This window comes from Enterococcus caccae ATCC BAA-1240, assembly GCF_000407145.1.
GTDB classification, from domain to species: domain Bacteria; phylum Bacillota; class Bacilli; order Lactobacillales; family Enterococcaceae; genus Enterococcus_L; species Enterococcus_L caccae.
In genome coordinates this window covers 173,015-230,685 of the sequence record NZ_KE136476.1, presented here as the reverse complement: position 1 = coordinate 230,685, position 57,671 = coordinate 173,015, and the positions used below count along the sequence as shown (strand labels likewise).

61 protein-coding genes (2 of these 61 running past the window's edge) are annotated in these 57,671 nt (G+C 36.9%); 13 read left to right on the top strand and 48 right to left on the bottom strand.

The window, feature by feature from the left end; all coding sequences use genetic code 11:
- A protein-coding gene (locus tag I580_RS15550) for a sigma 54-interacting transcriptional regulator (RefSeq protein WP_010770852.1) crosses the window boundary here: on the bottom strand, nt 1-1,072 show its start. The gene continues 1,751 nt to the left of window position 1, outside the view; the window shows 1,072 of its 2,823 coding nt (coding positions 1-1,072); it begins with the start codon at nt 1,070-1,072; the stop codon falls past the left edge of the window.
- Between the two features lie 162 nt (nt 1,073-1,234).
- Here I580_RS15550 and I580_RS15545 point away from each other — a divergent pair, with 162 nt between their 5' ends.
- Entirely contained in the window at nt 1,235-1,714 is a 480-nt protein-coding gene (locus I580_RS15545; RefSeq protein ID WP_010770851.1) for a GNAT family N-acetyltransferase, read from the top strand.
- Nucleotides 1,715-1,832: 118 nt separating this feature from the next.
- Here I580_RS15545 and I580_RS15540 read toward each other — a convergent pair whose 3' ends face one another.
- The 14 genes from I580_RS15540 to I580_RS15475 all read right to left on the bottom strand — a co-directional run bounded on the left by I580_RS15540 (nt 1,833) and on the right by I580_RS15475 (nt 13,328).
- On the bottom strand, nt 1,833-2,450 hold the full coding sequence (locus I580_RS15540) for a P-loop nucleotide/nucleoside kinase family protein (protein ID WP_010770850.1): 618 nt from the start codon (nt 2,448-2,450) through the stop codon (nt 1,833-1,835).
- A gap of 4 nt (nt 2,451-2,454) precedes the next feature.
- Nucleotides 2,455-3,318 (bottom strand): class II fructose-bisphosphate aldolase, encoded by an 864-nt coding sequence (locus tag I580_RS15535; protein WP_010770849.1) that lies wholly within the window; start codon nt 3,316-3,318, stop codon nt 2,455-2,457.
- A 24-nt stretch (nt 3,319-3,342) separates the two neighbouring features.
- Entirely contained in the window at nt 3,343-3,744 is a 402-nt protein-coding gene (locus tag I580_RS15530) for a hypothetical protein (RefSeq protein ID WP_010770848.1), read from the bottom strand.
- A gap of 14 nt (nt 3,745-3,758) precedes the next feature.
- Nucleotides 3,759-5,048, bottom strand: coding sequence for a PTS sugar transporter subunit IIC (locus tag I580_RS15525; protein ID WP_010770847.1), 1,290 nt, complete (start codon nt 5,046-5,048; stop codon nt 3,759-3,761).
- 29 nt (nt 5,049-5,077) lie between these two features.
- Nucleotides 5,078-5,383, bottom strand: coding sequence for a PTS sugar transporter subunit IIB (locus tag I580_RS15520; RefSeq protein ID WP_010770846.1), 306 nt, complete (start codon nt 5,381-5,383; stop codon nt 5,078-5,080).
- A gap of 38 nt (nt 5,384-5,421) precedes the next feature.
- On the bottom strand, nt 5,422-7,506 hold the full coding sequence (locus I580_RS15515; protein WP_010770845.1) for a BglG family transcription antiterminator: 2,085 nt from the start codon (nt 7,504-7,506) through the stop codon (nt 5,422-5,424).
- Nucleotides 7,507-7,722: 216 nt separating this feature from the next.
- Nucleotides 7,723-7,923 carry a heavy-metal-associated domain-containing protein gene (locus tag I580_RS15510; protein WP_010770844.1) on the bottom strand — a complete coding sequence of 67 codons (201 nt, stop codon included), beginning with the start codon at nt 7,921-7,923 and terminating at the stop codon, nt 7,723-7,725.
- Between the two features lie 36 nt (nt 7,924-7,959).
- Entirely contained in the window at nt 7,960-8,406 is a 447-nt protein-coding gene (locus I580_RS15505; protein WP_010770843.1) for a CopY/TcrY family copper transport repressor, read from the bottom strand.
- Between the two features lie 246 nt (nt 8,407-8,652).
- A complete protein-coding gene (locus tag I580_RS15500; RefSeq protein ID WP_010770842.1) occupies nt 8,653-9,171 on the bottom strand; it encodes a GrdB-related putative oxidoreductase in 519 nt (172 codons plus the stop codon).
- Between the two features lie 15 nt (nt 9,172-9,186).
- Nucleotides 9,187-10,545 carry a PTS cellobiose transporter subunit IIC gene (gene celB, locus I580_RS15495; protein WP_010770841.1) on the bottom strand — a complete coding sequence of 453 codons (1,359 nt, stop codon included), beginning with the start codon at nt 10,543-10,545 and terminating at the stop codon, nt 9,187-9,189.
- 21 nt (nt 10,546-10,566) lie between these two features.
- The gene (locus tag I580_RS15490; RefSeq protein WP_010770840.1) at nt 10,567-10,896 is read right to left on the bottom strand and encodes a PTS sugar transporter subunit IIB; all 330 of its coding nucleotides are present in this window, start codon (nt 10,894-10,896) and stop codon (nt 10,567-10,569) included.
- 24 nt (nt 10,897-10,920) lie between these two features.
- Nucleotides 10,921-11,874: a glycosylasparaginase gene (locus I580_RS15485; RefSeq protein WP_010770839.1), complete on the bottom strand. Its 954-nt coding sequence runs from the start codon at nt 11,872-11,874 to the stop codon at nt 10,921-10,923.
- Nucleotides 11,875-12,039: 165 nt separating this feature from the next.
- The gene (locus I580_RS15480) at nt 12,040-12,363 is read right to left on the bottom strand and encodes a heavy metal-binding domain-containing protein (RefSeq protein ID WP_010770838.1); all 324 of its coding nucleotides are present in this window, start codon (nt 12,361-12,363) and stop codon (nt 12,040-12,042) included.
- 89 nt (nt 12,364-12,452) lie between these two features.
- The gene (locus I580_RS15475) at nt 12,453-13,328 is read right to left on the bottom strand and encodes a helix-turn-helix domain-containing protein (protein WP_010770837.1); all 876 of its coding nucleotides are present in this window, start codon (nt 13,326-13,328) and stop codon (nt 12,453-12,455) included.
- A gap of 331 nt (nt 13,329-13,659) precedes the next feature.
- Here I580_RS15475 and I580_RS15470 point away from each other — a divergent pair, with 331 nt between their 5' ends.
- Complete coding sequence (locus tag I580_RS15470) at nt 13,660-14,274, top strand: CPBP family intramembrane glutamic endopeptidase (protein WP_010770836.1); 615 nt, start codon at nt 13,660-13,662, stop codon at nt 14,272-14,274.
- 69 nt (nt 14,275-14,343) lie between these two features.
- Here I580_RS15470 and I580_RS15465 read toward each other — a convergent pair whose 3' ends face one another.
- The 17 genes from I580_RS15465 to I580_RS15385 all read right to left on the bottom strand — a co-directional run bounded on the left by I580_RS15465 (nt 14,344) and on the right by I580_RS15385 (nt 29,249).
- Nucleotides 14,344-15,663 (bottom strand): Sapep family Mn(2+)-dependent dipeptidase, encoded by a 1,320-nt coding sequence (locus tag I580_RS15465; protein WP_010770835.1) that lies wholly within the window; start codon nt 15,661-15,663, stop codon nt 14,344-14,346.
- A gap of 30 nt (nt 15,664-15,693) precedes the next feature.
- Nucleotides 15,694-16,416, bottom strand: coding sequence for a GntR family transcriptional regulator, LSA1692 subfamily (locus tag I580_RS15460; RefSeq protein WP_010770834.1), 723 nt, complete (start codon nt 16,414-16,416; stop codon nt 15,694-15,696).
- Between the two features lie 76 nt (nt 16,417-16,492).
- Nucleotides 16,493-17,329, bottom strand: a complete 837-nt coding sequence (locus I580_RS15455) for a YitT family protein (protein ID WP_143141712.1) — start codon at nt 17,327-17,329, stop codon at nt 16,493-16,495.
- Nucleotides 17,330-17,458: 129 nt separating this feature from the next.
- Nucleotides 17,459-17,992 (bottom strand): dihydrofolate reductase family protein, encoded by a 534-nt coding sequence (locus I580_RS15450; RefSeq protein WP_010770832.1) that lies wholly within the window; start codon nt 17,990-17,992, stop codon nt 17,459-17,461.
- A 161-nt stretch (nt 17,993-18,153) separates the two neighbouring features.
- Nucleotides 18,154-18,837 carry a uroporphyrinogen-III synthase gene (locus I580_RS15445; protein WP_010770831.1) on the bottom strand — a complete coding sequence of 228 codons (684 nt, stop codon included), beginning with the start codon at nt 18,835-18,837 and terminating at the stop codon, nt 18,154-18,156.
- Nucleotides 18,834-19,742, bottom strand: coding sequence for a hydroxymethylbilane synthase (gene hemC, locus I580_RS15440; protein WP_010770830.1), 909 nt, complete (start codon nt 19,740-19,742; stop codon nt 18,834-18,836). The genes I580_RS15445 and hemC overlap by 4 nt, the downstream gene beginning before the upstream one ends.
- A 46-nt stretch (nt 19,743-19,788) precedes the next feature.
- A complete protein-coding gene (locus I580_RS15435) occupies nt 19,789-20,574 on the bottom strand; it encodes a formate/nitrite transporter family protein (protein WP_010770829.1) in 786 nt (261 codons plus the stop codon).
- A gap of 375 nt (nt 20,575-20,949) precedes the next feature.
- On the bottom strand, nt 20,950-21,930 hold the full coding sequence (cobA, locus tag I580_RS15430) for a uroporphyrinogen-III C-methyltransferase (RefSeq protein ID WP_034860010.1): 981 nt from the start codon (nt 21,928-21,930) through the stop codon (nt 20,950-20,952).
- A gap of 2 nt (nt 21,931-21,932) precedes the next feature.
- Nucleotides 21,933-22,238: a nitrite reductase small subunit NirD gene (gene nirD / locus I580_RS15425; RefSeq protein ID WP_010770827.1), complete on the bottom strand. Its 306-nt coding sequence runs from the start codon at nt 22,236-22,238 to the stop codon at nt 21,933-21,935.
- A 2-nt stretch (nt 22,239-22,240) separates the two neighbouring features.
- Nucleotides 22,241-24,643, bottom strand: a complete 2,403-nt coding sequence (nirB, locus tag I580_RS15420; RefSeq protein WP_034860091.1) for a nitrite reductase large subunit NirB — start codon at nt 24,641-24,643, stop codon at nt 22,241-22,243.
- Nucleotides 24,644-24,861: 218 nt separating this feature from the next.
- A complete protein-coding gene (locus I580_RS15415; protein WP_010770825.1) occupies nt 24,862-25,419 on the bottom strand; it encodes an NAD(P)H-dependent oxidoreductase in 558 nt (185 codons plus the stop codon).
- Complete coding sequence (locus I580_RS15410) at nt 25,416-25,856, bottom strand: MerR family transcriptional regulator (RefSeq protein WP_010770824.1); 441 nt, start codon at nt 25,854-25,856, stop codon at nt 25,416-25,418. Before I580_RS15410 ends, I580_RS15415 begins: the two co-directional genes overlap by 4 nt.
- 109 nt (nt 25,857-25,965) lie before the next feature.
- The gene (locus I580_RS15405) at nt 25,966-26,412 is read right to left on the bottom strand and encodes a precorrin-2 dehydrogenase/sirohydrochlorin ferrochelatase family protein (protein WP_010770823.1); all 447 of its coding nucleotides are present in this window, start codon (nt 26,410-26,412) and stop codon (nt 25,966-25,968) included.
- The gene (locus I580_RS15400) at nt 26,400-27,137 is read right to left on the bottom strand and encodes a sirohydrochlorin chelatase (RefSeq protein ID WP_010770822.1); all 738 of its coding nucleotides are present in this window, start codon (nt 27,135-27,137) and stop codon (nt 26,400-26,402) included. Before I580_RS15400 ends, I580_RS15405 begins: the two co-directional genes overlap by 13 nt.
- 10 nt (nt 27,138-27,147) lie before the next feature.
- The gene (locus I580_RS15395) at nt 27,148-27,795 is read right to left on the bottom strand and encodes a response regulator transcription factor (RefSeq protein ID WP_010770821.1); all 648 of its coding nucleotides are present in this window, start codon (nt 27,793-27,795) and stop codon (nt 27,148-27,150) included.
- Nucleotides 27,792-28,811, bottom strand: a complete 1,020-nt coding sequence (locus I580_RS15390; RefSeq protein ID WP_010770820.1) for a sensor histidine kinase — start codon at nt 28,809-28,811, stop codon at nt 27,792-27,794. Before I580_RS15390 ends, I580_RS15395 begins: the two co-directional genes overlap by 4 nt.
- Before the next feature lie 9 nt (nt 28,812-28,820).
- Nucleotides 28,821-29,249, bottom strand: a complete 429-nt coding sequence (locus I580_RS15385) for a GAF domain-containing protein (protein ID WP_010770819.1) — start codon at nt 29,247-29,249, stop codon at nt 28,821-28,823.
- Between the two features lie 102 nt (nt 29,250-29,351).
- Between I580_RS15385 and I580_RS15380 the strand changes: the two genes are divergently transcribed.
- The 5 genes from I580_RS15380 (at nt 29,352) to I580_RS15360 (ending at nt 35,456) form a co-directional block, all read left to right on the top strand.
- Nucleotides 29,352-30,866 carry an amino acid permease gene (locus tag I580_RS15380; RefSeq protein ID WP_010770818.1) on the top strand — a complete coding sequence of 505 codons (1,515 nt, stop codon included), beginning with the start codon at nt 29,352-29,354 and terminating at the stop codon, nt 30,864-30,866.
- A 147-nt stretch (nt 30,867-31,013) separates the two neighbouring features.
- Nucleotides 31,014-31,784, top strand: coding sequence for a MurR/RpiR family transcriptional regulator (locus I580_RS15375; protein WP_010770817.1), 771 nt, complete (start codon nt 31,014-31,016; stop codon nt 31,782-31,784).
- 124 nt (nt 31,785-31,908) lie between these two features.
- Nucleotides 31,909-32,328: a hypothetical protein gene (locus tag I580_RS15370; protein ID WP_010770816.1), complete on the top strand. Its 420-nt coding sequence runs from the start codon at nt 31,909-31,911 to the stop codon at nt 32,326-32,328.
- Nucleotides 32,329-32,569: 241 nt separating this feature from the next.
- Nucleotides 32,570-33,901: a PTS sugar transporter subunit IIC gene (locus tag I580_RS15365; RefSeq protein WP_010770815.1), complete on the top strand. Its 1,332-nt coding sequence runs from the start codon at nt 32,570-32,572 to the stop codon at nt 33,899-33,901.
- A gap of 124 nt (nt 33,902-34,025) precedes the next feature.
- The gene (locus I580_RS15360; RefSeq protein WP_010770814.1) at nt 34,026-35,456 is read left to right on the top strand and encodes a 6-phospho-beta-glucosidase; all 1,431 of its coding nucleotides are present in this window, start codon (nt 34,026-34,028) and stop codon (nt 35,454-35,456) included.
- A 220-nt stretch (nt 35,457-35,676) separates the two neighbouring features.
- Here the strand turns inward: I580_RS15360 and I580_RS15355 are convergent, their stop codons facing one another.
- Nucleotides 35,677-36,210, bottom strand: coding sequence for a DNA-3-methyladenine glycosylase I (locus I580_RS15355; protein ID WP_010770813.1), 534 nt, complete (start codon nt 36,208-36,210; stop codon nt 35,677-35,679).
- A gap of 158 nt (nt 36,211-36,368) precedes the next feature.
- On the opposite strand from I580_RS15355, the gene I580_RS15350 reads away from it, so the two are divergent.
- Both I580_RS15350 and I580_RS15345 read left to right on the top strand, forming a co-directional pair.
- Nucleotides 36,369-36,770 carry a hypothetical protein gene (locus I580_RS15350; protein WP_010770812.1) on the top strand — a complete coding sequence of 134 codons (402 nt, stop codon included), beginning with the start codon at nt 36,369-36,371 and terminating at the stop codon, nt 36,768-36,770.
- A gap of 3 nt (nt 36,771-36,773) precedes the next feature.
- The gene (locus tag I580_RS15345; RefSeq protein WP_034860008.1) at nt 36,774-36,974 is read left to right on the top strand and encodes a helix-turn-helix transcriptional regulator; all 201 of its coding nucleotides are present in this window, start codon (nt 36,774-36,776) and stop codon (nt 36,972-36,974) included.
- Between the two features lie 103 nt (nt 36,975-37,077).
- On the opposite strand, the gene I580_RS15340 is transcribed toward I580_RS15345, so the two are convergent.
- The 7 genes from I580_RS15340 to I580_RS15310 all read right to left on the bottom strand — a co-directional run bounded on the left by I580_RS15340 (nt 37,078) and on the right by I580_RS15310 (nt 44,095).
- A complete protein-coding gene (locus I580_RS15340) occupies nt 37,078-38,001 on the bottom strand; it encodes a transketolase family protein (protein ID WP_010770811.1) in 924 nt (307 codons plus the stop codon).
- Nucleotides 38,001-38,831 (bottom strand): transketolase, encoded by an 831-nt coding sequence (locus tag I580_RS15335; RefSeq protein ID WP_010770810.1) that lies wholly within the window; start codon nt 38,829-38,831, stop codon nt 38,001-38,003. The genes I580_RS15340 and I580_RS15335 overlap by 1 nt, the downstream gene beginning before the upstream one ends.
- Complete coding sequence (gene ulaA, locus I580_RS15330) at nt 38,831-40,198, bottom strand: PTS ascorbate transporter subunit IIC (protein ID WP_010770809.1); 1,368 nt, start codon at nt 40,196-40,198, stop codon at nt 38,831-38,833. The genes I580_RS15335 and ulaA overlap by 1 nt, the downstream gene beginning before the upstream one ends.
- A 23-nt stretch (nt 40,199-40,221) precedes the next feature.
- On the bottom strand, nt 40,222-40,503 hold the full coding sequence (locus I580_RS15325) for a PTS sugar transporter subunit IIB (protein WP_010770808.1): 282 nt from the start codon (nt 40,501-40,503) through the stop codon (nt 40,222-40,224).
- Nucleotides 40,500-42,551 (bottom strand): BglG family transcription antiterminator, encoded by a 2,052-nt coding sequence (locus I580_RS15320; RefSeq protein WP_010770807.1) that lies wholly within the window; start codon nt 42,549-42,551, stop codon nt 40,500-40,502. Before I580_RS15320 ends, I580_RS15325 begins: the two co-directional genes overlap by 4 nt.
- 191 nt (nt 42,552-42,742) lie before the next feature.
- The gene (locus I580_RS15315) at nt 42,743-43,177 is read right to left on the bottom strand and encodes a DUF2188 domain-containing protein (RefSeq protein WP_010770806.1); all 435 of its coding nucleotides are present in this window, start codon (nt 43,175-43,177) and stop codon (nt 42,743-42,745) included.
- A gap of 30 nt (nt 43,178-43,207) precedes the next feature.
- Nucleotides 43,208-44,095 carry an SDR family oxidoreductase gene (locus I580_RS15310; RefSeq protein ID WP_010770805.1) on the bottom strand — a complete coding sequence of 296 codons (888 nt, stop codon included), beginning with the start codon at nt 44,093-44,095 and terminating at the stop codon, nt 43,208-43,210.
- A gap of 392 nt (nt 44,096-44,487) precedes the next feature.
- On the opposite strand from I580_RS15310, the gene I580_RS15305 reads away from it, so the two are divergent.
- The 4 genes from I580_RS15305 to I580_RS15290 all read left to right on the top strand — a co-directional run bounded on the left by I580_RS15305 (nt 44,488) and on the right by I580_RS15290 (nt 48,157).
- A complete protein-coding gene (locus I580_RS15305) occupies nt 44,488-45,087 on the top strand; it encodes a LemA family protein (RefSeq protein ID WP_010770804.1) in 600 nt (199 codons plus the stop codon).
- A gap of 6 nt (nt 45,088-45,093) precedes the next feature.
- Nucleotides 45,094-45,906 (top strand): TPM domain-containing protein, encoded by an 813-nt coding sequence (locus I580_RS15300; RefSeq protein ID WP_010770803.1) that lies wholly within the window; start codon nt 45,094-45,096, stop codon nt 45,904-45,906.
- A 186-nt stretch (nt 45,907-46,092) separates the two neighbouring features.
- The gene (gene celB, locus I580_RS15295; protein WP_010770802.1) at nt 46,093-47,361 is read left to right on the top strand and encodes a PTS cellobiose transporter subunit IIC; all 1,269 of its coding nucleotides are present in this window, start codon (nt 46,093-46,095) and stop codon (nt 47,359-47,361) included.
- Between the two features lie 73 nt (nt 47,362-47,434).
- On the top strand, nt 47,435-48,157 hold the full coding sequence (locus I580_RS15290; RefSeq protein ID WP_010770801.1) for a GntR family transcriptional regulator: 723 nt from the start codon (nt 47,435-47,437) through the stop codon (nt 48,155-48,157).
- A 55-nt stretch (nt 48,158-48,212) separates the two neighbouring features.
- On the opposite strand, the gene I580_RS15285 is transcribed toward I580_RS15290, so the two are convergent.
- The 8 genes from I580_RS15285 to I580_RS15250 all read right to left on the bottom strand — a co-directional run.
- The gene (locus I580_RS15285; protein WP_010770800.1) at nt 48,213-49,613 is read right to left on the bottom strand and encodes a glycoside hydrolase family 1 protein; all 1,401 of its coding nucleotides are present in this window, start codon (nt 49,611-49,613) and stop codon (nt 48,213-48,215) included.
- A 144-nt stretch (nt 49,614-49,757) separates the two neighbouring features.
- The gene (locus I580_RS15280) at nt 49,758-50,516 is read right to left on the bottom strand and encodes an ABC transporter permease (protein ID WP_010770799.1); all 759 of its coding nucleotides are present in this window, start codon (nt 50,514-50,516) and stop codon (nt 49,758-49,760) included.
- Nucleotides 50,513-51,154, bottom strand: coding sequence for an ABC transporter ATP-binding protein (locus I580_RS15275; RefSeq protein ID WP_010770798.1), 642 nt, complete (start codon nt 51,152-51,154; stop codon nt 50,513-50,515). The genes I580_RS15280 and I580_RS15275 overlap by 4 nt, the downstream gene beginning before the upstream one ends.
- A gap of 322 nt (nt 51,155-51,476) precedes the next feature.
- The gene (locus I580_RS15270; protein WP_010770797.1) at nt 51,477-52,469 is read right to left on the bottom strand and encodes an alpha/beta hydrolase; all 993 of its coding nucleotides are present in this window, start codon (nt 52,467-52,469) and stop codon (nt 51,477-51,479) included.
- A gap of 45 nt (nt 52,470-52,514) precedes the next feature.
- Entirely contained in the window at nt 52,515-53,954 is a 1,440-nt protein-coding gene (locus tag I580_RS15265) for a helix-turn-helix domain-containing protein (RefSeq protein WP_010770796.1), read from the bottom strand.
- Between the two features lie 220 nt (nt 53,955-54,174).
- A complete protein-coding gene (locus tag I580_RS15260; RefSeq protein WP_010770795.1) occupies nt 54,175-54,924 on the bottom strand; it encodes a hypothetical protein in 750 nt (249 codons plus the stop codon).
- On the bottom strand, nt 54,921-55,895 hold the full coding sequence (locus tag I580_RS15255) for a DUF5067 domain-containing protein (RefSeq protein ID WP_010770794.1): 975 nt from the start codon (nt 55,893-55,895) through the stop codon (nt 54,921-54,923). Before I580_RS15255 ends, I580_RS15260 begins: the two co-directional genes overlap by 4 nt.
- Nucleotides 55,892-57,671, bottom strand: the 3' portion of a protein-coding gene (locus tag I580_RS15250) for a YfhO family protein (RefSeq protein ID WP_010770793.1). 824 nt of this gene lie beyond the right edge of the window; 1,780 of the gene's 2,604 nt are visible here — the last part of the coding sequence; its start codon lies beyond the right edge, outside the window; the stop codon is at nt 55,892-55,894. The genes I580_RS15255 and I580_RS15250 overlap by 4 nt, the downstream gene beginning before the upstream one ends.

Sequence of the window (57,671 nt, the reverse complement as noted above, 5' to 3'; positions counted from 1 at the left end):
CAATCTGTTTTAGATAACCTTGTGCACAAATGAATTGAATTTCGGATTTCATTTCCCCTACGTTACCTGTATATTTTTTAAACACTAATTGTTCGATCACTTGATACTGAACCGTGATATCTTTTTTGATTTTACGACTTTCATTTTGAAAAAATTTGATCACTAATTCGATTTTTTCTTGGATAGGTCTTTCTTTAACAGAAGGGAGCATCAGAGACACAGGAATTCGACGGAGAAAGGTTTTTAAAAAGGTTTGCGAAAAATCTTCTGTTGTCGCAAAAATAAAGCGAATATTGACCGCTCTTTTAACATCCGCTTCACCCATTCTAGAAAAATAACCTTTATCCAGTAATGTGAAAAGCTTTTCCTGTCCCTCACTCGGTAACCGATGGACTTCATCTAAAAATAAAAACCCTTGGTCAGCATATTCAACAAGCCCTGCTTTATCTTCAACCGCTCCTGTAAAACTACCTTTTTTATAGCCAAAAAGATGGGTCGTCAGTAGCTCTGGGTTGTTAAAATATTCTGAGCAATTAAAATAAATAAATGGCATTTCTTCACTTACAAAGGTTTCGTAATAGCGATGGAGTGCTTCAGCCAATAACGTTTTCCCAACCCCAGATTCACCACCTAATAAAATGTTTAAACCATTTGGTGGATAGAGAACAGCTGCTTTTAATTTTTCAATACTATCTTTTAAACTGCCTTTATATCCGATGATTTCTGAAAACTCTTCTAACTTATGATTTTCTTCGTGCAACAATTCATCTGGTTTTTGTGCGTTTAAAAACACAGTCAATGCCTCTAAGTTTTTAAAAGATAGTTGTTCCTTAAAGGAACAGCCATAGATTTTTTCTAATTCCTGTTTACTAAAAAATAAAACAGGACGACTTTTCACTCTGACCGCTTCTTCCTTGGTCAGTAATTTATTTAAATCTTCGCTGACAGTATTTCTTGCCAAAGATAATTGTTCACTGATTTCTTGAGCCGTAACCCCTTTCAATTTTTCAATTGTTTCTTGGTTTTTGGTTTGTTCAGCGAGAATATTGCTTACTTTTTCTAGTCGTTGCATATCAACTCACCTCATTTGTTTATTAAGCATTATTATACTTGATTGCTCGATAAGTTAATAGGGTAATTATTTTGCTAAAAAATACTCTATTCTGTCAATTATACTTTGACATATTTCTATTATGTGATTAAACTAAGCTTAATGAATAGGAGTGAGTGAATAATGACTGTATTCAGTTTGAGAAAATATCAGCAATCAGACCTGAAAGACATACTGACTATATTTAATGGAACCGTTCAAGCAATCAATAAAAAAGACTATACGCAACAACAAATCGATCAATGGGTCCAACTAACACCTGATTATGATCAATGGCATGCTAGACTTGCACCGACCTATGCTATGGTTGCTCTAAATCGAATGGAAGTTATCGGTTTTGGTAACATCACGGATACAGGTGAACTTGATTACTTGTATGTAGATAAAAAATGGATCGGCTATGGTATCGGGAAGATGCTAGCTAAAGATTTAATGGATCATGCACTGAAAGCTGGAGCAAAAGAGCTGACGGTCTATTCATCGATCACAGCTAAACCGTTTTTTGAATCACTTGGCTTTGAGCTAGTGGAACAAAAAGTAAAATACCGTAACGGTGTCATGCTTATGAATTATTTAATGGTTTATCGCAGAGATAAAAACTAAGCGATTCGTTTTATTCAGATTACCGAAAATCTGAATAAAGAGTATGAAATTCCCTAAAAACCGCCCAATGCATAAAACGCATTGGGCGGTTTTTAGTCAACTAATTGATGACTATTTTTTAATTTTCACTTTCGACTTTTCGTTTCAAATAGTGAATCAAATGGCTATAATCTACTTTCCCATAATCAGTAACATCAAACTCATGAACTTCTCCTAACTGAAATTCGTTATATTTTCTTGTTTGGATTATTTGTTTGAATGCCTCTTTTGTAATGTGATTGTCCGCTTTGCTTCGATCCTCTAATTGATCAAGATAATGATAGTGCGTCATTAAATGACTGAGATGCCGCTCTGGTTCCAGATCTCGTACATTTCTTCTTTCCCATAACACATCGAAATCAGCAACTAGGCGAATCGTAATCACTTCGTACGCATAAGTATTGGCTAGTTTTGAAAGCGTGCTTTTTTGTTTATCGCTAAATGGATATTCTGACACAATCACTTGTTTCCCAGCATCCATATATAGCGCTAGAACACCATAATAAAAGCGCCAAACTCTCTTTTCTAACTCAGACTTCTCAGCAAGCGAATCAAAACCAACTGAGTCAGCAAACAATTCTTTGCCTTCATCTGGTGTAATCAGGAAGATATTCGGAATCTGTTCTCTGATTTTTTGGATCAGATAGGTTTTCCCTGTTGCCGGACTGCCAGCAAGTAAAATCAATAATTTTTTCATTTGACTACCCTATATGGATTGGGTTTTCCACATTCAGAAACAAGCCTATTTTATGCTTGACGATATCGTGACATGCTTCATTAGCTGGAATTACATTGTAGCGTAATGATTTATTGACTGCAGTTTGTTCAAATGATTCTTTCGCTGTTTTAGTCCAATTAACTAAGAGTTCAGTCCCCACATTGAATTTGCGAATACCATTATTAATTAGTTCAGGATAGTCTTCTTCTTTGACACCCGTTCCGCCGTGAATAACTAATGGAATATCAACAATCGCGTTAATTTCTTTTAATAAGGGCAAATTGACTTCCGTTTTGGATTTAAATTGACCGTGATTCGTCCCGATTGCAATGGCTAAGGCATCGATTCCTGTGGCATCTACAAAAGTACGGGCATCTTCTGGTTTTGTGTAGACTTTGTCGTTTTCCTCTACATGGATCCCTTCTTCAGTACCGCCGATCGTTCCGAGTTCTCCTTCAACAGAAACACCTTTTTTATGTGCATATTCCACTACAGCTTTTGTTTTTAAAATATTTTCTTTAAAAGGTAAATGAGAGCCATCATACATGACCGACGTGTAGCCAAGATCGATTGCTTCTTTGATATCGTCAAAATTTCTAGCATGATCCAAATGAAGCACTGCATCCACCATTTCTTTTTCAGCCATTGTTTTGACAACTGAAACTAATACATCGTACCCAATGTATTTGGCTGTATCCACACTGGTTTGGATAATGATCGGGGCACCCATTTCTTTGGCTGCTCGAATCATTTCTGGCAACATTTCTAAATTGTGGGCATTAAAAGCCCCCACTGTAAAATTCAATTCTTCTGCTGTTTTCGTGACTTCTTTCAATGTTGTATACATGTATTTCTCCCTCATCTTTCAATTTTACTGACCGCTGATCGTTACTTTTTTGGCGATTTGTCGCATATCGTCCATTTTATTCATCCACTGCTCAATTCCAGTGTCATCGCCATTTCTTGCAGCTTCTGCTCTTTTTTGATTGTACAAGCTCATTAATTTTTTGTAGCCTGATCCGATACTATTTTGATAGGACTGACTTTTTTCTAGCGCTATGACTGCTTGATCGATTTCATGTAGTTTTGCTAGTAATAAACCTGTTTCTTCGTATTTTTTAGCCAGTATTGTGTCAGTCAGCTGGACGCTATTTATTTCTAGCGCAAGTTCATCAACTTTTTTACGAAGTTCACTTTTTTCTTCCTCTGTCAAAACTTCTTCTACTTCTGGTTTCACAACGCTCTTTTGTTTCTTTTTCAGGAAATCAAACATATTTTCACCCCTTTTTAAAAAGCTTTCATGATCGGGCTTATGATCCAAGCATATAAGAGAGCCGCTGTGACAGTATCCACATCAGTCGCTGTAGCATTGACGAAGCCCATACTATTGAAAATCGTCACTAATAGTGCTGGTAATAACGTAATAAAGAAACCATGTGCGATCCCCCCGATGATTGCGCCACGTCTGCCGCCAACTGCATTTCCAAAAATCCCTGCTGTACCACCTGCAAAAAAGTTCGTCAGCATCCCTGGTAAAATCATCGCCAAACCAAATGTTGGCAAAATGAACATCGCTAAAACAGCACCGATCGTGGTTGTGATAAAGCCTAGAATCACTGCATTTGGGCTATATGGGAAAAACACTGGACAATCTAACGCTGGAATCGCATTTGGTACTAATTTCATTGCAATTCCTCTAAAGGCTGGTACGATTTCTCCAAGTAATAAACGAACACCAGCCAGCAATACATACACACCCACTACAAATTGAATGGCTTGTAAAAAGGCAAACATAATATAGTTTTGATTGCCGGATAACGTTGACGCAAATGTTTCACCCGCAAACAATACCGTTACGATATATAAAGGAACCATCACGACCATCACAGACAAATACGTATCTTGAAGAAACTCAAAGGATTTCGGTAATTTAATATCTTCCACCGACTTTTTGTTTTCACCACGTTCACCAAAAATCCAAGCAACACCTGCCTCAAATAAATAACCGATCGTACAAAAATGTCCCAAGGCAATATCATTTGACCCAGTTATTTTCCTAATAAAAGGCTGTGCGATCGCTGGCATAGCAACAGCGAAAACACCCCCGATAAATCCTCCCACAATGATCAATACGATCCCACGAAGTCCGGCAAAATACCCAAAAACCGTCGTCATCGTCGCCATCCATAAAATCGCTTGACCTGTTAAGAAAATATACTTCCACTTTGTAAAACGAGCAATCAAAATATTAAATACAAAAATAGCTAAAAATGTTAACGCAATATCCCGTCCTAAGCCCAGCTCATTCATTGCTTGACCATTGATCGCTTCGATAGAAGGAATAATTCCTTGCATATGAAATCCTTCTGTAAAAATCTCACCAAAATAAGTCAGACTCCCCACAATAATACTAGAGCCAGCACTTAAAACTTGAAACCCTAACAATGTTTTTAATGAACCTGATAACACTTGACCAATCGATTTTTTCTGTAAAATCAATCCTAGCATAGCTATTAAGCTGATCGTGATCGATGCCTGTGTCAAAATATTCTCGATGATAAAATTAACTACCCCCATGATAAAGCCCCTCCATTATGATTTTTTGGTTAAATAGCCCCTTTTGCTTGTAAAACTGGTGTGATCTTTTCATCTATTTCGGCTTTTGAAACAATATTTTTCAGATAAATGATCGCTGTTTTTTCCTCATCGATACTAAATTTTTCAAATTGTGTTTGAAAGTTTTGCGCGGTAATTATGATATCTGGATTCATAGAAACTGCTGATGAAATATCTGTATGCTCAAGTTTTGCTTCCACCCCTTTCTGATTTAAGACATCTTCAGCCGCCATTTGAGCCGCAAAACTACTCCCTAACCCTGCTCCGCAAACAAATAGAATCGTTAGTTTTTTCATGATGATTCGCTCCAGTCATTTTATTATTTTTGTTTCCTTTAACACTCTTCATATAAAATTGCTTCAAAATCAGAGACACTACTACACCGCACTAATCGATTTATTTTTGTCTCGTCGTTAATCAATTCAATCAAGCTTTTCATAATATTTAAGTGGGAAAATGAATCCACCGCTGCCAGACAAAAAATAATTTTTACAGGATCGTTGGCTTCATTGCCAAAGACAACAGGTTCAGCTAATGTTGCAACACTTATACCTAATCTATTAACGCCATCTTCTGGCCTCGCATGGGCTAAAGCGAGATGTTTTCCCATCACGATGTATGGCCCAAATTCATTGACAGAAGCAATCATTGCCTTTACATATGATTCATTAATACAGTTTTCTTTTAAGAGTGGACGTGCTACTCGTCGAATCGTACTCTCCCAATCTGGACATTTTTCCAGTAACAAGATATCACTTTTTTTCAAGACATCTTTCAGCATCGGCTGCAACTCCCTTTTATTTATCTTTAAATGATTCTGATCAAAAGTGGTCTCTAACTGTTGATAGATATCGCTAGAAATCGTACCGCCACTTTCTTTAACTAAATCAAGAACCTTATAAAATAACTCCGTAGAATCATTGTCAGTATTTACTAAACGTTTAAACTGCCTATTTCGTTCTAAGAACTCTTGAATATTTTTTCGACTCTCTACTTTGATTATCGGATCTACAACTAAAATCGGCTTGTCAGGATAGGTTAAACTCAGTGTTGAAAAAATCAAATCAACATCTAGTTTTTTGATCAGTTCCATCTCACCTGTACTTAGAACAGCTACTATCTCAATACTAAATAGTTCTTTCAAATGTTCTGCCAATAATCGACCGGTAGCTGTTCCATGATTACAGACTACAACTGCCTTATAGGTATATTGCAGCTCTTGATTGATCGCACTTACCGAAGTCGAAAAGTGAATTGTCAAAAAGGCAATTTCGTCCTCGCTGAGTTCATTTTTAGTGATTGCTTCAATCGTTGGCGCAAATGTTTCAATCGCAAAATAAATATTGCCGTAATACCGTTTTACCGTTTCTTTTAACGGGTTTAAAATTTGTATTTCACTTTTCACCCGACTGATCAAACCAGCCATATGACGATATAAGCCTTCATGTAGGGATTCTTCTTTTTTAGAAAAGGGAATTTGCGTCGTTTGTTCGACAAATTGAATCAGCTGAATCGACAACAATTGGGCTTGTACCCACTCAACAGAATTGCTTATGCTCCCAGTATTAAAAGTTTCCAACATAAACAAGATATAATTCAATTCTGATACCGGAGGTCTAACTGCTAAAGTGCGACACAATTGATGAACAAAAGAAAGTCTACGCTTATTTTGCTCTGTATCCCAAACTTCCCAATCAGAACTTGGAATCAATTCTTGTCTTAAATAGCGACTTAACCAAACAGCTGTAAACATGACTAACTGATTGCGATAAATATCTTCTCTTGAAGAAATCGTTTGATGATATACATGATCGATTTTTTTTAATACCTTTTTAGGAATATAGCGAAATAAATGTTTTTCTGAAACACTTAAACCAGCTTCTTTTTCATCAAGAAAGCGTAAACTATCAATTGATTGGTTGATCACATCATAAATCATCGTTCGTATCGTTCGCTCTGATCCTTTTAAAACGATCCCTTGTTTAGGAATACTCAACACTTCGATACCATACGCGAGAAGAGTATTTCTGACCCTTCGCATATCTTCATCCATTGTACTTTTTGATATTTGATACTCTGATTCCTTTTGATATAAAAAAACAGGATGCTCCGACAAAGAAAAAGCCAAAATCAAGTCAAAAATCCGCTCTTCTCGGCTCAAATAGTCAAATTCATTTTTTTCATCAATGACGATCTCTAGTTGTTTTCTTTCTGATTGCTCTAGTGTTAAAACCATTCCTCTGTTTCGGATCGTTTTAATCTCTGACAATTTATGACTGATGAGAAATGCATTGATCTCTTTAATCTCATTTCTGATTGTTCGATTGCTGACTTGGAAATCCTCGCTTAATTCATCCAGAGTCAAAGAATAATCTGACCAAATAAATCGTTTAAATATTTGTATCGTTCGATCTTTCATTTGCTTCTCTCCTTGTCTGATTTCATTATATAGTTGGACGGGGTGATTGATTAGTGGAGATTGTTGCAACATTTAATTGCAAAATTGTAAGCGCAGACATTCTTTTGCACTAGCGAATCGCTGCACCATTAGTATACAAAAAAAGTGTGGTGCAAAACTGTTTTAGTTTTGCCCACACTTCTATTTGAATAAACATTCTTTTCGTTCAGCTTATTTTTATGCTACAGTAAATTTTGTTTCTGATAATGAATTTTGCAATTCAGTATTTGAAATTTCTCTATCACTTGTTACTGATGCTGATTTGTTCTCTAAATCAACATTTGCAGATTGAACTCCTGCAATTTTTTCAAAATTTTCTTTGACGATGTTTACGCACCCATCACATTTCATTCCGTTGATCGTTACTGTTTTTTCCATTGATAAACACTCCTTATAATTGTTTTTTTAGCACTACTAACTAACTAAATGACACTGACATTGCCCTTTGATACAGTTACAGGGCACTTCTTTTACTGCTGACTTTCGTTTTTCTTTCAGTAGTCTTTCCAATTGATCGATATCGTCAAAACTTAGTAGACTGTCATCGATAATTGATTCAAGAACATTTCCGACTTTCTTACTACAAACTTTGGTCAACAACTCTTTCGAGAGTGCCTCGATACTTTTGCGTTCTTCCACTAATGGAAAATAGGTAAACTTATTGCCATTACGTGTGGTACCTAACATTCCTTTATCGACTAAACGACTCAGTAAAGTCTTGACTGTTGTACTTTTCCACTCAGTTTTTTCATTAAGAATATCGGTCACTTCTTTACTTGTGGTTTCTTGTGTCGCCCAAGCAACACGCATGACTTCCCATTCTGCATCAGTGATAGTTAATGTTTTTTTATTATCTGACATAAAAAGTCTCCTTTTTACCGTTTTCTTGATCCACTAGACAAAACTACATATGTAGTCAATCAATATAATAATAATAGCTCTTTTTTTACGGTTTGTCAAAGGGGAGATCCCTTCTAATTTTGCTCTGACTCTCAATCTATAGAAACAGACGTAAAACAAATGCATTTGTTTTACGTCTGTTCCGCTTACTTATAGGAGTACTCTTAGAGTGTTATCTGCTTTGAACGGTTTGATAAGCTGAACTTATCAAAAGCAAACCTCTTTTTCCACTGTTGTCGTGTCTTGTCCATGTGCTTTTTTAGCAGTCAATCGTGCCATATTTTTAAATGAATCATTCAAGCCAATGCCGCCTTTTTTCGGCATTTTAACGATTGGAATTTGTCTTTTATATTTCTCTGTCGCTGGGTTTTCAACAGACATTGCCGCAACTGCTGGAAGCCCATATTGATTAAAGGAAATCGCTAATTTAGCGGCCATTTCTCCAAAGTTTGGGTACTGCATGGCTGGACCACATAGAATAGCATCGGCTTCGAACTTTTTAGCAAAGCCTACAAATTTTTTCGTCACTTCTTCTTGATTTTCTAAATAATATTGATCGCCACAATAAAGAGTGGCTACAATTTGTGCATCCTGTTCTTCAAAGAATGGACTTAATGTCTGACCTGGACCCATCGCTGCTTTCTTACCGCCAGGAGCTAAATGGGCATTTTCATCACTCCCCATTCCTGCCTGTACATGATTCAATACGAGTATAATTCTTTTCATCAAAGAACCTTCTTTCTAAATATCATCAAAGTCGAAATCATCGAAATCAATGTCTTCTTCTTCCTCTGTTTCTACTGCTTGTGCTTCTTCACGTAAGTATTGATCATCCATTACTTTAATAAATGGATAGTAGATAAACATTCCTAAAACAAATAGTAATCCTTGTAAAACAGCTCCTTGCCAGCCGCTTACCAAAAATCCTGAAAATATAATTGGTGTAGTCCACGGCAACTGAATTCCATTAGTTAAAGGAACTAGCCCCCAATCCATTGCAAAATACGCAATAATGATATTGATCGTTGGTACTAAAGCAAATGGAATTAAAATCAATGGATTCAATACAATCGGTAACCCAAAAATAATTGGTTCATTGATGCCGAAAATTCCTGGTACTAAAGATAATTGTGATAATTTTTTAATTCTTTGGCTCTTACAAAAAATGACCATGACCACAATCAACGAAAGTGTCGAACCCGCACCGCCAAATGTAGCGAACATATCTTGAAATTGGCCAGTGATAATATTTGGAATTTCTTGTCCATGTTTATAGGCATCTAAATTTTCAACAGATAAAGCTCTTAAAACTGGATTAAAAACCGCTCCAACAACACTGCTGCCGTTGATACCGAAGAACCAGAAAAAATGTAAGAATACATAAGCAATGATCATTGCCCCAAGTGTATTACCTAATGCTAATAATGGCGTTTGTAAAAAGTCAAAAATAATTGCTTGCAAGTTTCCATATGAAGTTAAGCTAACCAACCAATCTGCCACAAAGAAAATCATGACCACAATAAAACTTGGAATCAGAGCTTCGAAGGATTTCACTACAGTGGGAGGTACACCATCTGGCATTTTGATCGTCCAGCCTTTACTTAGTACCCAGACAAAAATCCGTGTGGAAATCAACGCAACGATCATCCCTAAAAACAAACCGTTAGACCCCATCCATTTTAGCGGCAAGCTCGCAACTTCAACTAATTGTTCTGTCCCTTCTGGCGTATACTCTGTGTAATAAGGCGTTACAATGAAAAATGACACCAATGCAATAATTCCAGCCTGCATTGCATCCACTTTAAATTGGCGACCTAAACTGTAGGCAATACCAACCACCGCTAAAATAGTCATAACATCAAAACTCGCATTGGCAGGAACCGCCATATGCTCAGCCCAATCCGCTCCTAAGATTGCTGACATCCACTGATCCCATTGAGGCAAAGGAAAGTTTGCTATCAAAAGAAAAATAGAACCTACGATCAATAAAGGAGTAGAGAGTAAAAAGCCATCACGAATCGCGACAAGATATTTGTTTTCCCCAATGACTTTGGCCATCGGTGTCAAAATGCGTTCCAACCAATCCAAAAACTTTTTCATATAGAGACGCTCCCATCTTCGTTATTTTTTAGTTGATTTAATTAGTTTCAATGCTTCTTTTAAAGCTTTTTCACCGTCCATCATACCGTAGATTTCGGGTGTGATCGCGGCTACAGGAATTCCTTGCGGCGCAAATTGCTCTTTGGTTTTTTCAAGTAAAAAACGAACTTGAGGACCTAATAAAATTGCGACTGGTTTCTCCTGATCCACTACTTCTTGCGCTCTAGCAACTGGAAATGCTGTAATTTCTAGCGGCATTTGATGTTTAGTGACCACTTCCATCATTTTGTTGACCATAATACTTGTCGACATTCCTGCATCACAAAATAAATAAATCTTCTTTTTACTCATGCTCTTCTCTCCTTCATTGGTTTATTAATCAATAGGTGCTTTGATTCGTTTTTCATAAGCATCCAGCCATTCTTGGGTGATCGGTTCAATGATCGTTTGATGATTTTCACCCATATTGGCTAGATAGATTGCTGGTTTTTCCTGGTCATTCGCTACACTAAAGGTAAACTCAACATTGGTAGCAACGCCCCATTGACCGGTATTATTCATTGCGACCAAAGAGAAGGCGCCTGCTTTACCATAGCGTTTCGTCAACGTATCATGAAAGGTGTAAACTGCTTGATCGCAAGCTTCTTGTGGCGTTTTTCCTTCTCCCATCTGCCGAACGATTTCATAAGCCAAACACCCTTTCATCAAATCTTCTCCTAACCCTGTAGCCGTTGCTCCCCCTATTTCACTATCCACGTAAAAACCTGATCCAGATAACGGCGAGTCTCCCACACGTCCTGGTTTTTTCATAAACAAACCTGAACTAGAAGTCCCAGCGGCCATACTGCCATTTGTGTCAAGAGAAATCGCGCCAATCGTATCATGTCCATCATAGGGACTTAAATTACTTTTCGCGATTTCTTCTACGCGCTTTTCCCAAATTCTATGAGCTCTTTGAGTCAACATGTTTTTCCGTTCAAATCCATTAAGCATGGCATATTTTGTTGCACCATCCCCAACTCTAAAACTGTTGAACTTTTCATCACTTAATTTTCTAGCAACAGAAATCGGATTTTTCGTATCTGTGATCCCAGCAACTGCGCCAATCTTAAATGTGTCTCCATCCATAAAAGCAGCATCCATTTCTAAAATCCCTTCAGCGTTAGGTAAACCGCCAAAGCCAACTGACTTATAGTATGGATAATCTTCAACTGTTCGAATCGTTGTCTCGATAGCATCTCCTGCTTGACCGTTGTTACTCAACGCTTCACTTGCTTGAGTGACACCATCGTGTGCCATTCTCCAAGTAGCGATCATTCCCCATGACATTTACATCCACATCCTTTAAAATAGCGTTTTCATTTTTATAATTGCATTATACACGATATATACAATTTAGTATATACTAAATTTGTTTTTACTAAAAAAAGTAGGGTAAGACAAACATGGAACTGTTTGTGTCTCGCCCTACTGTTAATGGTGATTCCTATTATTTTACTGTTCTGTCGATTTAAATTTTACCGCTGTGCCATAAGCTGCCACCGATTGCATATCCGTTCCAATCGATCCTGAATCAAAACGCATCATCACAACGGCATCTGCCCCTAATTTTTCAGCATTGCTTTTTAAGCGTTCAATCGCAGTTTCTCTTGATTCTTCCAACATTTCTGTGTATGCTCGAATCTCACCACCGACGATATTTTTCAAATTGGCCCCAATGTTCTTAAACACATTTTTTGATTGTGTCGTCAGACCAAATACTTCCCCTAATACTTCATATTCTTTCCCTGGAATTTTTTCTGTTGTTGTAATTAGCATGGTGATTCCTCCATTTCTATTTGCACTTATTTTATATTCATTTTCTGAAACTATCAGAAAAAGTCTCCTATTTAGCACTTATGTTTCGCTCAATTGACAGATAATTTTTGATAGATAGACCTTGATAGCTCTGCTTGATGCTGATATCCCAAAACAGTAAATATTTCGATTGCTTGTTCAACTTTTTTTCGTCCAGATTTTGGTTCTCCCTTTAAGTCCAAAAGCAATCCTTCATAAAATAAACAATAGTTTCTAAAAAACATTTCATCCACACCCGTGGTAAACTCGTTCAGTTTATTCATCAAACGCTCCACATTCACTAAGTCATTCGCTAACACCAACTCATGAATTTCATTAATCAAAAGCGTACAAATAACTTTTCTTCCTCGTTCAAAATTTTTATAGCGATCAATTGATCGTAACAAGGTCTCAAAATACTCTGATTTTCTTTCATAATCGATATAATCCAATGTATTGGCAAACAATCTTAATTCTCCTAATGTCCACGTCTGAACCTTAGATAAGTATTCTTGAATGATCATTAACGAGTGCTTATCAATCACTTTTTTTGAATAGATGCCTGTTTTTTCATAGGCAGTCAGCTGTTCGATCCTGGCAGTTAATTCAGCGATTCTCAGTTCAGCTTGCACAGAAGTAGGATTCTTTTGAAGTTTCGTCCTCATTGAAATTAGCCCATCTATATCATTTTGATTTCCTTTTTCACCATATTCATAGTAAAATTGCTCAATTTCAGAAGAATGATACCCATTGAAAATAAATAAAAATTCGTCCACTTCCATCGATAATTGGTCTAAGATCAACTTTAATAAATAAAAAGAAATTTCATGTTTTCCTTGCTCAAACCGAATTGCATAAGACTTGGACATGATTTTCTCATACAATTGTTTTTGCGAAATGCCTTTTTTTATTCGTAGCTCACGAATCAATTCCCCGTATGTTTTCATTCGTTCCCTCTACTTTTTGGATTTCCTTTATAGTATCAGGAATATTGCTTGCTCACTAATAGAACGCTTTAGACATTATTTTTTGGTAGCAAATAGGCTACCTATTAAACGAATGCGTATTAATCATTGTAAAATTCATCTTATCCGAAGGACTACTTGGATCAACAAGCACATCTTTTTCTTAATTTTCTTATAGAAAGTATAATTGGTCAAAGACATTTCAGTTATTCTCTCTCATTTGAGTTAAGAAATAAATGGGATTAAAACAATGTTTACTTCTCGTGAGTCACTGTGGATAGGTCTCATGAAATGTTAGTAGGAGGAATTTTAGATGAAAACAAATGACACTTTACACAGCTCAACTATGAGACTAGTTGGCGGTGCTTTATTAATGCTTATTGGCTTTTGGGGATTGATGGCTTTTTCTTGGGCTTGGTGGGGACTTTTTGTTGGCGGTGCCCTTGCTTGGATGTTGGCGTTTGGAAAAGATAGTAAATCAGCGTTTCATAAACCACGTAAATTATGGGTGATTCCTGTAGCTGTTCTGAGTTATTTTGTTATTGGACTAGTTATTGGATTACTTTCAAAAAGTTTAGGCTTTAACTGGGCAGCAAATCCTGCCTCTGGTCATTTAGGTGCAATTATTCTCATGTTGCCTTTTATGTTGATGGGTGAAGAATTATTAGGAATTGGGATACTAGAAGCGGCACAAAGTAAGGGGCTTCCTCTTATTGCCAGTACATTACTAAGCGCACTTGTTTTTGGTCTGATGCACATTCCTTCTTATTGGGATGGCTCTTGGTTCTCTACAGTGGCACATGTCTTACTTTTACAAGGTGTTGCTCGTTTGATTTTGAATATCGCTTACTTAAAAATGGGTAAGAGTATTTGGGGATCTTGGATCGCTCATGTACTGATTGATTTGATTGCTTTATCTGTAATGTAACCAATTTATAAAACAAAAGTATCCAGCTTCCTATCGTTTTAAAGGAGGTTGGATACTTTTTTATAGCGTTTATTTTTTTGCCGCTAGTTTATAAAGTGCTAAGGTATAAATCTCTAGATTTAGTAGTAAATCGTTTAAATCCATATATTCATTTTTATTATGAGCAATCCCTTTTTGACCTGGAAATGAGGGGCCGAAAGCGACGATATTCGGCATTGTTCTGGCATAAGTTGCGCCCGTTGTCGTAACCGGCGTACCATCTAATCCAGTGACTTTTTCATAAACTTCAGCTAATGCAAGAACATTCGGATCATCTTTTGGAAAATTCGTTCCCTTCATACTTCTTACAATCACAACTTCCGTATGCGCCATCACAATCGCATGAACGCGCTCAATAATTTCTTCTTCTTGGAACGTGACAGGATAACGAATGGCAATCGACAATACCAGTTCCTTATCTGTCTTACGCAATTCATAAGGTGTTAGTATCAACTTGCCCGAATCTTCATCTGCTAATGCTAAATTAAACCCTTCACCATAATGCTTTTCGTGTAAAGAATCAAACACCCATTTAAAATATTTTTTAAGCGATTCCGCTAGACTTGCTTCATTCATCAATTTTTCAGCTAATAAGGTAATCGCGTTTACTCCTAGTTCTGGTGCATTTGTCGGTGCTCGTTTTCCGATTACTTCAACGTGTTGTCCATTCTTTAAGTCGACAATTAATTCGTCTGGCACATGATCTTTCGCTTGGTCGCCCTCAATCGCCCCCAGCGCTGACAAATCAGCTTCAGAAAATGGCGTTATCAGTTCAATATTGACGATCCCTCGTTCCCCATAAACGACTGGATATTTACAGTCTGGTGTAAACCCAAAAATCGGTGGTTGTTCTTCTGCTAGATACAAAGGCAAATCAGCAGAGCCGCTTTCCTCGTCTGTTCCAAAAATCACCCGAACCGTTTTTTCCAACGGAATGTCCAGCTCTTTCAGCAATTTCAATCCATATAAACAAGCAAAAGCTGGTCCTTTATTATCCAAGATCCCTCTACCAAATAAACGACCGTCTTGTTCGCTTAAAGAAAACGGCAGAAAGTCCCAACCATTACCAGCTGGAACCACATCTAAATGCCCCACAACACCAATATATTCTGGATCGTTCCCATATTGAGCAAAACCTACTGCATCGTTGACAATCTCTGTTTGAAAACCATAGCTTTCTGCTAACGCTAACACGGTTTCTAATGCTCGTCTAGGTTCTTTCCCGAAAGGTGCTCCTACTTCCGCTTGTCCCTTCACGCTTGGGACTTCCATTATTTTGGTCAACTCTTCTAAAAAGTGTTGTTGATTTGTTTGAATAGCTGCTTTGATACGCGTTCTGATTGTTTCCATTTCTTTCACCTGACTTTTTTAGTTTTGATGCTAAGTTGTCGTGCGGTGTAGTGTATTTTTAAACGTATAACGATCCGCACGATAGTATGATATATCATATAAAATCGGTGTGGCAGTAACAGAATAAGTGATTGAATGAACCATTAATAGTGGTTCGCCTGCTTCAACTTTTAGCAAAGGACTCAGTTCTTTTGTCACTAAAATAGCTTCAACTTCTTGATGAGAATACGCAATCTCGATTTGTTTTTCGATCAATTCAAACAGTGAACCTTTTAACTGTTTTTCTGTGACTTCGGGCAAATAAATCGACCGAATATATAAATCTTCTACTGTCATCGGTTCATTGTCGTATGAGCGTAAACGAACTATGTGATACGTAGCCTCCTGATCGTTCAATTCCAAAGCCCTCGTCACTTCTTCTGGTATCTCTGTCACTAATTCAAAACGGATGACTTCGGTTTTTGATGTTTTGCCATAAGATTTTGCGGCTTCTGTAAATCCTTGTAATCCAGCACGTCCACTTTGAATTTTTTGCTGTGTCATCACATAGGTCCCTTTGCCTTTTTGTTTCACTAAAATATTTCTAGAAATAAGCTCATCGATTGCTTTTCTTACCGTTAAACGACTGACACCAAACTCCTTAGCTAAATCATATTCAGAAGGAAGGCGTTGTGAACTAACATAAAGGCCTTTATCGATTTTTTCTTGGATTTGCTTTGCTACTTCTTGAAAGACGCTTTGTTTTTTCGCCATTTTTATTCTCCTATCTAATCATATCCTTAGCTTTATTATAATCGAAAGTCGTTTCAAGAACTATCCTCACCAGAATTTACCATTCATAAAAAGCAGTATTGGTTGAGACGCCAGAAGAAACACTGACAAACGCTCCTGCATCAGCTTCATTCACTGCCTCATTTAATTGCTTCAACTCTTTTTTTGCCACCACTACAACCAGTAATTTCTTCTGCTGATGATCAAAAGCGCCTTCCACATCGTTGATAACCGTGATTCCTCTCTTCAACGTTTGATGCAAGCGACCAATCACATATTCTGCTTGATTCGTCACGATCATGACTTGGACTTTTTGCTGCTTTGTGTTCACATAATCAACCATACGACCACTGATAAAAACAGACAATGCGCTATAAAATGCGAACTGCCAACCATAAAGAAAACCTGCTGCAAATTGAACACATAAATTAAAGATAATAAAAACCGTGCCGATACTCTTTCCCGTCGCTTTTCGAACAACGATACCTATTATATCTAAGCCCCCTGTGGAAAAATCACTTTTCAATGTGATCCCCACTGATATGCCATGCAGCACACCACCGAAGACAGCGCAGATAACAGGGTCCGAGGTCAAAGGAACAACAGGAATCATCCGCATAAACAATGCGGTCATAAACACAGCAAAAATCGTATAAACCGTAAACTCTCGATCGATTTTAAACCAAGAAACAACGAGTAAAGGCAAATTAAATACTAAAACCAGCAAAGGAATCGAGACTGTTACCCCTTGCGTTGTTTTTAAAACAGTGGAAATCAGTTGAGACAGTCCAGTAATGCCGTTAGCATAAATGTTTCCTGGTAACCAAAAGAAATTTAATGCCAATGAAGATAAGAAGGCATATGCTAGCGCTACCAATATTTTGTACGCCGCCAACTTTTTGATCGTAAAAATCTCCTTTCCTATCTATTTTTCTCTATTATACTAAGTATATACTATTTTGTATATACTGAAATAGAAATAAAAAAAGAACGAATCGTATAAACCGATCCGTACTCATTTTACTTATTTATTAGAATAGGTTGTATACACCATATCGTTTTTCACGTAAACTTGCTCTACTTTTAATGCAACAGGTCCGTTGAATTCATTAAATAAAGGAATTCCTTTGCCTAAAATTTTTGGTATCGTTGTAAGAATATAAGTATCGATCAACTTTGCTTCTACTAATGGTGCAATAATACTGGCACCACCAACGATCCAAATCGCTTTACCCTCTTGTTTTTTTAATTTTTGAACCAATTCCACTGGATTTTGACTAGTAAACATTAATTTTTCAGTATTCTCGTCTGGATGACTGGTGATAATATAAGACATTTGCTCTTCATAAGGATATTCATCTGGGGATAACTCATTAACAACTTGATCATACGTTGTTCGCCCCATCACTACTGTATCGATTTTTTCCATTAATTCTTGATAACTCGTGTCTTCTTCAACTAATTCAATTCCGCCGCCTAAAAAGTCAATACTTCCGTCAGCCTCTGCAATATACCCATCAACACTTGCAGCAATGTATAAAATAATTTCTCTACTCATTTAAAATCCCCCTTATTATTTAATATTCCGCAAAACAAACCAACTCATAATTCTAAAGTACAGCAATACTCTGGACTACTCATTTTACTTGTTTTATTTTTCTAGTCAACTAGTTTGTTTCATTAAAAAAAGCATCATTAAAAGGAACAACACTTGTCCTTTCAACAATACTTTTCTTTCATACAGACCTCATAGCCATCCCTTGCAATTGCTTGTTGAGTCGTAGAGCCTAGGCAATATAATTTTGGCATTTTTGTTAAACCAGTTTCCATAAAAACGGATAAAAATCGCTGCCATAACGAAGGGCTTGCAAGATACACTGCACTTACTTCTTCCTCTACTAAGCATTTCTTTAAACGTCGCTGACTATTCTCAGAGAAAACATTGTCATAAAGAATAGACGTATGCAAACAATGACCTTTTGCCATCAACTCAGCCTCTCCTAGATCATCCGCTAAATTACTTTTAGGATAAAAAATAGTCGTCGGCATCATAAATCTGCTTGACCATTCTTCAAACATGGTTTGCTTTGTAGGAACAAGGGCTTGAAAATCTACCGCCACATGATGTGCTAAAAGTACCTGCGCCGTTTTCACTCCAATGACCGCAAACTTTTTTGTCTGCAGCTGATCGCTCATTTGATTCTGGAAAAAAAATTCCGCTGCATGCTGGCTTGTTAAAAAGACCCACTCGCACTGGTTCAACTTTTTTTCAAACGAACTGCTGGCATTTCTTTTCCTTAAAGTAAGTAAGGGAATTTCTACCGTTTTAAAGCCTTTTCCCTGAAAAAACACACGATCCTCTTGATTATCTTCTATCAAACGTGTTAAAAGAATGTTCTTCATAATGATTCCTTAGCTATTCTATTTAATAAATGTTCTGCGACTTGCTTTCCAATACCCGCTAATTCTTGAACAACCACCGTTTCGGTAAAAGACTGCTTCAGCTCTTTGTCACCTAAAAACCCAGAAAAATGATAGTCTCTGCCTTCTTTAACTGCATAGGCCCCAATCGGGATATCACAATTTCCATTTAAGGTTGCTAAAAAGGCTCGTTCTTCCATCACTAATTCTCTAGTAGCAGGATGATTGATTTGCTGTAAAAACGCACGCATCTCAAGATCTTCACTACGACATTCAACAGCCAATGCTCCTTGTCCTACAGCAGGTATACATTGCTCACTCGTTAAAATAGTATAAGGATAATTAGGAGCATCAAACCAATTTAAACGCTTCAAACCAGCAGTTGCTAGCACGATTCCGTCCAATTGTTGTTCTTCCATCCGCTTCAAACGAGTCCCAACATTTCCACGAATGGATTCCACTTGGAAATCTTCCCGTAAGTTTTTCATTTGAAACTCTCGTCGCAAGCTACTAGTCCCTATTCTCGCTTTTTTTGGCAGCTCTTCAAAAGAAGTCACCTCACGAAAAATCAAACAATCAGAAGGATCACTTCTTTCTGGAATTGCTGCTAATGTCAATCCGTCTGCCACTTTAGCCGGCATATCTTTCAAGCTATGTACTGCAAAATCGATTGTTCCTGCCACTAAAGCTTGCTCGACTTCATTGATAAATAAACCTTTTCCACCAATTTTCGCTAAACTGACAGAAAGCATCTGATCTCCTTTTGTCGTCATTGGAACAATTTCTACAGGAAACTCTCCATGAACTTTTTTCAGTAGATCCAAAACGATCATTGTTTGTTTCATTGCTAAGGGACTATTTCTAGTACCGACACGGACGGTTTTCATTTTACTTACTTCCTTTATCTTTTCTTCTCTTCAATCATACTAGATTTTACTTTTTTGACAACTGCCCTGTACCAACTTTATACGCTAAAAAATAAAGTCCTGCGACAAAAAAGCCGCCGCCGATAATATTTCCCAGATAAACACTGATCATATTTTGCCAAAACGCTGACCCCGTATTGCCTCCTAAAAGAATCCCCATCGGAATCAAAAACATATTGGCCACAACGTGCTGAAATCCACAAATCACAAAACCCATGATCGGTAGGAAAATCCCAACGATTTTGCCGATAAAATCTTTAGCCGCAAAGTTTAAGTAAACCGCTGTACTAACCAAGAAATTACAGGCAATTCCTGAAAGAAATCCTTGTAAGAATGTATCTTTGGTTCTCCCAAGCGAAACCTGGATCGCCCGCTCTGCAAAATCTCCTTGCAATGCGCCACTCAGATAGCCAAAGAAATAAGCGACAAACAATGATCCCAGCAAGTTAAAGATCGTCACGATCACAATATTCCTTACCCACTCTTTGCCACTGATTTTCCGAGCAAATAGCGCCATCGAAACAACCATCATATTCCCTGTAACCAATTCTCCGCCAGCGAGTAACAAACAAATCAATCCAAATGGAAAAACAGCCGCTCCAATCACATTCACCAATGATCCCCATTCTTTAGGCATCGTCCCCATCGCCCGAATCATCGCAATACCTGCCACTGCAATAAAAACACCTGCTAAAAATCCTAAAACTGCTAAGGTCAAAAAACTCCCCCGAGCCTTTTGAACCCCTTTTTCAATTGTAATATCCACTATTTCTGGTGGTTGAAGTGAACCCATATTTTTCCTCCTAATTTAAAAGCGTAGCGGGCTCGTTTAGCTCTGACAGAAAAATAGGAAAATAGGAGAGTGGCGCTTTTTGCCACAATCAGATTTTATCTTTTTTCCGAAGAGCTAGCCCGCGAAGCTAGATAGATTTAAAAGCGTAGCGGGCTCGTTTAACCTTGACAGAAAAATAGGAAATTATGACTAAGGTGCTCTTTGCCTTATTCATAATTTATCTTTTTTCCGAAAGGTTAGCCCGCGAAGCTAGATAGATTTAAAAGCTGAATGGGCTCGCTTAGGTTCGACAAGAAAATAGGAAAAATTAACTGTGACGTTCTTGGTCACATTTCATTTTTATCTTTTTCTCGAGAGCCTAGCCCACAAAGCTACCTAAACAAACCGTTTATTAAAAACATCCCACTGTTTTTTATACATTGTCCTTAATTCTTCATTCAAGTACACCACTTCATCAAAATAGTGATCTCTTAAATACTGCTGATGAACCTCATCAAAACGCTGATCTCGATTTTCACCAACTTGGATAGCATAGACATCTGCGCCTTGCTGAGTATACGAAATGATCGTTTCAAAATCGATTTTTTCTGTATCGATCAATAAAATTCGATGTCCGAATAAAGGCAATTGTTCAAACCAATCTGCGCCATTACGACAAGAAACCACATTACCTAAAATGATTAGTGAAGGATTTTGAATTTGATGTTTTTCAATCACTTCCACCATCGTTTGAATCGTTGCAGTAACCGTTCTTTGTCTTCCTAAACTGCCCCATTCAACGATAGCTGCTGGTAATTGAGATGATACACCTTGCTCTAAAAGCTTCTTTTGAGTACTCTCTACTCGTTCTACTCCCATATATAAACACATCGTTCCATTTTCTGTTAGTCCCTTAAAATCGATCGTTTCGCCAGCTTGACGATGAGCAGTCGCCAAGGTCACTTTACTACTATACTCGCGATGCGTTAAGGGAATACCACTGTAGCTACTAGCTGCTGATGCCGCTGTAACCCCTGGTACAATTTCATAACTGATTCCTTCACTTTGAAGCGTCGCAATTTCTTCACCAACACGACCAAAAATCCCAGGATCACCGCCCTTTAAGCGAACTACGTTTTGTTCTTTCAAGCCTTCTTCCAACAATAATTGATTAATGTTTTTTTGCTTCAACACATGATTTTTCGGATACTTTCCACTATAAATAAAATGAGCTGACTCTTTGGCCAAATACAATAATACTGGATGGACCAGCCGATCGTAAATAATCACATCAGCTGATTCCAATACTCTTTTTCCTTTTAGAGTCAATAGCTCAGGATCACCTGAACCTGCTCCCACAAAATAAACTTTTCCCATCACTACACCATGATATAAACAAGATCATCTTCAACAACAGTTTCGTATGCACGAACGCATCCTTCATCTGGTTCTTGAACTTGTCCATCAGTTAAATTGATTTTATAATCATGCAACGGACAAAAAACATACTCACCAGAAACCGTTCCTTCCGCTAACGGTCCTTGTTTATGGGGACAAACATTTTCAATTGCCTTGATACGATCATCACTTAAACGAAACACAGCAATTTTTTGTTCCCCCACAATGATTTCTTTTCCCATTCTAGGTGCTAACTCATCTATTTGTCCCACAAAAATTTTTTCCATCTTTATACTCTCCCCACTGTGTATAACTCTTGGCGTGTTTGTTGATCCTCAACCACTTCATCCCAAGGATTTCCACGACGTCCTGCGACTGCTTCATCTAATGCAGCCAACAATTCTTGACGTTTTTCAGCATTTAGCAACACTTCTTTCACAACCTCAAAGCCCATACGTTCGATCCATGGTGCTGTTCGTTCTGCATAAATACCTGTTTCGCGGTAATATTGCAGCATTGCGCCACAAATGTCGATGACTTCTTGTTCGGTTTCAACAGTTGTTAGTAACACAGCTTCTTTGACTTCGGTTCCGCCATTGCCACCAACATAAATTTGGAAGCCGTTTTCCACACCGATGATCCCAAAATCTTTTACGCCACTTTCCACACAACTTCTTGGACAAGCAGATACACCCATTTTAAATTTATGCGGTGTATCGATAAACTCGTAACGTTGTTCTAACTTGATACCAAGCCCCATCGAATCTTGTGTACCAAATCGACAGAAATTCGCGCCAACACAAGTTTTAACTGATCGAACAGCTTTGGCATAAGCCCCTGCTGACTTCATATCCAACTCTTCCCAGATTTTCGGTAAGTCTTCTTTTTTCACTCCGTATAAACCGATTCGTTGGCTTCCTGTTACTTTGACCATTGGTACATCATACTTTTCCGCGACTTTCGCAATCAAAAGCAACTGTTGTGGATTGGTTTTTCCACCGCGCATTCTTGGAATCACTGAGAACGTTCCGTCATTTTGGATGTTCGCATAGAGACGTTCATTGACATAACGGGATTCTTTTTCATCTTCGTGTTCTTTAGGCCAGGCTACATTTAAATAAAAATTAATTGCTGGGCGACACTTCGGACAACCTTCTGGATTTGTAAAATTCAGTTCACGGTAGACATCTTTGGAAGACGTTAATTTTTTCGCATAAATTTGAGTGACGATTTGATCTCTTGTTAAATCCGTACAACCGCAGATTCCAGTTGGTGCAGACACAACTTCACCGCCTAAAGCGTAGGCTAAAACATCTCCGATCACTGATTTACATTTTCCACAAGATCCGCCAGCTTTCGTATGTTTTGTTACATCTGCTACAGAAGTCAATTCTTTTTCATTGATGGCAGTCATGATCGTTCCTTTATCGATTCCATTACAACCACAAATTACTTCATCATCTGGCCATTCACTGACATCAGCGCTAGCTTCTTCACCAACCATATGGAGTAAAGATACAGGTGTGTATTCTTCAATACTTTCATTTTTCTTTAAAATATTATAATAACGATTGCCTTCACTCGTATCGCCATACAGCACAACGCCAACGACTTGATTGTCTCTCACAAAGATTTTTTTATACGTGTAATTAATACCGTCAAAGGCTTCAATGCTGTTGATCCCTTCTACTTCTCTGATATTCCCAGCAGAATACAGATCACATCCAGATACTTTTAATGAAGTGAATGTGGTACTGCCTTGATAAGGTTTCGCTTCTTTATCTGTTAACACATCTGCCAAGACTTTCCCTTGTTCAAATAACGGTGCAACTAAACCATAAACATGCCCATTATGTTCTGCACATTCCCCTACTGCAAAAACATCTGGAACATTCGTTTTCATAAAATCATCGACAACGATTCCACGATTCACTTCGATCGCTGTTGTTCTTGCTAGAGTTGTTTCTGAACGAATCCCAATCGACATTACAACCATATCTGTTTCGATAGTAGTTCCATCGCTAAAGCCTAAACCTGTAACACGGCTTTCACCAAGTATTTTTTGGGTTGCTTTTTCCATTAAGAATTTTAAGCCTTGTTTTTCTAAATCCGCTTGCAGCATTTTCCCTGCTTTTTCATCTAATTGGGTTTCCATCAGCCATTTTTCTAAATGAACGACTGTGACTTCCATACCTTGATCCAACAAACCTTTTGCCGCTTCTAAACCAAGCAAACCGCCACCGATTACGACTGCTTTTTGATATTTTTGAGCTGCTTCAAGCATATTTTCTGTATCATCGATTGTTCTAAACCCAACAACACCAGGTAATTGAGCCCCTTCAACTGGTAAGATAAAAGCTCTAGAACCTGTTGCTAAAATACATTTATCATACGTAATTTCTTTACCCGATTGGGTGATGATTTTTTTATTGTTTGTGTCCATTTGGACTGCTGGATCATGATTGATCAGTTCAATTTGATTTTCTTCATACCATTCAAGTGGATTCGTGATGATCTCTGATACAGTCATTTTCTTTTGTAGAACATTACTCAACATGATCCGATTATAATTTGGGTATTGTTCTTCTCCAATGATCGTGATTTGATAACGCTCAGCATCTCGATCTAAAATTTCCTCAATCGTCCGAACACCAGCCATTCCATTTCCAACTAAGACAAGCTTTTCTTTCATATTCATTTCCGCACTCCTTTGTGATTTTTTGAGCAATACGATCTATGCTTCGTCTTTTTTAGAATAGCAAGAATGAAAGCAGGTGACTATTAGGGAATTACCTAATAACGATACAAAGCAACGCTTTTAAAATCAGAAAGGAAATTTCTTCTCTGTGCTTATACAAAAAAAGCAACTGCTCCTAATCAAGAAGCTAGTTACTTTTTATTTTCTGACTTTTAAACTTGCGCTAAAAATTGTTTTCTCTTATCTTCTGAGGCCTTATTTAGGTCAATATACTTCCACTTCACATTTTTGATTCCAATATCTTTAAGCGTTCCTTTGATAAAAACCGTTTTGACATAATTCCCTTTAACATATTTTAAATACCACTTAGGAGCAGTACCTGTATTGATGATCGTTGTAGTCTTTATATTCGTAAATAATCCTTTTAAACTGATACCCGAATCATCATACGCAATATTTTTCAACATGACTTTATCAAAAAAACCTTTGATGATGGCGGGAAACTCATACCACCAGGTCGGAGCAATAATAAACAGTTCACTGGTTTCTCCTAATATTTTTTGATACTGACGAACAAGCGGATCCGTTGTTTCACCTTTGGAAAATAACGCTAGATCCTTTGCAGAAAAAACTGGATCAAAGTGCTCTTTATTCAAATCGATCAGTTGGTATTCTGTTCCTTCTGCTGCAAGACGTTGCTGTAGTTTTTCTAAAATCGCATGATTGTAACTGCCTTCCCATGGATGGGCGTATAGAATAGTTGTTTTCATATTTTCTCTCCTGACTTAGATTGTTGAATTTCTTTATAAATAGTGTGGATTTCCTCACTGATTTCTTCTTCGTACTGTGCATATTCTTTCGCAACGATTTTGGGTTTCAATTCTTGGATCAGCTTTAAAACCATTTGTTCATGCTTGATTTTTTGTCTAATGTCATTTTCTTTTTTAGTCAATAACTGATTGGATCGTTCACTACATTCATCACTTTCTGGAAACTCTAAAAAGTTCAATAATTCCTTAATTTCCTCTATAGAAAAACCTACGTGTTTCATTACAATTAAATATTCCAATAGGATTTTATCTTCTTCATCAAAAATACGATAACCATTTTCTTGTCGTTTCCCTATAACAATCCCTTGGCGTTCATAGTATCGGATCGTTGAAAGTGGAATGTCCATTTCATTTGCGACGTCTTTCATTTTATACATCAGCTCAGCTCCTTTTTTATTTATCTAACAGCATCTTAACATTGTACCAAAGAGCAATGTCAACAAAAAAACAAGTTACCTCACAAAAATCAGTAAAGTAACTTGTTTGCTATTCACAATCTGTATTTCGTTCAAAAAAGATCATTAGCTGTTCTTTCATTTTTTTAGTTTCTGTTGGATTTTTTCCATAAGTAGACAGCGCGATCAAATACTCATCCTGTTCAATCGTACTCATATTAAAAAAATCACTATTTTCTTTCTGACTACAATCATTGACCCATTGGTAATCCGCAGCATCGTCAACGATTTTTTGATTGACGATTTTGGAATCAGTACAGGCAAAAATAAGGTGGGCCTCTTGAATATATTCCGCTTTGTATTTTGCTGTAATACATTTTACGCCATCTAATTCTTCAAATTCCTGCAAAAAATTCGGTGCAACGACGGTTACTTGCCCTTTCGCCTTTAAAATCCCGACGGTTTTTCGTAATGCAATTTTTCCGCCACCGATAATCACGATATTTTTCCCAGTCAGTTCAAGCATTATTGGATACATGTGACGGCCTCTTTGACGATTTGTTCTAAGTCATTTAGGATGCGTGGATCAAATTCTAATGTTGGCATCATAATAAAATCAGTTGTTGGAAATGTTTCTTTTAGTTTATTTTTCATGATCGTAATCAAATGACCATCAAATAAAAAGAAAGGTACGATCACAGGTCGCTGATGATTTGATACTTGTTTTTTGATTTCTTCTAGATAGTTTTCTTTTCCTTTTAAACTGACAGCAGCAATCGAAAAGCCCACTTGTTGCTGGATTTCTTCTGCTATTTCTACTAAAACTTCTTGTGGCTGCTCTGTTTGCTTTGTTCCATGAGCAACTAAAATCCCAACTAACTCATCATCTGGATAAGTCACTGCCGCTTCTTGAAATCGCTCCAACAAAACTTGGCGGCTTCCCTTTTTACTCCCAAATGTCTCAGTTTGAACAAATTGAACAGCTGGATGGCGCTCTTTTACTACGTCAAGTTCAGCGGGGATGTCCACTAGCGCATGTTTTGCTGCAAATAATAAAACAGGAACAACGATTATTTTCGTGACACCGTGTTTGATCATTTTTTCCGCCACACTTGGAATCGTATCTGAATGATTTTCTAAAAAGGCCGTTGCCTGATAAAATGTTGGATCCATTCTTGTTTCTAGCTGTTGAATAAAATCCATAGCCGCTTGATTTTTTTCGTTTTTTTGACTACCGTGAAAGACATAAAGAATTCCGATCATTTTTCTCACCTCATAAGTCGATTAATTGATGTTTCATACTATATTGCAACAATTCACTAAACGTTTCAAACTCTAACTTTTTCATCACATGAGATTTATGCACCTCTACTGTTTTGACGGAGATAAATAAACGTTCAGCGATTTCTTTATTACTATACCCTAAAGCAACTAAAGGTAAAATTTCCCGTTCTCGTTTTGATAGGCGTTCGTATTTTTCATCTTTTTCTGCTGGGTCAGCTTTTTTTAGCCAACGTTTTTTATCATACGAACCAAATAATGGATCGATCGCAATTTTACCAGCCATCACTTGCTTAATCGCTTCAAGTAATACCGTATCTTGAGAACTTTTAAGGATGTACCCTTTTGCGCCATATTCTAAGGCGGTTCGAACATACTCTTCTTCGTCATGCATACTTAAAATAATCGTCTTCACGTCAGGAAAATGCTCTTTGATGCGCCGAGTTGTTTGTAAACCATTTTCTCCTGGAGGCATCCGCATATCCATCAACACCACGTCTACGGGATACTTTTCAAGTAATAAAAAAGCTTCCGTGCCATCTGCCGCATCTCCTACCACTGAGATTCCCTTTTGCCCTTCAAGTAATAAACGTAAGCCACTTCTGACCACTGCATGATCGTCTGCTATGATGATATTCACCTTGTCACCTCCTGTTGAATCGGTAAATGTAATGTCACCGTTGTTCCTTCTAATTCTTCGGATTGAATGAGTAAATGTCCTCCGATGGATTCAGCTCTCTCTTGCATATGTAACAACCCCAAACCACGGCTGTACTTATTCACCTGTTGAAGATCAAAACCTTTGCCATGATCACGAACGTTGAGTATTAACTGTTCGTCTTGTTCACTTAATGTGACCCACAATTCATCAACATCTGCGTGTTTCACACTATTCATCACACTTTCTTGCAAAACCCGATACGTGATTGTTTCCACACTTTCAGGAAAACGTTTCGTTGTGATCATTGGAATAAAATGCAGCGCAACACCTGTTGTTTCTGTCAAACGATGCAATAACGCTTCAATAGCTGGAACTAACCCTAAATCATCCAAAGCGGCTGGACGTAAATCAACCGCAAGTTGTTTTACTTCGCCAAGTAATGCGACAAAATCTTCGTCGATTTTTTGTAATTTTGTTGTCAGGTCTTCGGTTTGTTCAGTCCATTTTAATTGGCGTGTCTCCAGCATCAAACTATAAATACTTTGTGCAAGGCCATCATGAAGCTCTTGTGATAACGCTTTACGTTCATTTTCATGAGCTTGATTGACATATTCAATCAAACGTTTATTTTGAATCACCTGTTGCAGACGATCTTGAACAGCCATGTGACGAATGCTCAATACGCTTTTTTGCTGATCTAACACAGTGTAACTTCCACTAAATTGTTCCTGGGCTCCCTGTGCATCTTCTAAAACCAACGGAAAGGCCGCCTGATCCCAGTCTGCTTTAACTTCGCAATCTAAGCATTTTTCCATTGTTGAATGCAGCATGCACCCTTCTCCTCTAGCTATTTCCAATACTTTTGCTAACGAGAATGGATAGATTTTTGCTAACTCAGTCGCCGCTTTATTTTGTTTGACACAGTTGTTTTCTTCAATCAAAAACAAGGCATCTTTTGTTTCTTCAAATATTTTTTCTGCTATGTTCATATCCATTTTTCTCACCTATAAATAAACCATCAGTTCATTCGCTTTGTCTTGTGCAACGGTTAAAAACTCTTTGGTAACAGCTCTTTTCTCTCGATAACCAACTAATAGAACGCCTTTTACTTCACCCACTTTTAAAACAGGAAATGCTGCGATCGTTTCTAATTTTTCCGTTCGGGTAATTGGCAGTTCAACTAATTTTTCTGGTTGCTTTTGCAGATCCGTTGCTTGATATGCCCTGCCTGTTCGCCAAACGATACCGCCAATTCCTTTGCCCACCTGCAGCCGAATGCGTTTATAATTTTGATTGGTATTGCCAGCCACATAACGCCAGCGAATCACTCGTACTTTGGTCACTGCATTAACTGAGGATAATGCTAAAGCAACAAAATCGACTTGAAGTTCCTCTTTGATTTGAGCGATTTTTTGTTGAACTTGGTCCGTCATTTGACTACTCCTATTCCCTAATTTTTAATAAAAAGCTTGTTTTCTAGTCATTCTTCTCTTATTCTTAAGCCAACATCAATTTAATTTTAGAAGGATTTTTTTATGAAAACTACTACTACTTTTAGTCCTAAACGTTTGGTCATGATTATTACCATGACTGTTTTTTCTTTTTCTAGTATGACAACCGCTTTTTTCCTAATGGGACTTAAAGCTTTTCCCTATTTTATCGGTGCTGCTCTGTTTTATTTTATTCCTTACGCTATTATTATAGCAGAATTTACTGGCATGTATAAAAACCATATTGGCGGTTTGTATCAGTGGCTCGCTGGGCATCTCTCTGAAAAGGTGGCTTTCACTGCTGCTTTTTTATGGTACTGCAGTTATTTTATTTGGATGATCAGCTTATTTATGAAGCTTTGGATTCCTTCCTCTATTTTACTTTTTGGTGAAGATTTAACTAAAAAAAACAGTTCGATCCCTTATTTTTCCACATCTATTTTAATTGGTCTGTTGTCGATTGGAGCGGTTTTAGTAACATTGTTTTTTGTTAGTAAAGGATTTAAGGGAATTGCTTCTTCACTGTATTTAAGCGGCATCATGATGACGCTTTTGATTTTCTTTTGTCTTGGTGGGAATTTGGTGCTTTGGCTCTCTAATCAGTCTAGTATTGTGCCAAATCTTTCCAACAGTTTCAATAGTGTTCAAGCAGGATCTTCATCTGGACAACCGCTGATTGAACAACTCTCTTTTTTGATTTTTGCCATTACAGCCTTCGGTGGTTTAGATACGATCGCAAGCTTAGTTGATAAAACAGGGAAACAAAAAAAACAATTTCCTAAGCTATTGATTTTCAGCAGTATTTTAGTCGTTCTGTGTTACTTTTTAGGCATCCTTTTATGGAGTGGAGGAACGAATTTAGCTCACTTAAAAACAAATAGTACGATTCACTTAGGGAATTTAATGTATGAATTAATGGAAAATTTAGGCTATGCTGTTGGTCAGGCTCTTTCATTAACAGCCATTCAAACTCAGTTTCTAGCTCAATTTCTTACTCGTTTTACTGCCTTAACGCTGTTGCTTTCTTACATTAGTTTGTTATCTACTATTTTTTATCTGCCGATCCGCACATTGGTTGAAGGAACACCTAAGCATTACTGGCATCCTCGCTTGAAACAAAAAAACAAACAGGATATGCCGATTTATGCGTTGCGGATTCAAGGTATCCTGATCAGTTTGTTTATTTTAGGGATCAGCTTAGGCAGTCAGTATGTTGTCTTTTTATATAATCAACTGACTTTGATGACCAATATCTCAAGAGCAATTCCTTATTTATTAGTGGCACTCGCCTATCCAGCATTTAAGAAAAAACAGCTGGCGGATAATTCAACCTCTGCTTTGGTTCGATCAAAAATCAGCGCAACGCTCATTAGCAATAGTGTCATTTTAAGTATTGCTTTGGCTATCTTATTTCAACTTTATCAGCCGCTTTCAAAGGGAAACTATTTACAAAGCCTGACCTTATTGTTGGGACCACTATTATTTACGTTCTTGGCCCACCTACTTTATAAACAGTTTCATAAAAAAAACGAAATCACTCAAAACAGTTGGGAAAGTTAAATGTTCCAACTGTTTTCTTTGTACGAATAAAATTATAGTAATAACAAGCGAAATAACAACGTTTCCTGTACAATAGAACTTGAACGCTTTTTTGTTTCTTATTTACAAAATAAAGGAGCCGCAATCTTTTGTGCAGGAGGGATCTTTTTGTTTGATTTAGAAAAAGTCCAATCGTTAAATGAATTGGAAATGCTCGTTTATCAATATATTTTAGAACATATGGACAGTGTGCCAAAGTTAACGATTCGTCAACTTTCCACCAATTGCCATGTATCCACGTCCACGATCTTACGCTTTTGTTCAAAAATGGGCTTTGATGGATTTTCAGAACTGAAATATGCGTTAAAAAAAGAAGAAGAGCAACAGCAACAGTCCTTTGATCAATATTATGCTGCTACGATGCACGTTGATTCTTTTTTAAAACGGCTGAATCAGCAAACCTATTACGAGACATTGAAACCTGCTATCAAGATGATTGCTTCCGCTCGTCACATCGTTTTTTCTGGCATTGGTACAAGCGGTATTTTAGGAGCATACGGTAGCCGCTATTTTGCAAATATGGGCATCAATGCCTACAGTATTGGTGATCCATTCACCCCTATTCCTCAAAGAGGTTTTGAAAATACCTTAGCGATTATTCTATCCGTTTCAGGAGAAACCACCGAAGTAATCAAACAGGTAACTGATTTTAAGCGGTCAGGTGCTCAAATTCTCAGTATTACCAATGATGAGCATTCAACGATCGCTCGTTTAGCTGATTACAATATTTCTTATTATATGCCTGATGAACGCTCGATCTACACTGATCCGTACATCAATATCACCACACAAATCCCAGTCATCGCATTGATCGAGCTTCTTGCCCATCAAGCAAGCAAAGAATTTGCTGAAAAGAATCCAATAAAAAATGACGAATGAATAAACGCTATAGACTAGTTCATATGCTGAAACTTTGACAAAAAGTCTGGTCGTTGCTATTGTTTGTACAAAGGTCTGCCGTATTTTCTAGGCGAATGACCCCGATGAAAGGACGTGGCTATTAATGACATTTACCATCGAACATTTGGATGATGAAGTAATCACTGGAAAACAATACAAATTTGCTATTCCTAAGACACCCGAAGATTTTGCTGAAGTGAATAACCAAAAACTAGAGATTTTGCCTACCGATAAGAAAATCGTGCAGGCTATCATCATCAATGATCCCGATGCAAGTAACGGTACTTATAAATATTTTATTGAAGATAGTGAAGGAAATCGAACCTTTACAAGGTCAGCTAGCGATTATGCTGTTTTTACAGGTACATGGGAAACATTAGCGGATATCGACCAATTTATCGGTGCAAGCTATGGTGAGCTTTACCAATCGAGTGAGTATGGCATTGGCGGAACCAATAATATTCAGCTACTCGACTTTGAACATCAAAAAATTACATTAAAACTGCCCGCAGTTCGTAAATAAAAATAAGGTCTAAAAATAAATTGCGTTTTGATTTATTTTTAGATCTTATTTTTGATTGCGTTGTTTTTTTTAGCGGTACATGTTTCTCAACGTGCTTCCCCTATTTTAAATCAACAAGATTTCTTTTATAGTAAACATGTAAACGTATTCAGTATATTTAAATCAGAGTGGCCGCTCTATTGAAATACTACTACACGCACTTATTTTCCGTTACTTTAGTTAACCAAAGGAGAGGTTTAGAATGAATGAATGGATCAATGAAAAAGTTCTACCACCTGTTTTAAAATTCGTCAATACTAAAGCGATTACAGCGTTAAGAAATGGGATGTTGTACACGATGCCTTTTACAATCGTTGGGTCGATTTTCCTATTATTAGCGAATTTGCCGATTGAGTCAGTGGCAAAGTGGATCACTGATAGTGGTTTGGTTGTTTACTTCAATCAAGCTTATGGGGCATCTTTTGCCATCATGTCAGTTTTTGCGGTAATCGGGATCGCTTATTCTTATGTAAAAACAGAAGGTTTTGAAGGTCTACCTGCCGGCATGATTTCCCTTGTTGTCTTTATCTTATTTATGGCTCCAGATGTGACTGATTTAGACAGTGGGGTAACGATCGGCAATGTCATCAATAAAGACTGGACTGCTGGTAAAGGAATGATCACAGCAATCATCGTTGGTCTTATCGTTGGTTGGGTATACAGTTGGTTCTTACGTCATGACATTCGGATCAAATTACCAGAAGCTGTTCCTGAAAACGTAGCAAACTCATTTACTGCCTTGATTCCTGCTGCGGCTTTAATTACTGGTGCGATGTTTGTCTATATTTTCTTTGATAAAGTCTTTAAAACAACGTTCTTTGATTTCATTTATGATGTCTTACAATCTCCACTTCAAGGTGTGACCGATTCCTTGGGCGGCGCTTTAGTACTTGGTTTCTTAGTCCCTTTATTCTGGTTCTTCGGTGTTCACGGTTCAACGATCGTCGGCGGAATCATGGGTCCGATTTTACAAGCCAACTCTTTAGAAAATACAGATATTTTAAAAGCTGGTAAAGAATTAACTGTTGCAAACGGTGGTCATATCGTAACGCAACAATTCTTAGATCAATTTTTAACAGTAACGGGTGCGGGTATGACACTTGGTTTAGTGGTTTATATGGTGTTCTTCGCAAAATCTGCCCAGTTCAAACAACTAGGTCGTTTATCAATTGGACCTGCCGTGTTCAACATTAATGAACCAATCACATTTGCCACACCGATCGTAATGAACCCGATCATGGCGATTCCATTTATTTTGACGCCTGTCGTATCATCTGTTATTACTTACTTCGCTTTGTATACTGGTTTAGTGCCATTATTTACAGCGGTTCAAGTGCCTTGGACAACGCCTCCAATTATTTCAGGGTTATTAGTCGGTGGTTGGCAAGCAGCGTTACTACAAGCATTTGTTTTAACGTTAGGATTCTTTATTTACCTACCATTTGCTAGAAAAATGGATGCGATCAACTATGCACAAGAAACAAATCAACCTATTACAGAAGAAGTATTAGAAGAAATTGAAGCTGAAGCATAAATATCCGTTCTAAACTGACGTAAATATCACCGCACAGCTGATTCCGTTCAATTAATTCCTCCCAGCTGTGTGGTGATTTTAATAGTTAAACATGGAATATAACAAATAAAAAGGAGACGTTTGTATGTCAATTTTAAGAGAAAATTTCCTTTGGGGCGGCGCAGTTGCGGCTCATCAATTAGAAGGTGGTTGGGATCAAGGTGGTAAAGGTATTAGCGTTGCTGACGTTATGACCGTTGGCGCTCATGGTGTGCCTCGAAGAATCACAGATGGCGTGTTGCAAGGTGAAAATTACCCTAATCATGAAGCCATCGATTTTTACCATCATTATAAGGAAGATGTAAAATTATTCGCTGATCTTGGATTAAATTGTTTCCGGACATCGATTGCCTGGACACGGATTTTTCCAAATGGGGATGAAGTTGAACCAAATGAGGAAGGCTTGCAGTTCTATGATGACTTGTTTGACGAATGTCTAAAATATGGAATCGAACCTGTAATTACTTTATCTCATTTTGAAATGCCTTATCATTTAGTTACTGAATATGGTGGCTGGCGTAATCGTAAAATGATTGATTTCTTTGCGAAGTTTGCTCGTGTTTGTTTTGAACGTTATAAAGATAAAGTCACTTATTGGATGACTTTCAATGAAATCAATAATCAAGCGAATTATGCGGAAGATTTTGCCCCATTTACCAACTCTGGTATCAAATATCAAGAAGGCGAAGATCGTGAAAAAATCATGTATCAAGCGGCTCACTATGAATTAGTAGCTAGTGCGCAAGCTGTTAAAATCGGTCATGAGATCAATCCTGATTTTCAAATTGGTTGTATGATCGCGATGTGCCCCATCTATCCGTATTCATGCGATCCAAAAGATATGATGATGTCGGTCAGTGCTATGCAAAAACGTTACTGGTTTACGGATGTTCATGTTCGTGGTCATTATCCTAGTTTTATGGAAAACTATTTGGCTCGTAAAGGGTTTGATTTAGATATTACGGAACAGGATTTGACTGATTTAACGCATGGTTGTGTGGATTATATCGGTTTTAGTTACTATATGTCGTTTGCAATTAAAGATCATGATAAAGGCCCTGCTTTTGATTATGATGAGTCGCAAGATTTAGTGAAAAATCCTTATGTAGAAGCTTCTGACTGGGGTTGGCAAATCGATCCACTTGGTTTGCGTTATGCGATGAACTGGTTTAATGAGCGCTATGAATTGCCTTTGTTTATTGTGGAAAATGGCTTTGGCGCGATTGATGAAATTGAACCAGATGGCACGATCAATGACCAATATCGGATTGATTATTTGAAAGCTCACATTGAGATGATGAAAGAAGCGGTTGAATTTGATGGTATCCCGTTGATTGGGTATACGCCTTGGGGCTTTATTGATTTGGTTTCTGCGGGGACTGGTGAGATGAAGAAACGGTATGGTTTTATTTATGTAGATAAGGATAATGAAGGACAAGGGACGTTGAAGCGTTCTAAGAAAAAGTCATTTGATTGGTATCAGCAAGTGATTAAGAGTAATGGTGAAGAATTGTAATACTATCATAAAAGGGTAAAATAAGCTGGAATTAATCAGTTTATTTTACCCTTTTGTCCCCCATCCTCTTTTATCATATCGTAGGATTTTTTTAACAGAATATAACAGTACAAACAAGCTAAAGCTCCCATAATTGCAAGTATGGTTAACCAGTATTTAGTTGTTTTTATTCTTAAAAGAGACAAGTTTCTATTTTATAGACTTAAAACGTTCTTCCTTGCTATTGTTGCTCTTGATTCAGCACTTCATCTTGAATCATCCCACTAGCTTTCATAAACATATAGGTCACAACTGGGCCAACAAAAGTAAAGCCATGCTTTTTCATATCTTTTGCCACATGTTTAGATAGCGGCGTAACATTTGGCACTTCATACGCTTCTTCGTATACATTTAAATGAGGAACTCCGCCAACAAAATCCCACATATACTCAGCAAAACTGCCATATTCTTTTTTCACAGCCAAAATTGCTTGCGCATTTTGAATCGTGGCATTGATCTTTCTCGGATTGCGAATCATTTCTGGATCGTTTAAGATTCTTTCTACATCATCAGGCATCATAGCCGCAACTTTTTGAATGTCCATATTATGGAAGTTTCTTAAAAAAGCATCAAGTTTACCAGCAGCCGCTTTCCAACTTAATCCAGCTTGAAAGGTTCCCACCGTTAACAGAATAAAAAGCAATCGATCATCATGCGTCGGTTTGCCCCACTGATTATGGTACCAGTCAAATTTTGATGGTTGGTTCTTTTTCATATCATTCTCCTACACATAACTTTTTTGCTTATCATAACATAAAAAACGAGATATGATTGTTTAACTATAACTAAAAAAATTCCGTTGACTATTAAACTTACTAGTGATATATTTGTAACTAAGTTACAAATATATCACCAAGGAAGGTTGTAAGACATATGAAAACTAAAAAGAATCTGACTGAAAGAATTTATACAATCGAATTGTTAAGCGGAATGATTTTCTATAGCTTAGGAATTTTGTTCGTTACGCCACCGACAAACTCAGAATTTACAAAATATACAATAGGGGGTTTAATGATTCTTGTCTTGTTAATAATAATGGTCGTAACCATCCTTACTAATACAGAAAAACTTGATGAACGTGCCTTAAATAATTTTTATAAATCCAGTAACATAACTTTTTTATTCATTTTACTATTTTTACTAGTAGGAGGCGTAGCCACTTATTTTATCCCAATAGGTCTCAAACTTTCACCCGCTATAATTTCATTTATACTCGCTGTAATTCTAATACTTCATGGTTCAACTTTTAGATCATTAGAAATATCCGGTAAATAACTCATGGGGAAAATAGAAACGACTTTAAAACAATACAGAGAAGAAAAAGGTTTGACCCAAAGGGAACTTGCGGAAAAAGTTGGTGTTCGACGAGAAACTATCCTTCATTTGGAAAACAATAGATATAATCCATCCTTAGAGCTAGCGCTAGAAATAGCACGTGTATTTGATGTAACTGTTGAAACACTATTCAAATTAAAATAACGAATACCTTAAATCTACTATATTAGTAACACTAAAAAAGTCATGCAAAATTTGCACGACCTTTTTAGTGTTACTTCGTGGTTTCTTTATCCCTTCAAAATACTTAATCAAACAAACCCACCATCGCTTTTGAAATATCAACAGCTTTCAATCCATAAACTTCTTTCAAATACTCTAACCTACCCACTTGACCGAATTGTTCTTTGACACCGATTCGCTTCATTTTCACCGGCTGATTTTCAGCAACGATCTCCGCTACAGCACTGCCCAATCCACCGATAACATTATGATTCTCTGCCGTTACGATTGGTCCTAAACTAGCCGCTTCAATTACGATTTCTTCATTCATCGGTTTGATTCTAAACAAATCGATCACTTGAACTGAAATCCCTTGTTTCTCTAAATCATGGGCCGCTTGAAGTGCTTCTGCTACCATGATTCCACTAGCAAAAATCGTCCCATCCATCCCAGCTTTTAACTTACAGTATCCTTTGGAAAAGTCTTCATCAGCTGTATATAAGGGATTCGCTTGTTTACGAATCGTCCGAATATAAAACAACCCTTTTGCCGTATGTGCATATTCTAAAATTGCTTTAAACTGATAAGGGTCTGACACTTCATATATATGATTTCTCGGAATCACCCGCATCAAGGCAAGATCTTCAAACGGCATATGTGTTCCGCCATTCATTTCAGCTGTAACACCTGGGTCAGTTCCTACGATCACCGCATGATTCTGAGCATATCCTAGAGAAAGAAAGACTTGATCAAAGGAACGTCTTGTCGCAAAAGGGGCAAATGTGTGAATAAATGGAATAAATCCTGTAACAGCCAAACCTGCGGCTGCCCCCATTTCTTCGGCTTCCATGATTCCTACATTAATGTAGCGTTTACCCAGTTGTTCTTTTAATTTGCTTGTCCCCATTGAGCTAGCTAAATCTGCTTCTAATGCTACGATTTTCGGATCTTTTTCTGCTAATTCCAACAATGTTTTTGTATAGACTTGTCGCATTTCTAAGTCTTTCATTATTGATCCACCTCGATCTTTTCAGCCAACGTTGCAATGGCTTCTTTAATTGCTGCTTTTCCTGCCTCATCAGGTCGAATATGATGATTGTCCACTAATTCTTCAAAGTAAGGAACTCCTTGTCCTTTAACTGTATCTAAAACGATGGCTGTCGGTTTACCTAACGTTTGTTTTGCCTGCTCAATAGCCGATTCAATCGCCACAACATCGCCGCCATCCACACGCCAACTATTGAAACCAAAAGCCTGCATTTTTTCAACAAAATCAAACGGATCACAAATATCTGTTGTATAACCATCTAACTGTTTTTTATTATCATCGATCAACACAACCAAATGATCTAACTTCTGATGTGCCGCAAACTGAAACGCTTCCCAGCATTGCCCTTCATTTAATTCCCCATCGCCAACGATTGCAAACGTATAATTCTCTTTCCCTAACAGCTGATTGCCTTTTGCAATCCCAGTTGCCGCTGAAATCCCTTGACCAAGGGAACCTGTCGTCATATCTACTCCAGGCGTTTTGATCCGATCTGGATGCGAAGGAAGTTTCGTTCCATTTTGATTTAAACTGAAAAGAAACGCTTCATCGAAATACCCTTTTAAAAACAACGTAGCATAAAGCGCAGGTCCTGCATGCCCTTTCGATAAAACAACATAATCACGGTCTGGATTGTCTTTTCTTTCTGGTGAAACATTCAAAACTTTTCCATACAAAACTGCTAACACTTCAACAATCGATAAACTACCACCAAAATGCCCAAAGCCTAAATTATCTAATTCTCTCATCGTATAATAACGAATCTGATCCGCAAATTTCTGTGTGTCCATTATGCTGCCTCCTTCGTTTCATTCACCTTTTTCTTGCTGAAAACCGTTAATCCGATCAATAACGCTAACACCGCTAAAACGCCAGCAACAACAGCGATTTGACCACCCATATCAGCTAATTTACCAAGGAATATCCCTGTCACGCCATAATCTGTATCAGAGAATGTCGAGCCTTGGAAGCCTAAATCACCCATAACTGGCATCAGTAAAATCGGCATAAAACTAATAATCACGCCATGAATAAATGAGCCTACCACAGCTCCACGCACACCACCTGTTGCATTTCCAAAAACACCTGCCGTTGCCCCACAGAAGAAATGTGGTACTACACCTGGAATAATCACGGTTGTTCCTGTAGCGATCATAATAAACAAGCTAACGATTCCTCCAACAAAACTAGTTAAAAAGCCAATCAGCACAGCATTTGGTGCATATGGAAAAACGATTGGACAATCTAATGCTGGAATCGAATTCGGCACTAATTTTTCCGAAATCCCTTTAAATGCCGGCACAATTTCAGCCAAGATCAAACGAACTCCAGCTAAAATCACAAAGACACCTGCCGCAAACATCCCTGCTTGTTGTAACGCATAAATAATATAATTAGTCCCATTGCTAAGGTTTTTAGAAATAAAGTCATTCCCTGCAAATAATGCCACGATTGTATACACGATTCCCATCGTCAATGTAATACTTACTGTTGAATCTCGTAAAAAGGACAAGCCTTTTGGAAAATTGATATCCTCTGTTGACTTCTCTTTATTCCCTACATATTTTCCGATAAAACCACTAAGCGCATAGCCAAAGTTTCCAGTATGCCCCAATGCTACTGAATCATTTTTTGTGATTTGTTTGGTAAATGGCTGAGCGATTGCTGGGAAAATCGTATTCGCTAACCCTAACGCCAAACCGCCGACTAACACTAACGGTATTGCACTCATCTTGGTAACACTCATAATCACCGCAATCATACAGGCCATATAAAGTGTCGCGTGACCTGTTAAATAGATATATTTAAACTTCGTAATCCGCGCGATCAATATATTAAATGCCATTCCCGCTAACATAATAAGTGCTGTATACGTGCCATATTTCGTTAAAGCTAAAGCAACGATTGCTTCATTATTCGGCACCACACCTTGCATATTAAAGGCATGCTGGAACATTTCACCAAACGGTGCCAGTGACCCTTCGATCACACCAGCCCCAGCGGTTACGACTAAAAAACCAACAAACGTTTTGATTCCGCCACGGACAACATCTGAAATCGGCTTTTTCTGTAACCCTAATCCGAGAACCGCGATCAAGGCAACCAGAATTGCTGGCGTACTTGCGATATCGATCAATATATTTAAAATACTATTCATATTTTTCTCCCACCTTCTTCAGTTTAGAGTAACCCTTCATCCACACAAACCGCTTTGACCTTTTCTCTTAACTCATCCATATCAATAATACTGTCCAACACAACCACATTCCCTAAGTGCTGCGCACTATCCGCTAAATCCCCACCTACAAAAAAGACATCCGCTAAATCCGGCGTTGCACTGCCCATATCATAATGCGCTACCTCAACACCTGTTACCCCCAATTCGTTTAACACACTGTTGATATTCATTTCCACCATAAAACTAGATCCTAAACCAGATCCGCAAACTGCTGCCATTTTCATAATGATTCTCCTTCCTTTACTAACTGAATGATTGTTTCTTGGTCTTTTGCTGCTAATAATTTTTCTAAATTCTCTTTGTTGGATAAAATTTTCGTCAAACTCGCCAAGGCTTTTAAATGCATTTCATTATCTACAGCTGCCAAACAGATAAAAATCGTAATGTCATGCTTTGGGTCATCTAAAAGTAAAACAGGCTCTTCCACTTTTAAAAGAGACATCCCCAATTGGTTGACCCCATCTTCAGGTCTTGCATGAGGCAATGCGATACCTTTGCCAATATGAATAAAGGCTCCATAATCTTTGACCTTTTGGATCATTGCTTCAATATAGCCCTCAGTAATTTTCCCTTGCGTTTTCAAAGGCTGAGCTGCATAAGCAATTGCTTCTTCCCACTCTAATTTTTTATCCGTCAACTGGATCATATCTGTCGTTAACAACTCCGATAGCATTGGCTTCTCATCTTCTTTCACTTTCAATTTTTTGATCATTTTGCGATTTAAGATACGGTAAATTTTTTCTTTGGTAACATCTTTTTTTAATTCGATATACGGTAATAAAATCTCGATAATTTCATCTATAGAAGGAACTACGATTCCAGGGATCAGTAAATCTTCTTGCACACAACGGATCAAATTATTCTTTTCCAATTGAGACATGATTGGATTGACCAGATACGTTTTCTTCGGTGTATGCAGCGGAACACTAGAAAAAATCACATCATATTCAGATTCAGCAATACTTTCAAGTTGATCGACGGTTGTTGTTAAGCTAAAATCAATGGTTGGAAAGAGCTCTTTCAATTCTGATTGCATGATTAAGGATGAACTGATGCCACTTGGACACAAAACCAATGCTTTATAGCGGATCACCCGATTTAGCTCCCGTTGATTGCCAATTTCACCACCAAATAAAATCGTGAAATAACCAACCTCTTCGTCTGGAATTGGTTTACCCAACAACATTTCTAACGGATACAGCGCTGTTTTGGTTAAGGTGAATATTTCTCCATACTGTTCTTTGATTTCTTCGGTCAATACATTAGCTAATGAAAATTGATACTTGATTCTAAAAAAAGCTGGCACCAAATGATAAAACAAATCCAGCAGTAATTTTCGATACGCTTTAAACTCGATTGCTGCTAAGCGTTCCATCTCATGAATGATCTGGCTAGCGCATTCCAGCAAATATTCTAAAGCAGTATCTCTAATTTCCCCTTGCGTGATCGTCATAAAAATTAGGGTAAAATAAAATTGCTCCATTTCGGAATCTACTATTTCTGGGAACTGTCTCAAAAATTGCTGACTTGCTGAAAAAGCATTTAGTTCTTTTAAAGTAACGTCTACTTGCTGATCCACTCTAAACGAGTAAGTCTTAGCTCGCCTTAAAACATAAGACATAAAATAAATCGTCTCTTCGATCCGGCTTGGAACAATCACTAGCTCATTGGCTTTGATCGTCTCAAAAAAATAAGAACGAACATCGGCTTCAAAAATGGTTGAATAGTTCATCAATCCCTTTGTCAAACCCCATTTTCCTGAAATTGACGTAACCACATTGGCAATCATTTGATGCGCTTGAATACGAATCTGTTCTTCAAGACCCGTCAAATAAAAACCATTTTTTCTCGAATACTCTAAATTGAGTTGCTTCTTACTCAAACGTTCCCGCAACTTTTTGATATCCGCTAAAATGGTGTTCTTACTAACTTGAAGAAATTCCTGATAATGATAAACAGATAAATCCTCTTCTGCGATAAACGTCAACAGATACACTAGCGCTTGCCTTTCATGCTCCGAATAGAAAATCTCTGTTTCTAGCTTTCCAAAATGAAGTTCCAACCATTTCTCAGATACTCTCTTAGAAAAATAAATTTTGGCTTTTTTCCAGTACACTGGCTCATAGGAAAATTTCTGTAGCTGCTCATTGAGTTTCCCTAACTGATCGATAATCGTTTCAGCGGTCATTCCTGTGATCTCCTCGATTTCTTGAATGGTGTAACCTACTCCGTACGGCTTATTGATAAGATAACTCATTCGATAATCAATCATCTTGTTCCTCCTGTATTCACTATATAATGTAAACGCTACAAACCAAAGAAATGTTGGGTCTAATCTGTTTTTGATTTTGAAAAATGATTGGACTCAATTAAAAAAATAACAAAATAGCTATGAAAGTCAATTGATTACTGACTCCATAGCTATTTTGCTTAGTTCTAGATAAAAACACTACTTTTAAACCTTTACTTACTAGGTTTTCCATCTTTTTTATATGCACTAACGTTTGATTCTTTATTCTCAGCAATTTCTTTCGCTCGCTTCATCGCTTGCTCTTTTGTATCAAATGAATCAACGGGTTTTTCAGCATTTTTAGTCTGAACATACCACCGATTTTCTTTATAATAAACCAAAACATCATTGTCTAACAAATCGGTATTGATTTTTTTATTGCTGTGTTTGTCTGTCTTTTTAGGATCAGCTTCTTTCCTAAAAGCGGCTTTTTCAGTATCCGTTGCTTCATCCAGCCACTTTTTAGATTGAGAAATCGCAATCGGGATCGCTCTGTCATCTGGATACCCTTCACTGACTAACGCATTGGCGATTTCGATGGCTTTCTTTTTTAACAACGGCTCAAAGTTTTTAAACGAACTTGGATAATCCTTTAAATCCCAAGGCATTGTTCTTCATCTCCTTAATAATAAAATCAATTAAGCAAAGAAACTACCACCTGTAATTGAATAAACTTGTCCAGTCACATAGCTAGCCTCATTTGAAGCTAAAAACACATAAACAGCAGCTAATTCAGCTGGTTGTCCTGCTCGACCAATTGATTCTTGCTGCCCAAATTCTGGAATTTTTTCTGGCGGTTGTCCCCCACATATTTGCAAGGCGGTCCAAATCGGTCCTGGAGCAACTGTATTTACACGAATACCTGAAGAAGCTAATTGCGCTGATAATCCTTTACTAAATGAGGTGATCGCCCCTTTTGTCGCTGCATAATCTAATAAATTTGCACTTGGTTCAGCACTTTGAATCGAAGTCGTTGTAATAATACTGCCACCTACTGGCAAGTAATCTAACGCTTCTTGCACTGCCCAATACATTGATATGATATTTGTCGTGTAGGTATCCATGATTTGTCGAGTGGATAAGTCTTTGATGTTCTCTACAGACTGCTGCATGCCTGCATTAAGGACTAAAGTGTCTAAACCATCAAGTTCTTTTGCGGCATCATGAATAAGGTTTCTAGTAAATGTTTCATCTTTTAAATCACCCGGTAATAAAACGGCTTTACGACCTTCTGCTTCAATCAACGATTTAACTTCCTTCGCATCTGCTTCTTCAAAAGGTAAGTAATTGATTGCTACATCAGCACCTTCTCTTGCATATGCAATAGCTGCCGCACGTCCAATGCCAGAATCTCCACCTGTGATCAATGCTTTACGACCTGCCAATTTACCTGATCCTTTGTAAGATGTTTCTCCACAGTCAGGTACAGGTGTCATTTTTTGTTGTAATGCAGGTGCTTCTTGTGATTGTTTTTCAAATTTCCCATCGTAGAATCTTGTTAACGGATTTTCGATTTTTTCTGTCATCTTGATTCCTCCTATGAATTTGTTGCCAATAAAAAGTAAGGACCAGCCTACTCTTTTACCCTAATACAAAATAATAACTCTGACAAATCATACGTTTTATACTGAACATACATTCATAAAAGTCGGTTTCTTTGGCTTATCGCCTAGAAATCCTTATAATTAACTATACGGAAGGATTTATTTAGAAAAAATAGGTCTTAAGATGGATGCCAAAACATTGCAGAAATATTACAATATCATTACATCAAGTTTAAAAAGCTCGTTACACTTTTATTGATATCTAGTTTCTCAGGCTAGTCTCTCGGAAAAAAGACTGGACGAGCCTGTTATACTTTTATTGATATCTAGCTTTACGAGCTTACTTAGCTTTTAAATTTTAGGAGGAGAAATTTATGAAAAACAACAAAACAAAATTTGGCTTGATTGCTGTGATCGTCATTGTGTTAATAGGCGTTTTCGGAATCAGTCAATACAACGGATTAGCGAAGAAAGAACAATCAGTTGAGTCACAATGGAGCCAAGTAGAAAACGTGATGCAACGTAGAGCAGACCTGGTTCCTAACTTAGTCAACAGTGTTAAAGGTAGTATGCAACAAGAACAAAAAGTCTTTGGTGATATTGCTAAAGCCCGTGAAGCATACGGATCTGCAAACAATGATTCAGATAAAATCAAAGCCAGCCAAGAGTTGGATCAATCTGTAGGTACTTTGATCAATGTCATCAATGAAAATTATCCAGAACTAAAATCAAATGACAATGTCCAAACGTTAATGACTCAATTAGAAGGAACAGAAAACCGCATTTCAGTTGAACGTAAACGTTACAATGATGTTGTAAAAGAATACAACGAACAAGTGGTTTCTTTCCCTAAAAATATCTTTGCAAATATGATGGGTCTAGGTAAGAAGGATTACTTTAAAGCTGATCCAACAGCTAGCACTGTACCTTCTGTGAATTTTGATAATTCTACTAGTACTTCTAGTGGGAAGTGATGATCGATGAAACTTTTTAGACGAGGTTTATTGCCTAGCGTATTATTTTTCCTTGTCACCTTTTTCGTCAGTTTTCAAGTACCAGCATATGCTGAATTACCCGCTTCACCAGATCATTTTTATTTAGATCAACCAAGAATCTTGGATGAGACAACTAAAAATTTAGTTGAACGAAAAGGTGAGCTTTATAAAGAAAAGTCAGAAGCTCCTCAAGTTGTTTTAGCTGTGATTGATTCGACTGAAGGTGATAGTGTCGATAGTTATGCACCCGATCTTTTTCAAAAATGGAAAATCGGAAATCAAAAAGAGGATAATGGTGTTTTGATCCTTTACGCCCTCAATAATGGTGAGCGAAATGTTCGGATCGAAGTCGGTTACGGTTTAGAAGATGTCATCACCGATAGCGTTGCTGGAAATATTTTGCAACATGCTAAAGACGATTTAAAATCAAGTAATGATGCTTCAGTCAACAAAGGACTGCAATACACATTTAACGCAGTTACTACTTTGATTGATAAACATTATGACTATCCAGCCGATAAAAATGCCTTGTCAGATGATGAGATAGACCAAGTTTCCTCAGATGACGATTCTGATGGAGAAGGGTTCTTCAGTATTTTCTTTGTACTTCTTATTCTCTTGCCTTTCCTTCTTTTTGGTGGAGGACGTGGTGGTCGCGGTGGCCGTGGAAGTGGTCCTTGGTATTGGGGCGGCGGCGGTTTTGGCGGTGGCTCTTCAAGTGGAGGCAGCGGCTTCGGCGGTGGAGGTGGCTTCTCTGGAGGAGGCGGTTCTTCTGGTGGCGGCGGCGCTAGTATTTAGAAACCGAAACATTCCTATTTGATTTGAATAACTCAAGTTTAGAGCAAACCCTTGCTGGTTTGCTCTTTTTTTACTTCCAAAAAAATATATACAATCATTAAATACAAAAGTATAGACATTATATAAATAAAGTGGTATATTAACTTTTGTAATCGATTACAAATAGAATATAAAGGACTGATTAGTATGAATGGCTTTATGGATTCTCTTGGAGAAAAGATCATGCCGCTTGCAAATAAGCTTGGTCAAAACCGCTATCTCTCTGTTCTAAGAGATGCGTTTATGTTATCTTTTCCATTAACTATGTTTGGATCAATCGTCGTTGTAATCAATAACTTACCTTTTTTTAGTGATGCAACTAAAGGAACCTTATCTTCACTATTTGGTAACGGTCAAAATGCCACAATGAGCATCATGGCTGTTTTTGTTACATTTGGTATTGGCTATTATTTATCTAAATCCTATGATGTCGAGGGGATTTTTGGCGGAGCTGTTTCGTTTGCTAGTTTTCTTCTTTTAACTCCTTTTATGATGACGCTTGAAGACGGCACAGAAGTTTCTGGGGTTTTATCTTTAGATCGTTTAGGTGCTAAGGGCATGTTTATCGGAATGATCGCTGCCTTTCTTGCTGGTGAAATTTATTGTAGAATTACCAAAAAAGGCTGGCAAATAAAAATGCCTGATGGTGTCCCACCTGCTGTTGCTAAGTCATTTGCTGCGTTGATTCCTGCTATTTTAACGTTATCTGTTTTTCTATTTATCAATGCGATCGTGACAGGTTTATTCAATACAAATCTGCATGATGTTATTTACGAAGTCATTCAAAAACCGTTAGTTGGTTTAGGTAGTAGTTTACCTGCAACATTGATTGCCTTATTCTTTGTTCAATTCCTATGGTTCTTCGGGTTACATGGTCAAATCATCGTCAATTCCGTAATGGACCCTATTTGGAATACCTTGATGTTAGAAAACTTAGATGCCTATAAAGCAGGAGAAAAATTACCACACATCATTACAAAACCATTTATGGAAACCTTTACTGTCGGACTTGGCGGTTCTGGTATGACACTCGCAGTTATTTTGATCATGGCGTTTGTCATGAAGAAAAAGCAATATCGAGATATTGGTCGTTTAAGTCTAGCACCTGGAATTTTTAACGTAAATGAGCCTGTTATTTTCGGATTGCCAATCGTTTTGAATGCAACGATCCTAATTCCTTGGGTATTAGCGCCATTGATCGTTACGGTGCTTAATTATCTTGTTATGGCAGCAGGCATTGTGCCGCCGCCAACTGGTGTATCCGTTCCATGGACTGTTCCGATTTTCTTTAGCGGCATGTTAGCAACAAATTCCATCTTAGGTGGTATTTTACAACTTGTCGATTTAATCCTTGTTGGTTTGATTTGGTACCCATTCTTACGCTTATTAGACAAAGAAAAAGAAAGTGCGATTTAACTGCACTTTCTTTTTCTTTAATTGTCTATACATTCATAATCAGTTACAATACAGAAGAGGAGGTTGTAACGATATGAAGCCAAAATATGAAGAAATCGCAGATACCTTGCGTGAACGAATAAAAAATAATATTTACAAAACAGATACCTTGATTCCTAACCAAACCGACTTAGTAAAAGAATTCAACGTAAGTCGAATGACTGTCAAAAAAGCAATCGGGATTTTAGTCATGGAAGGTCTTTTATACTCTCAACGTGGTTCTGGAACCAAAGTATTGAATCGGTCTTTTTGGGATAAAGATACTTCACCTGCCAATGAATATGATGGTCTTAGCAAACAAATGCATGATCGCCATAAAGAGTTAAAAAGCGAGGTCATTTTGTTTGAAGTTGAATTCCCTTCAAAAGAAGTCCAAGAACGATTAGCTATTTCTGAAGAACAACCAGTTTATAAAATCATCCGTCTTAGAATTCTGGAAAACGAGCCTTTTATTTTGGAACATACCTACATGCCTTGTGATCTAGTACCTGGTTTAACAACGGATATTCTGAAAGAATCGATTTATACCTATATTAAGGAACAATTATCGCTTGATTTTGCAGGAGCTTATCGAAATATTCAGGCAGATAAATCTGATAAATACGATCAACAATATCTAAAGTGTAAAAAAGATGATCCAGTTCTTGAAGTGCAGCAAGTTGTCTATTCAAAAAATGGACGTCCTATTGAGTTTTCTTGTAGTCGAAATCGGTATGATCAACGAAGCTATTCTATTTTAAATGTTGATTACGCATAGTTAGAAAAAAATGTGACGCAAAACTGATTTTCAGTTTTACGCCACATTTTTCATTTTATTTATCTGTTACTGTATTTGTTTGAGCAACGGTTTTAAACCAATGCCCTGATTTTTTGATCGTTTTGATTTGTGTATGGATATTTGTAGAGATAAAGCCATAGCGATTCTTATATGCATTTGCCCATGACCAACAATCGATCGGTGTCCATAAATGGTAGCCAAAACAATTTGAACCCTCTTCAATCCCTTGATGAACCCATTCTAAATGTTCTCGAATAAAATCAATCCGATAATCATCTTCAACTACTCCGTCTTCGTTCATAAAGCGTTCCTCGCCAGAAATCCCCATTCCATTTTCAGAGACAAACCATGGAATATTATTGTAATTATCACGAATATTGATAGCAATATCATACAATGCTTTAGGATAAATTTCCCAACCTCGGTCAATATTCATACGACGTCCCGGCATATTGTACTCATCAAAATAACGATTTGGAAGCCACTCGCCCACACTATTGGGTGCAATATCTGGCGCTTTTACACGATTTGGATGATAGAAATTAACCCCTAGAACATCGATCGTATTTTCTTTGATCACCGCTAATTCTTCTGATGTACTTTCCCAAAGGACACCATCTTTGATAAATAAATCAACTAACTCTTGTGGAAATTCACCATGAACAGCCGTATCTAAAAACATACGATTGTTAAATAATTCCGCAATATTGGCCGCCGCTAAATCTTCTGGATTATCAGAAGCGGGATATGTCGGTGTTAAGTTTAAAATGATTCCGATTCTGCCACCATCATTTTGGAGTCCTAATTTTCTAAATGCTTGAATCGCTTTAGCTGATGCCAGATTTAGATTGTAGGCTACTTGCACCGCTTTTTTACCATCCACTATTTTTGGATAATGGAATTGGTGTAAGTATTCACCTTCAACAACTACAATTGGTTCATTATGTGTAAACCAGTCTTTCACACGATCACCAAATAATTCAAAACATTTTTCAGCGAATTTCACATACAAATCCACCACATGTTTGGATTCCCAACCACCGTATTTATGATACAGCTCAACAGGTAAGTCAAAATGATGTAAGTTCATTACAGGTCGAATACCAGCTTCTAAAAATGTGTCAATCACTTCGTTATAAAAACGAACCGCATCTTCGTTAACTGTTCCAAGCTCCAAATCATCGATTAAGCGACTCCATTGAATCGAGGTACGAACGCTATTTAAGCCAATTTCTTTCATCAAAGCAATATCTTCTTTGAAACTATTGTAAAAATTTGAGGTTACATCTGGACCCACTTGATCGTAAAAGTCAGTTGGCTCGATTTCATACCAATAATCAAACATATTCGCATGTTTTTTATTAAAACGACCTTCACTTTGTGGACCTGATGTAGCGGCTCCCCACCAGAAATCTTCTTTAAATGTTCTTTGCATCGCTATCCCTCTTTCATCGAATCATTTTTCACTCATCGTATTCACTATTATTATAAAGCGAACCTCAACAAATGTCTATACTTTTAATTGCAAAGTATATAAAAAAAGATAAGATGGATGTCATCTTATCTTTTAGAAAGTTTACTAAATAATCAATTGTTTTCTCTCATTATAATACTGTTTATACGCTAGATAAGTCGCAATAACAGAACCAATACTTGTTGCAGATAATAGCATAAATGTCACCATGATTTGATACTTTATCGCATGAACAGGATCCACACCAGCAAAAATCAACCCTGACATCATCCCTGGCAAACTAACAATACCAACCGTTTTCGCAGAATCGATTGTCGGCGCCATCCCTGTTCGGATGCTCGCTCTAACGATTGAACGTGAGGCTAGTTTGACATCTGCCCCTAAAGCAAGTTTTTCAAGAACCGCTTGTCGTTGGTCATGAAACAAACTATCCATATTCCGATAACATAACCCAATCGCGATCATGGAATTGCTTGCGATCATCCCGCTGATTGGAATAATTTGTGAAGGAATAAAACGAATTGCACCTGATAAAACCAGGACACCAATCGTCACACCGGTACTGCAAAAGATCGCTAACAAAGAAATCAAAAAACTATTTTTCAGATGATTACTACGTTTCCCCGCATTTAATGCGGCATTAATGATGATGATCCCTGCCATCACAACTGTCAAAAGCGCATTATCTACTTGAAACACATACTTCAACAGATAGCCAACTAAAACTAATTGAATGATTGCGCGACACACACTAATAATAATATCCTTCGTAAACCCTAGTTTTTCTTTATAGCTGATTAGTAAGGCAACAATGACCAACATTCCAGCAAATAATAATGAAAGATCATTCACGGCTAAGTTCATTTGTCCTCCTCCAATCTTCCTGCTACGATTTTTTTAATGATTGTTGATTGCGCAATTTCTTCTGTGTCATGAGTCACACGAATCAAGGTCACATTTTTTTCTTGATTCAACTTCAACAGCCATTGATTGACGATTTGTTTACTTTCTTCATCTAGACCAGCGGTAACCTCGTCTAAAAGTAGAACTTCTGGTAGAAATATCACATTACGAATCAACGCAATACGCTGCTTTTCTCCACCTGACAATTCAGTGATTTTTTTGTCGAGATAGCTTTCAGGTAGTTTTACTTCTTCTAGTAACTCTAGTACATGGTTTTCTTGAAAGTCCTTTTTGCGCACTTCATACGGGAACATAAAATTATCCCGAACCGTTTCACCAAATAAAGATGGTTGTTGGAAACAGTATGAGACTTGCATACGGTAATTTTCAGGTGCAAGTTCTGTAATGTTTTGGTTGTTGAAAATAATGGCTCCTTTAGTTGGTGACAACAAAGAAGCCAGTAATTTAAGAAAGGTACTTTTTCCACTGCCAGAAGGTCCAGTAATTGTTGTATGACTGCCTTTTTCGAAATTAATTGTAATCTCATTTACAATCAATTTTTCTTCTAATTGAAACGATATATGATCGGTTCTTAGCACTTTTATTCATTCCTTTGTTTATTATTTTGTTTAGTCAATCGCTGTATCCTATACACGCCTTAACTGGTCTCAAACTTACATAGCTTGTGTAAGAAGTTTCATAAACGCTAAAACAAGTAAAGTTAACGTTATCAACGATTCAAGACCTTCTCCTTCCACCAAATAAAGAGATCGTTTTACTTACTTCTCTTTCTAGCTGAAGCATTCAACCACTCACTTCCATTAGACACATTATCATGTTTAAAGTCAATAAAAAAAGTACATGAAATCACATCATGTACTTTTTATTTACCTATTCTATTAAATCATTTTTTTGAGCGTCTTATTGCGTCCATTTTTCCAAGAAAGATAATGTTTTTGACAAGGCCTCTTCTGATTCCGGTGTACGCATATTCATCTGGTATCCATGGTTGACATCACGTGTATCCGGAAAGAACAGGCTAGTAGTATCAACCCTGTGTTTTTTCAACGCCTCTTCATACTCTTTTGCTTGTTGCGTAAAGGTCTTTTTATTTCCGTCTGTTATGAATACAGGAGGAAATTGAGTTGTAATATATGGTTCAAGATTGTATTTGTCGCCTAATTTAGGATCATTTTTCCAAAAACGCTCACCAGTTAAAGCCCAGCCCATTTCAAAAACGCTCAATTTAAATAACCAATTATCGACTGGATAATCTTGAATAAAGGATAACTTATAAGGGGCACTATACAGAATTAGTCCTTTTATCTTGATCTCATCATCAATCGTTTGTTTATCTATTTTGTTATACGTTTTATTATACCTAGCTGTACCTAATTGCGCTGCAAGATACCCACCAGCAGATGATCCAGATAAAAAGATATTATTATTGTCTAATTTGAATTTATCCGCGATAGTTGGAAGATCATTAATAAAATCAGTTGCTTGTAGAATTTGATCATCTAAAGTTGATTTAGGAGCTAGTTCATAATTGACGGATATAACCGCATATCCTTCAGCTGCCAATGTTGGCCCAAAATATTTAGCCATGTTCTTATCTCCAGTAATAAACCCACCTCCATGGAAAAATACGACTATCGGAGGATTGGATTTTCTTTTAGGAATATATATATCGTATTTATTATTAGTAAAGCTTGAATTATATGATATATTTTTTTCAGTATAACTATCATTTTTAAGTTGCGAAAAGTTATGGGGCGGAGTGTATCCAGGAAGCTTAGGCGTTCTAGTTTTTACTACATTTAAAAATGGACTAGGTGAAATAAAAAGAAGGAAAATTGTTAGGACTAAAACACTGGTGATAAATAATATAAAAAATTTTACGTATTTAGGCATGCTGGTCTCCTTAATTTTTCTTGCTAATAGAAAATTACAACTAATTTAATCTGTTTGTCTAAAGATTACCTCGAATACAGAAGTTAACCAACTTGGTAATGTATCGAGATAAGAATATCGGTCAATATATATACTATTAGGTATATCCGTATAAAATGTATCTTTATTCGTATAGATCAATAGATCTATATCTTTGACCTCCATATTCTGAATACTATCTACAAAAACATTAGAATATACATTTAATGTTTTCGTTAAAAAATGAATAAACTTCTTTTCTTCAAGCATATTCATATCTGTATTAACCGCGATCACTTTTAAAGGATATATTGCTTCTGGAGGGAACATATTCATGATAATCTGTTGATATTTATAAAAAAGGAACTGTGCATTTTCTTTAAAAATACCATTACTATTTTTGTGAAAATAGTTTAAATAGTTTTCCAAAAGACTTTCCACCTTAGGATTTGATGCAAATTTAGATTCTTTCCGTTGGTAAATATGATTTGTATTAATATACAACAAACAATACACATGAGACGAAAGCAGAAAGTAATTTAGTTCTTCTATTTCTGTATCGCTAAAATTCGTAACATACTCAGAAAAATAGTTCTTAAACAAATTATTTATTTTAAACATATCAGTTTTATTAAAATTTTTAGTCGCTTTATAGTTTCTATTCGCAATTATTGAGAGCGAAAAATAGGCTACTTCATCAACAGATAATAAATATTCTTTTTGAAATAGTTGATTCATAAAGTTGAAAAAAACATTGCCTTTAAATAATTCATTAAACAAAGGCTGGGTATTTTTATAGTAATAAGACTTATTGAATCTTATTAATAGTATCGCTAATCTATATTCTAACACTCGTTTTGACGACAATTTAATTTTTTCGTTTTTGAAAAGATTAGATAAGACTCTTTTTACTTTATTTTCATCAATTAAATCAAAAGGCCATTCGTAACCTTTGAAAATCTCCCAAACAATCTCTTCCAATATTCTTCGAATCAGTGGTTCTGGTCCTACTAATTCATATGTCCCTTGTCGACTTTTTATAATTATCCCAAAATGGTTTGCCAAAATATTTATGTCGCTTATTTTTTTTTCAAATGTTGATTCACTTAAAAAAAACTCTCTACAAAAATCTGATTTGCTTATTTTACCATATAACAAAAGTTGAAAAACTAACTGTGTTGGCCACATGTCAAAGATTTTTCTTCTATAATATACTCCAAATAAAAATTCATCATAGATTTCTAAGCGTATTCCCTGAGATTGAGAATATTGTAGGGAAAAACTTTTATCGTCATTTTTCTGGATAATTCCTATATATTTTAGTAACGTCGGTTTTGAAATATTCACTCGACTTTGAATTTCTTCTTGATGCATCCACTGATCGTTACTTCTGTGCAATAATTTCAACATTTCTAGTATGGTTTTCGTTTCTGAATCCAATAGTTTTTCTAGTCCTACTATAAGCATATCCATCTCTCCAATATATCTTATTAGTTACATGGTATTACAGTTGATATTTTTATTAAAATATAAGAATACCCGTTTAGTCAATAATAATGGATTACGCTCTTGGACAAATTTTTACAGAGATAATCAAAATTGATTTCTTTATCTTTAATTAAATTATCAATAAAACTATATAATCATCATTCGAGTTGAGTTCCCTTATGACATTTATTTTTGACACTTATTTGCTTTTTTGATCTGAAATCTCTGCATAAAGTTCTCTAAAGGTTCCTACTTCGTCATAGACTGCTGCGATTTCTTTCAAAAATTCTTGTTCTTTATCTAAACCACTTGTATTTGAAACGATTGGTAAATAATCGTCGGTGATTGGATTTTCTGATTCCTTCAGTCGTTTCTCATAGCCAGCTAAACCTGTTTCAAGTTTTTTATCTGGTAGTTTCATATTTTTTCCGATTGCTGTGATCAATTCTCTTTGATTGTCATTCGGTAATGTCCCTTTGATAGGTGCAATTTTAATCGTTACGATCTGGGATTTTAAATAGGCTTGCGCTTGATCTACTGAATACGCATAGGTCAAAATAACTTCTGAAAAAACTTGCAGTTCTTCCCCTTGATAAAATGGATATAAAGTCCGAAATTCCAGTTCCTTATTTCTGGCAAAAATAGCATATTGTACAGCACCAAGTTTGACTGTTTTAGAGGTTAATTCTTTGGTAAGCGTGTGTTTAGTTGTCTCATAGTAGTTTGGAACCACTACGTTGTATTTATCTTGAAGTAAATCAAAAGCCTTCGCTTCTTTTTCGATTTTTGAATAATCTGCATCGCCAAATGATCGGTTTCGTTCATTAGACCAACTAAGAGCATGTTCTGCTTGTGAGAATCCTGCATAACGATCCGCTTTTCCGCAGCCTATCAAGATCAATAGTAAAACAAGAATCATTAGACTCATACTTCGCTTTTTTTGACTCATTTTGGTACCACCACCCGAACAGATTCTTTTCCTGGAAAAGCTTCTTGTGAGAAATTCAATTCAACAAGACTTTTATCCTGTAATTCGTACAAAACAACACTTTCAATTTGTTCTCCCAGATTTACAGTGTTTGTTTGTGTTGCAGCTAATTCTTTTACGTCTAATAAATCAGATTCTTGTGGTAAATTTCCTATTAATAAGGTTTTACCATTTTGAGTCGCAGTCACAACTTCCTGCCAGACTGAAGGGTGTGCTGTTTCTAATCCTAAGTTGGTAAACGTATAACGAATCGCCAGCATTTTTTTCCCTTCTGCTCCTGTTACTTGACGCACGGCCGTTGTTTCCATTTTTATGTCCTTATTTTCAATTGTTACAATATCCCCTGCTTCTTTTGCCTGCGCTGCTTGCTCTTTTTCAGCTTCTAACTTATCAAAGGAACGCTCTTTAAAGGTCTCTACAGAAGCATCTATTTGTTCCGATCGTTTCTTATATGCGTTATCATCTGCGGAATAAAACGTCACTTGAACAAAGCCATGTTCTGTCCAGATGTAGTATAAATGGGCCCAGACACTTTTCTCTTTAAACGTTGTATTTAAAGTATATTTATACGCTGGTGCCTCTCCTATGGTGATTTTTTTCATATAGATATCTTTTGCTTCTTTATAACGATAGCGTTCCTTGAGTTTTTCTCTAGTCTGTTCTCCAAATCCTTTTTGCACAACATCTTTTACCGGAATAGTAGAAATAAAAACATAAGAATTACTTTTAGTATCTTCTCCACTAAAAGCGGTTTGAAGTCCATATTCTTTGTTCGGTTCTTGGTCTGCTTTCCAAGCACCAGGTAGTTGGAATTCATAGGTAACACCTTCATCATTAAACTGTGTTTTTTTTTCGTCTAATTGTTTGGTGCAGCCTATTAGAAACAAACTACTGATGACAACTGTTAGCAGTGCCAGACTGAATTTTTTCATCGACTTCCCACCTCCTTCTCTCTTTTTTTGGACCAATAAACGTATCCTATAAACAATAAAAAACTGCTAAAACATAAGAAACTGCCAAGTTTCATGCCTTTGGGATAATAGTTCAGTTGAACAGTATGCGTCCCTTTTGGTACTTTGACAGTAATCAGCGCATCCTGAACTGCTTTGATTTCTACTGGTTTTCCATCAACTTGTGCCTGCCAACCAGCATCATACGGAATCGTTGTAAAAATTACTTGTTCTTTTTCAGTTGTAACTTCCGCGTGTACATGATTTCCTTTTACTTCAAAAGCGACTTCTTTTTGTTTGATTGCCGCGATTTCTTGATCCAGAATTGCTGTTTTTAGCATCAGAACAGATGGACGAAGCACTTTTACAACAGAACTACCTGTAAACTTGGCTGTTACTTTGACCTTTTCGGCTTTTTCATAGTAGCCAATCGTATAATAAGAACCCGTTGCGGCAAGACCACTGCTCGTTTTATGACCTGGAACACTAACTTCTACAGAACCATCATCTAATCCGTTAGATGCTCTAGTGTCTAAGGTTAAATAGGCTTGGGTTTTTTCAGGAATATTGACCTCCCAAGTGATACTTTTTTCTTCATTATTATTGGTTTCTTCTGAAAAATAAGTAAAATCGCCTTCTTCCCGAATAAACATATTTTTTCGAGAAACTTCATTTAATCCAGTAAATTGGAATAATGGTTCTTTTTGTTCAGAAAGATACTGAAGCAATGCTGTTTGGTTATTATTGTTTTTTTTCTGAAAAATGCCCTGATCCGTTAACATCCCTAAAGGTAAAGCATTCTTATTTTCATATAGAGCATAATTCCCTTGGGTTGCGATTTTTTTAAATCCATATTTATTTGGAGCATTTTTGGCTATATTGTATTTCACACCTAATAGATCATCCATCAAAATGGTATTATTTTGATATTGAATCGTAAGATTGGTTCCAGGAGATCGATACCCTAAGCGGTCTAAGTACTGAGAGGTGTGGCGATTACGAATCGAAGAAAACATGGTGACTCCAGAATAATTGTAATTAAAACTATCTGTGCGACTAATTGAATCAATATTTTCCAATCGATAAAAGCTATCATTTCTTGATTGGGCTTTTTTCACAAGCGGCTCGATTTGTTTATATCCATCTGTATAACGTTCTCGGCTCGTATAGCCCCACTCTTTATTGATACCAACCATGATTTGTTGTGTATTAAAAAAGAGTTCACCGCAGACACAAGCGACAATCAAGCATGGCACTAACCACACATGTTTGTCTACTTTTTCTTTTAATACGAATAAAAGAAGGTAAACAATCAATAACACTACTGTTAGAATCAATGATTCTTGCGTGATATAGCCATATCTTTTTTTATTGGATATGATCGCTGCTAGAATGAATAGCCCCATGATAGACAAGGCACAATTACCAAGCACATTCAACTCTTTTTTCTCAAACTTCTCTAAACTAAAGCCAGCTAAAATCAAGATAAGGCTCGAGTATAAAAAGCTAAATCGAAATAAAAACATATTTGGTGAATGAAGTCCTTGCCAAAACAGATTCAAGGGCTGTATATAAACACTCATTACCATAAATAGAACGAGCCCTCCATATAACAGCTTATTTTTCAGAGGGATTTTTTTACTAACAAAATAGAAAATAAAAAATAGCAACGGTAACAGTCCAATTGAAATAAATGGTCCACTACCATACTTTGATGTATCATAAACACCAGTCATACTTTTGACAATAAAATCCCAA

Coding starts and splice junctions, on each gene's coding strand:
- I580_RS15490 (WP_010770840.1), bottom strand. CDS start 10,896: ATGAGTAAAAAGAAGATTTATTTATTTTGTGATGCAGGAATGTCGACA.
- I580_RS15400 (WP_010770822.1), bottom strand. CDS start 27,137: ATGATCGGAATTCTTTATGTCTTTCACGGTAGTCAAAAAAACGAAAAA.
- I580_RS15505 (WP_010770843.1), bottom strand. CDS start 8,406: ATGTCAGATAATAAAAAAACATTAACTATCACTGATGCAGAATGGGAA.
- I580_RS15370 (WP_010770816.1), top strand. CDS start 31,909: ATGACATTTACCATCGAACATTTGGATGATGAAGTAATCACTGGAAAA.
- I580_RS15285 (WP_010770800.1), bottom strand. CDS start 49,613: ATGCAAAGAACATTTAAAGAAGATTTCTGGTGGGGAGCCGCTACATCA.
- I580_RS15480 (WP_010770838.1), bottom strand. CDS start 12,363: ATGCTAATTACAACAACAGAAAAAATTCCAGGGAAAGAATATGAAGTA.
- I580_RS15335 (WP_010770810.1), bottom strand. CDS start 38,831: ATGGACACACAGAAATTTGCGGATCAGATTCGTTATTATACGATGAGA.
- I580_RS15450 (WP_010770832.1), bottom strand. CDS start 17,992: ATGAGTAGAGAAATTATTTTATACATTGCTGCAAGTGTTGATGGGTAT.
- I580_RS15415 (WP_010770825.1), bottom strand. CDS start 25,419: ATGAAAACAACTATTCTATACGCCCATCCATGGGAAGGCAGTTACAAT.
- cobA (WP_034860010.1), bottom strand. CDS start 21,930: ATGGGAAAAGTTTATTTTGTGGGAGCAGGTTCAGGTGATCCTGAGCTA.
- I580_RS15470 (WP_010770836.1), top strand. CDS start 13,660: ATGAAAACAAATGACACTTTACACAGCTCAACTATGAGACTAGTTGGC.
- I580_RS15325 (WP_010770808.1), bottom strand. CDS start 40,503: ATGAAAATGGCAGCAGTTTGCGGATCTGGTTTAGGATCTAGTTTTATG.
- I580_RS15410 (WP_010770824.1), bottom strand. CDS start 25,856: ATGTATAAAATGAAAGACGTCGCAAATGAAATGGACATTCCACTTTCA.
- I580_RS15340 (WP_010770811.1), bottom strand. CDS start 38,001: ATGAAAGACTTAGAAATGCGACAAGTCTATACAAAAACATTGTTGGAA.
- I580_RS15515 (WP_010770845.1), bottom strand. CDS start 7,506: ATGAAAGATCGAACGATACAAATATTTAAACGATTTATTTGGTCAGAT.
- nirB (WP_034860091.1), bottom strand. CDS start 24,643: ATGAAAGAAAAGCTTGTCTTAGTTGGAAATGGAATGGCTGGTGTTCGG.
- I580_RS15305 (WP_010770804.1), top strand. CDS start 44,488: ATGAAAAACAACAAAACAAAATTTGGCTTGATTGCTGTGATCGTCATT.
- nirD (WP_010770827.1), bottom strand. CDS start 22,238: ATGGAAAAAATTTTTGTGGGACAAATAGATGAGTTAGCACCTAGAATG.
- I580_RS15510 (WP_010770844.1), bottom strand. CDS start 7,923: ATGGAAAAAACAGTAACGATCAACGGAATGAAATGTGATGGGTGCGTA.
- I580_RS15390 (WP_010770820.1), bottom strand. CDS start 28,811: ATGGATATGAACATAGCAGAAAAAATATTTGAAGAAACAAAAGATGCC.
- celB (WP_010770841.1), bottom strand. CDS start 10,545: ATGAAAAAGTTTTTGGATTGGTTGGAACGCATTTTGACACCGATGGCC.
- I580_RS15355 (WP_010770813.1), bottom strand. CDS start 36,210: ATGAAAAAGAACCAACCATCAAAATTTGACTGGTACCATAATCAGTGG.
- I580_RS15445 (WP_010770831.1), bottom strand. CDS start 18,837: ATGAAGAACATTCTTTTAACACGTTTGATAGAAGATAATCAAGAGGAT.
- I580_RS15380 (WP_010770818.1), top strand. CDS start 29,352: ATGAAAACTACTACTACTTTTAGTCCTAAACGTTTGGTCATGATTATT.
- hemC (WP_010770830.1), bottom strand. CDS start 19,742: ATGAAAACCGTCCGTGTCGGTACTAGAAATAGTCCCTTAGCAATGAAA.
- I580_RS15360 (WP_010770814.1), top strand. CDS start 34,026: ATGTCAATTTTAAGAGAAAATTTCCTTTGGGGCGGCGCAGTTGCGGCT.
- I580_RS15280 (WP_010770799.1), bottom strand. CDS start 50,516: ATGAACTTAGCCGTGAATGATCTTTCATTATTATTTGCTGGAATGTTG.
- I580_RS15310 (WP_010770805.1), bottom strand. CDS start 44,095: ATGACAGAAAAAATCGAAAATCCGTTAACAAGATTCTACGATGGGAAA.
- I580_RS15475 (WP_010770837.1), bottom strand. CDS start 13,328: ATGAAAACATACGGGGAATTGATTCGTGAGCTACGAATAAAAAAAGGC.
- I580_RS15270 (WP_010770797.1), bottom strand. CDS start 52,469: ATGCCTAAATACGTAAAATTTTTTATATTATTTATCACCAGTGTTTTA.
- celB (WP_010770802.1), top strand. CDS start 46,093: ATGAATGGCTTTATGGATTCTCTTGGAGAAAAGATCATGCCGCTTGCA.
- ulaA (WP_010770809.1), bottom strand. CDS start 40,198: ATGAATAGTATTTTAAATATATTGATCGATATCGCAAGTACGCCAGCA.
- I580_RS15535 (WP_010770849.1), bottom strand. CDS start 3,318: ATGTATACAACATTGAAAGAAGTCACGAAAACAGCAGAAGAATTGAAT.
- I580_RS15255 (WP_010770794.1), bottom strand. CDS start 55,895: ATGAAAAAATTCAGTCTGGCACTGCTAACAGTTGTCATCAGTAGTTTG.
- I580_RS15500 (WP_010770842.1), bottom strand. CDS start 9,171: ATGAAAAGAATTATACTCGTATTGAATCATGTACAGGCAGGAATGGGG.
- I580_RS15315 (WP_010770806.1), bottom strand. CDS start 43,177: ATGCCTTGGGATTTAAAGGATTATCCAAGTTCGTTTAAAAACTTTGAG.
- I580_RS15320 (WP_010770807.1), bottom strand. CDS start 42,551: ATGATTGATTATCGAATGAGTTATCTTATCAATAAGCCGTACGGAGTA.
- I580_RS15460 (WP_010770834.1), bottom strand. CDS start 16,416: ATGGCGAAAAAACAAAGCGTCTTTCAAGAAGTAGCAAAGCAAATCCAA.
- I580_RS15405 (WP_010770823.1), bottom strand. CDS start 26,412: ATGTATCCAATAATGCTTGAACTGACTGGGAAAAATATCGTGATTATC.
- I580_RS15385 (WP_010770819.1), bottom strand. CDS start 29,249: ATGACGGACCAAGTTCAACAAAAAATCGCTCAAATCAAAGAGGAACTT.
- I580_RS15520 (WP_010770846.1), bottom strand. CDS start 5,383: ATGAAAAAACTAACGATTCTATTTGTTTGCGGAGCAGGGTTAGGGAGT.
- I580_RS15300 (WP_010770803.1), top strand. CDS start 45,094: ATGAAACTTTTTAGACGAGGTTTATTGCCTAGCGTATTATTTTTCCTT.
- I580_RS15530 (WP_010770848.1), bottom strand. CDS start 3,744: ATGTTTGATTTCCTGAAAAAGAAACAAAAGAGCGTTGTGAAACCAGAA.
- I580_RS15345 (WP_034860008.1), top strand. CDS start 36,774: ATGGGGAAAATAGAAACGACTTTAAAACAATACAGAGAAGAAAAAGGT.
- I580_RS15465 (WP_010770835.1), bottom strand. CDS start 15,663: ATGGAAACAATCAGAACGCGTATCAAAGCAGCTATTCAAACAAATCAA.
- I580_RS15350 (WP_010770812.1), top strand. CDS start 36,369: ATGAAAACTAAAAAGAATCTGACTGAAAGAATTTATACAATCGAATTG.
- I580_RS15540 (WP_010770850.1), bottom strand. CDS start 2,450: ATGAAAAAATTATTGATTTTACTTGCTGGCAGTCCGGCAACAGGGAAA.
- I580_RS15525 (WP_010770847.1), bottom strand. CDS start 5,048: ATGGGGGTAGTTAATTTTATCATCGAGAATATTTTGACACAGGCATCG.
- I580_RS15290 (WP_010770801.1), top strand. CDS start 47,435: ATGAAGCCAAAATATGAAGAAATCGCAGATACCTTGCGTGAACGAATA.
- I580_RS15365 (WP_010770815.1), top strand. CDS start 32,570: ATGAATGAATGGATCAATGAAAAAGTTCTACCACCTGTTTTAAAATTC.
- I580_RS15435 (WP_010770829.1), bottom strand. CDS start 20,574: ATGGGTTCACTTCAACCACCAGAAATAGTGGATATTACAATTGAAAAA.
- I580_RS15260 (WP_010770795.1), bottom strand. CDS start 54,924: ATGAGTCAAAAAAAGCGAAGTATGAGTCTAATGATTCTTGTTTTACTA.
- I580_RS15265 (WP_010770796.1), bottom strand. CDS start 53,954: ATGCTTATAGTAGGACTAGAAAAACTATTGGATTCAGAAACGAAAACC.
- I580_RS15545 (WP_010770851.1), top strand. CDS start 1,235: ATGACTGTATTCAGTTTGAGAAAATATCAGCAATCAGACCTGAAAGAC.
- I580_RS15485 (WP_010770839.1), bottom strand. CDS start 11,874: ATGTCATGGGGAATGATCGCTACTTGGAGAATGGCACACGATGGTGTC.